The organism is Longimicrobiaceae bacterium (assembly GCA_035936415.1).
In the GTDB taxonomy this organism is placed as follows: Bacteria; Gemmatimonadota; Gemmatimonadetes; order Longimicrobiales; family Longimicrobiaceae; genus JAFAYN01.
This window is the reverse complement of the sequence record DASYWD010000015.1, coordinates 1-57,291: the sequence shown is the minus strand read 5'-3', so window position 1 is coordinate 57,291 and position 57,291 is coordinate 1. Positions and strand designations below refer to the sequence as shown.

At 72.4% G+C, this 57,291-nt stretch carries 52 protein-coding genes, 1 tRNA gene and 1 riboswitch (1 of these 54 only partly in view); of the genes, 44 read left to right on the top strand and 9 right to left on the bottom strand.

The features are described 5' to 3' along the window. The 17 genes from metH to VGR37_00685 all read left to right on the top strand — a co-directional run. Positions 1–760 carry the 3' end of a methionine synthase gene (gene metH / locus VGR37_00765; protein ID HEV2145925.1) on the top strand. 2,708 nt of this gene lie to the left of the window's left edge, so the window shows 760 of its 3,468 coding nt (coding positions 2,709–3,468); the start codon falls outside the window, past its left edge; it ends in the stop codon at positions 758–760. A 147-nt stretch (positions 761–907) separates the two neighbouring features. Further along, complete coding sequence (locus tag VGR37_00760; GenBank protein ID HEV2145924.1) at positions 908–1,426, top strand: hypothetical protein; 519 nt, start codon at positions 908–910, stop codon at positions 1,424–1,426. Between the two features lie 20 nt (positions 1,427–1,446). Beyond that, a complete protein-coding gene (locus tag VGR37_00755; GenBank protein HEV2145923.1) occupies positions 1,447–3,333 on the top strand; it encodes a bifunctional homocysteine S-methyltransferase/methylenetetrahydrofolate reductase in 1,887 nt (628 codons plus the stop codon). Positions 3,334–4,176: 843 nt separating this feature from the next. After that, entirely contained in the window at positions 4,177–6,033 is a 1,857-nt protein-coding gene (locus tag VGR37_00750; protein HEV2145922.1) for an Ig-like domain-containing protein, read from the top strand. A 16-nt stretch (positions 6,034–6,049) separates the two neighbouring features. Further along, the gene (locus VGR37_00745) at positions 6,050–6,568 is read left to right on the top strand and encodes a protease complex subunit PrcB family protein (GenBank protein HEV2145921.1); all 519 of its coding nucleotides are present in this window, start codon (positions 6,050–6,052) and stop codon (positions 6,566–6,568) included. A gap of 238 nt (positions 6,569–6,806) precedes the next feature. Further along, positions 6,807–8,756 (top strand): AAA family ATPase, encoded by a 1,950-nt coding sequence (locus tag VGR37_00740; GenBank protein HEV2145920.1) that lies wholly within the window; start codon positions 6,807–6,809, stop codon positions 8,754–8,756. A gap of 239 nt (positions 8,757–8,995) precedes the next feature. Beyond that, a complete protein-coding gene (locus VGR37_00735) occupies positions 8,996–10,924 on the top strand; it encodes a hypothetical protein (GenBank protein ID HEV2145919.1) in 1,929 nt (642 codons plus the stop codon). Positions 10,925–11,084: 160 nt separating this feature from the next. Then, positions 11,085–12,479 carry a signal recognition particle protein gene (gene ffh / locus VGR37_00730; GenBank protein ID HEV2145918.1) on the top strand — a complete coding sequence of 465 codons (1,395 nt, stop codon included), beginning with the start codon at positions 11,085–11,087 and terminating at the stop codon, positions 12,477–12,479. A gap of 151 nt (positions 12,480–12,630) precedes the next feature. Then, entirely contained in the window at positions 12,631–13,119 is a 489-nt protein-coding gene (rpsP, locus tag VGR37_00725) for a 30S ribosomal protein S16 (GenBank protein HEV2145917.1), read from the top strand. Positions 13,120–13,142: 23 nt separating this feature from the next. Beyond that, entirely contained in the window at positions 13,143–13,679 is a 537-nt protein-coding gene (rimM, locus tag VGR37_00720; GenBank protein HEV2145916.1) for a ribosome maturation factor RimM, read from the top strand. After that, the gene (trmD, locus tag VGR37_00715; GenBank protein ID HEV2145915.1) at positions 13,679–14,377 is read left to right on the top strand and encodes a tRNA (guanosine(37)-N1)-methyltransferase TrmD; all 699 of its coding nucleotides are present in this window, start codon (positions 13,679–13,681) and stop codon (positions 14,375–14,377) included. The genes rimM and trmD overlap by 1 nt, the downstream gene beginning before the upstream one ends. Positions 14,378–14,454: 77 nt before the next feature. Next, entirely contained in the window at positions 14,455–14,802 is a 348-nt protein-coding gene (gene rplS, locus VGR37_00710; GenBank protein HEV2145914.1) for a 50S ribosomal protein L19, read from the top strand. A gap of 166 nt (positions 14,803–14,968) precedes the next feature. Then, entirely contained in the window at positions 14,969–15,619 is a 651-nt protein-coding gene (locus VGR37_00705) for a ribonuclease HII (protein ID HEV2145913.1), read from the top strand. Between the two features lie 5 nt (positions 15,620–15,624). Then, positions 15,625–16,047, top strand: coding sequence for a hypothetical protein (locus tag VGR37_00700; protein HEV2145912.1), 423 nt, complete (start codon positions 15,625–15,627; stop codon positions 16,045–16,047). A gap of 55 nt (positions 16,048–16,102) precedes the next feature. Then, positions 16,103–18,370 (top strand): Tex family protein, encoded by a 2,268-nt coding sequence (locus VGR37_00695; GenBank protein HEV2145911.1) that lies wholly within the window; start codon positions 16,103–16,105, stop codon positions 18,368–18,370. A 125-nt stretch (positions 18,371–18,495) separates the two neighbouring features. Continuing rightward, positions 18,496–18,590, top strand: a riboswitch (cyclic di-GMP riboswitch). Between the two features lie 12 nt (positions 18,591–18,602). Continuing rightward, positions 18,603–19,157 (top strand): CAP domain-containing protein, encoded by a 555-nt coding sequence (locus tag VGR37_00690; protein HEV2145910.1) that lies wholly within the window; start codon positions 18,603–18,605, stop codon positions 19,155–19,157. 71 nt (positions 19,158–19,228) lie between these two features. After that, a tRNA-Lys gene (locus VGR37_00685) sits at positions 19,229–19,300 on the top strand. Positions 19,301–19,342: 42 nt separating this feature from the next. Here the strand turns inward: VGR37_00685 and VGR37_00680 are convergent. From VGR37_00680 to VGR37_00665, 4 genes are all read right to left on the bottom strand, one after another. Further along, positions 19,343–20,185 carry a methyltransferase domain-containing protein gene (locus VGR37_00680; GenBank protein ID HEV2145909.1) on the bottom strand — a complete coding sequence of 281 codons (843 nt, stop codon included), beginning with the start codon at positions 20,183–20,185 and terminating at the stop codon, positions 19,343–19,345. A 35-nt stretch (positions 20,186–20,220) separates the two neighbouring features. Continuing rightward, complete coding sequence (locus VGR37_00675; GenBank protein HEV2145908.1) at positions 20,221–22,497, bottom strand: fused MFS/spermidine synthase; 2,277 nt, start codon at positions 22,495–22,497, stop codon at positions 20,221–20,223. A gap of 159 nt (positions 22,498–22,656) precedes the next feature. Beyond that, complete coding sequence (locus VGR37_00670) at positions 22,657–23,184, bottom strand: hypothetical protein (GenBank protein ID HEV2145907.1); 528 nt, start codon at positions 23,182–23,184, stop codon at positions 22,657–22,659. Positions 23,185–23,355: 171 nt separating this feature from the next. Further along, positions 23,356–23,691, bottom strand: coding sequence for a hypothetical protein (locus VGR37_00665; GenBank protein ID HEV2145906.1), 336 nt, complete (start codon positions 23,689–23,691; stop codon positions 23,356–23,358). A gap of 162 nt (positions 23,692–23,853) precedes the next feature. Between VGR37_00665 and VGR37_00660 the strand changes: the two genes are divergently transcribed. The 25 genes from VGR37_00660 (at position 23,854) to hslU (ending at position 51,440) form a co-directional block, all read left to right on the top strand. Then, positions 23,854–25,527 (top strand): amidase, encoded by a 1,674-nt coding sequence (locus VGR37_00660; protein ID HEV2145905.1) that lies wholly within the window; start codon positions 23,854–23,856, stop codon positions 25,525–25,527. A gap of 10 nt (positions 25,528–25,537) precedes the next feature. Beyond that, positions 25,538–26,500: a D-aminoacyl-tRNA deacylase gene (locus tag VGR37_00655; protein ID HEV2145904.1), complete on the top strand. Its 963-nt coding sequence runs from the start codon at positions 25,538–25,540 to the stop codon at positions 26,498–26,500. A 162-nt stretch (positions 26,501–26,662) separates the two neighbouring features. Beyond that, positions 26,663–28,849 (top strand): acetate--CoA ligase family protein, encoded by a 2,187-nt coding sequence (locus VGR37_00650; GenBank protein ID HEV2145903.1) that lies wholly within the window; start codon positions 26,663–26,665, stop codon positions 28,847–28,849. Next, on the top strand, positions 28,846–28,971 hold the full coding sequence (locus tag VGR37_00645) for a hypothetical protein (protein ID HEV2145902.1): 126 nt from the start codon (positions 28,846–28,848) through the stop codon (positions 28,969–28,971). The genes VGR37_00650 and VGR37_00645 overlap by 4 nt, the downstream gene beginning before the upstream one ends. Positions 28,972–29,189: 218 nt before the next feature. Next, a complete protein-coding gene (locus VGR37_00640; GenBank protein ID HEV2145901.1) occupies positions 29,190–29,426 on the top strand; it encodes a hypothetical protein in 237 nt (78 codons plus the stop codon). Between the two features lie 22 nt (positions 29,427–29,448). Next, positions 29,449–30,711 carry an ATP-binding protein gene (locus VGR37_00635; protein ID HEV2145900.1) on the top strand — a complete coding sequence of 421 codons (1,263 nt, stop codon included), beginning with the start codon at positions 29,449–29,451 and terminating at the stop codon, positions 30,709–30,711. Beyond that, entirely contained in the window at positions 30,708–32,069 is a 1,362-nt protein-coding gene (locus VGR37_00630; GenBank protein HEV2145899.1) for a sigma-54 dependent transcriptional regulator, read from the top strand. The genes VGR37_00635 and VGR37_00630 overlap by 4 nt, the downstream gene beginning before the upstream one ends. A 161-nt stretch (positions 32,070–32,230) precedes the next feature. After that, entirely contained in the window at positions 32,231–32,719 is a 489-nt protein-coding gene (locus tag VGR37_00625; GenBank protein ID HEV2145898.1) for a GspH/FimT family pseudopilin, read from the top strand. Positions 32,720–32,859: 140 nt separating this feature from the next. After that, positions 32,860–33,339: a GspH/FimT family protein gene (locus VGR37_00620; protein ID HEV2145897.1), complete on the top strand. Its 480-nt coding sequence runs from the start codon at positions 32,860–32,862 to the stop codon at positions 33,337–33,339. Further along, positions 33,329–33,730: a prepilin-type N-terminal cleavage/methylation domain-containing protein gene (locus tag VGR37_00615; GenBank protein ID HEV2145896.1), complete on the top strand. Its 402-nt coding sequence runs from the start codon at positions 33,329–33,331 to the stop codon at positions 33,728–33,730. The genes VGR37_00620 and VGR37_00615 overlap by 11 nt, the downstream gene beginning before the upstream one ends. After that, positions 33,727–34,548, top strand: a complete 822-nt coding sequence (locus VGR37_00610; protein HEV2145895.1) for a prepilin-type N-terminal cleavage/methylation domain-containing protein — start codon at positions 33,727–33,729, stop codon at positions 34,546–34,548. Before VGR37_00615 ends, VGR37_00610 begins: the two co-directional genes overlap by 4 nt. Before the next feature lie 2 nt (positions 34,549–34,550). Continuing rightward, on the top strand, positions 34,551–35,792 hold the full coding sequence (locus tag VGR37_00605) for a pilus assembly PilX N-terminal domain-containing protein (GenBank protein ID HEV2145894.1): 1,242 nt from the start codon (positions 34,551–34,553) through the stop codon (positions 35,790–35,792). A gap of 158 nt (positions 35,793–35,950) precedes the next feature. Beyond that, entirely contained in the window at positions 35,951–37,000 is a 1,050-nt protein-coding gene (gene pilM / locus VGR37_00600) for a type IV pilus assembly protein PilM (protein ID HEV2145893.1), read from the top strand. A gap of 16 nt (positions 37,001–37,016) precedes the next feature. Continuing rightward, complete coding sequence (locus VGR37_00595; protein ID HEV2145892.1) at positions 37,017–37,721, top strand: PilN domain-containing protein; 705 nt, start codon at positions 37,017–37,019, stop codon at positions 37,719–37,721. A gap of 4 nt (positions 37,722–37,725) precedes the next feature. Continuing rightward, positions 37,726–38,328: a type 4a pilus biogenesis protein PilO gene (gene pilO, locus VGR37_00590; protein HEV2145891.1), complete on the top strand. Its 603-nt coding sequence runs from the start codon at positions 37,726–37,728 to the stop codon at positions 38,326–38,328. Continuing rightward, positions 38,309–38,833, top strand: a complete 525-nt coding sequence (locus VGR37_00585) for a hypothetical protein (protein ID HEV2145890.1) — start codon at positions 38,309–38,311, stop codon at positions 38,831–38,833. The genes pilO and VGR37_00585 overlap by 20 nt, the downstream gene beginning before the upstream one ends. Next, positions 38,830–40,584 (top strand): AMIN domain-containing protein, encoded by a 1,755-nt coding sequence (locus VGR37_00580; protein ID HEV2145889.1) that lies wholly within the window; start codon positions 38,830–38,832, stop codon positions 40,582–40,584. The genes VGR37_00585 and VGR37_00580 overlap by 4 nt, the downstream gene beginning before the upstream one ends. A gap of 11 nt (positions 40,585–40,595) precedes the next feature. Continuing rightward, positions 40,596–42,380, top strand: coding sequence for a hypothetical protein (locus VGR37_00575; GenBank protein HEV2145888.1), 1,785 nt, complete (start codon positions 40,596–40,598; stop codon positions 42,378–42,380). Between the two features lie 73 nt (positions 42,381–42,453). Beyond that, positions 42,454–43,656, top strand: a complete 1,203-nt coding sequence (gene aroC / locus VGR37_00570; protein HEV2145887.1) for a chorismate synthase — start codon at positions 42,454–42,456, stop codon at positions 43,654–43,656. After that, positions 43,643–44,194, top strand: a complete 552-nt coding sequence (locus VGR37_00565; protein HEV2145886.1) for a shikimate kinase — start codon at positions 43,643–43,645, stop codon at positions 44,192–44,194. Before aroC ends, VGR37_00565 begins: the two co-directional genes overlap by 14 nt. 31 nt (positions 44,195–44,225) lie before the next feature. Then, positions 44,226–46,916, top strand: a complete 2,691-nt coding sequence (gene topA / locus VGR37_00560; protein HEV2145885.1) for a type I DNA topoisomerase — start codon at positions 44,226–44,228, stop codon at positions 46,914–46,916. Between the two features lie 26 nt (positions 46,917–46,942). Next, the gene (trmFO, locus tag VGR37_00555) at positions 46,943–48,295 is read left to right on the top strand and encodes a methylenetetrahydrofolate--tRNA-(uracil(54)-C(5))-methyltransferase (FADH(2)-oxidizing) TrmFO (protein ID HEV2145884.1); all 1,353 of its coding nucleotides are present in this window, start codon (positions 46,943–46,945) and stop codon (positions 48,293–48,295) included. Continuing rightward, on the top strand, positions 48,292–49,296 hold the full coding sequence (locus tag VGR37_00550) for a tyrosine recombinase XerC (protein HEV2145883.1): 1,005 nt from the start codon (positions 48,292–48,294) through the stop codon (positions 49,294–49,296). The genes trmFO and VGR37_00550 overlap by 4 nt, the downstream gene beginning before the upstream one ends. A gap of 26 nt (positions 49,297–49,322) precedes the next feature. Then, positions 49,323–49,868 (top strand): ATP-dependent protease subunit HslV, encoded by a 546-nt coding sequence (gene hslV / locus VGR37_00545; GenBank protein ID HEV2145882.1) that lies wholly within the window; start codon positions 49,323–49,325, stop codon positions 49,866–49,868. 51 nt (positions 49,869–49,919) lie between these two features. Continuing rightward, positions 49,920–51,440 carry an ATP-dependent protease ATPase subunit HslU gene (gene hslU / locus VGR37_00540; GenBank protein ID HEV2145881.1) on the top strand — a complete coding sequence of 507 codons (1,521 nt, stop codon included), beginning with the start codon at positions 49,920–49,922 and terminating at the stop codon, positions 51,438–51,440. A 122-nt stretch (positions 51,441–51,562) separates the two neighbouring features. On the opposite strand, the gene VGR37_00535 is transcribed toward hslU, so the two are convergent. The 3 genes from VGR37_00535 to purE form a co-directional block, all read right to left on the bottom strand. Then, positions 51,563–51,988 carry a hypothetical protein gene (locus tag VGR37_00535; protein ID HEV2145880.1) on the bottom strand — a complete coding sequence of 142 codons (426 nt, stop codon included), beginning with the start codon at positions 51,986–51,988 and terminating at the stop codon, positions 51,563–51,565. A gap of 266 nt (positions 51,989–52,254) precedes the next feature. Beyond that, on the bottom strand, positions 52,255–53,412 hold the full coding sequence (locus VGR37_00530) for a 5-(carboxyamino)imidazole ribonucleotide synthase (GenBank protein HEV2145879.1): 1,158 nt from the start codon (positions 53,410–53,412) through the stop codon (positions 52,255–52,257). Continuing rightward, the gene (purE, locus tag VGR37_00525) at positions 53,409–53,909 is read right to left on the bottom strand and encodes a 5-(carboxyamino)imidazole ribonucleotide mutase (GenBank protein HEV2145878.1); all 501 of its coding nucleotides are present in this window, start codon (positions 53,907–53,909) and stop codon (positions 53,409–53,411) included. The genes VGR37_00530 and purE overlap by 4 nt, the downstream gene beginning before the upstream one ends. A 162-nt stretch (positions 53,910–54,071) precedes the next feature. Here purE and VGR37_00520 point away from each other — a divergent pair, with 162 nt between their 5' ends. After that, on the top strand, positions 54,072–54,389 hold the full coding sequence (locus tag VGR37_00520; protein ID HEV2145877.1) for a nucleotide pyrophosphohydrolase: 318 nt from the start codon (positions 54,072–54,074) through the stop codon (positions 54,387–54,389). Between the two features lie 58 nt (positions 54,390–54,447). Continuing rightward, positions 54,448–55,797: a sigma-54 dependent transcriptional regulator gene (locus tag VGR37_00515; protein HEV2145876.1), complete on the top strand. Its 1,350-nt coding sequence runs from the start codon at positions 54,448–54,450 to the stop codon at positions 55,795–55,797. A 171-nt stretch (positions 55,798–55,968) separates the two neighbouring features. Here VGR37_00515 and VGR37_00510 read toward each other — a convergent pair whose 3' ends face one another. After that, a complete protein-coding gene (locus tag VGR37_00510) occupies positions 55,969–56,409 on the bottom strand; it encodes a hypothetical protein (GenBank protein ID HEV2145875.1) in 441 nt (146 codons plus the stop codon). A gap of 273 nt (positions 56,410–56,682) precedes the next feature. Continuing rightward, the coding region (locus VGR37_00505) for a carboxypeptidase-like regulatory domain-containing protein (protein HEV2145874.1) at positions 56,683–57,291 on the bottom strand (609 nt) is incomplete at its 5' end.

Sequence of the window (57,291 nt, the reverse complement as noted above, 5' to 3'; positions counted from 1 at the left end):
CGCCCCCGCGCCGCCCTTCTGGGGGTGGAAGGTGCTGGACCGCATCCCGGTGGACGACGTGGTGGAGTGCATCGACCGCAACACGCTGTACCGGATGCAGTGGGGCGCCCGCAACCTCAAGGGCGAGGAGTGGGAGCGGATCGTGCGGGAGGACTTCGAGCCGCGCCTGGCCCGCTACACCCGCGAGGCGCGCACCCAGGGGTGGCTCCGGCCGCGGGCGGTGTACGGCTACTTCCCGGCCGGGCGCGACGGCGACGACGTGGTGGTCTTCGACGCGCAGGACCGGACCCGTGAGATCGGGCGGTTCACCTTCCCGCGCCAGGAGGACCGCGAGCAGCTCTGCCTGGCCGACTACTTCCGCCCGTTGAACGGGAGCGGGCCGGAGGACGTGATCGCGCTGCAGGTGGTGACCAGCGGCGACCGCGCCGCGGAGTTCATCGAGGAGCGCAACCGGGGCGGCGACTACAGCGAGGGGTACTTCCTGCACGGCTTCAGCGTGCAGACCGCCGAGGGGACGGCCGAGCTGGTGAACCGCCGTGTGCGCGCGGAGCTGGGAATCGACGAGCCGCGCGGCCTGCGCTATTCCTGGGGCTACCCGGCCTGCCCGGACGTCGAGCAGCACGAGACGCTGTTCCGCATCCTCCCCGTGGAGGAGGCCATCGGCGTGGGGCTCACCAGCGCCTTCCAGCTCGACCCGGAACAGTCGACCGCGGCGCTCGTGGTGCATCACCCGGCGGCGAAGTACTTTTCGACGAGCTGAGGAACGGCGGGTTCGGGCGTGCCCCCCACTATCATGGGGGCCGGGCTGCGGCGCTCTCGCGCGCCGCTGCCGTTCTCCCCTCCCCCTTGCGGGGAGGGGCCGGGGGAGGGGGTCCCCGCTGTGAGCTGACCGCCCGGCGTGCGCCGGATGAATCCTGTTCCCTCGGAGGCAGCCATCGCTACGCGAGATCGAAGGGTAGACAACGCGCTCAAGGTGCCGCAGCGGGGGATCCGCAGGGCCACCGCGCTGATCCTGCTGCTGGGCGTCGCGGTGGTGGCGCTGGTGCTCCTCAGCCCCGAGCGGCGCCGGGAGCGGCGGGTGGCGCGGCTGGAGCTGCGGGACGAGTCCGCGCGGGTCCGGACGCTCATGGGGGAGCCGGAGACCACCTGCACGGGCGGGGGGCTGGGCCACCTGCGGAGGCGCTTCCCCACGGGGACGCCGCCCGCCACGGTGGAGCAGGCGATCGGGCGGCTGGAGCGTGACACCTCCGAGCGCTGGATCTACCGGCTGGACGACGGCGCCCGCGTAGGATGCACCCCGGGCGACGGGACGGTGGAGGTCGGGCTGGACCGGGAGCACCGCGTGCTCTGGTACGTGCCCGCCGCCGGACGGGTGCCCATCGTGGCGCCGGAGGAGTACCTCCCGGTCGCCACGGACAACGAGTAGCGACACAATGGATCTTCAGGATGGCTGACTTTCGCGAGCTGCTGGAGGACGGTCGCCCGCACCTGTTCGACGGTGCGATGGGGACGATGCTGTACTCCAGGGGCGTATACATCAACCGGTGCTACGACGAGCTGAACCTGGTCCAGCCGGACCTGGTCGGCGACATCCACCGGGCCTACGTCCGCGCCGGCGCGGAGGTGCTGGAGACCAACTCGTACGGCGCCAACCGGCTCAAGCTGGCGCGCCACGGGCTGGAGGACCGGCTCCGCGACGTCAACGTGCGGGCGGCGCAGATCGCGCGCGCCGCGGCCGGCGACCGCGTCTGCGTGGCGGGGGCGATGGGGCCGCTGGGGCTCCGGATCGAGCCGTACGGGCCCACCTCCGCCGAAGAGGCGCGCGCCCTGTTCGCCGAGCAGGCCGGGGCGCTCCTGGAGGGCGGGGTGGACCTGTTCGTCCTGGAGACCTTCGCCGACCTGGACGAGGTGCGCCAGGCCGTGCTCGCGGTGCGCGGCCTCTGCGACCTGCCGGTGGTGGCGCAGATGGTCATCCGCGAGGACGGGCGCACCCCCTTCGGCACCGACGCGGCCACGGTTGCGGAGCGGCTGGCCGAATGGGGGGTGGAAGTGGTGGGGCTCAACTGCAGCGTCGGCCCCAGCGCCATGCTGCAGGCCGTGGAGCGGATGCTCACCGCCAGCGATCGTCCCGTCTCCACCCAGCCCAACGCGGGGCTGCCTCGCGAGGTGGACGGCCGCACGATCTACATGGCGTCGCCGGAGTACATGGCGACGTACGCCAAGCGGCTGATCCGCAAGGGCGTGCGCTTCGTCGGGGGGTGCTGCGGCACCACGCCGGAGCACGTGGCCCGCATGTCCGATGCGGTGCGGATGCTCGCCCCCGGCGGCTCCGTGCGCGTCGCCCCGGCGGGGCCGGAGCGCCAGGAGGCCGCCGGCACCGAACCGATCCCGCTGGCCGAGCGCTCCGCGTGGGGCGCCAAGCTGTCGCGCGGCGAGTTCCTGACGACGGTGGAGATCGTCCCCCCCCGCGGCTCGAGCCCCGAGGCGATGCTGGAGGGCGTGCGCCTTCTCCGCGAGGCGGGGGTGGACGGCGTCAACGTTCCGGACGGGCCGCGCGCGCAGAGCCGCATGGGCGCCCTCGCCACCGCGGTGCTCATCCAGCAGCGGGTGGGGATCGAGGCGGTGGTGCACTACTGCTGCCGCGACCGCAACCTCCTGGGGATGCTCTCCGACCTGCTGGGGGCGCAGGCGCTGGGGCTCCGCAACCTCCTCCTCATCACCGGCGACCCGCCGAAGATGGGTCCGTACCCGGACGCCACCGCCGTCTTCGACATCGACGCCATCGGCCTCACCAACCTGGCCTCGCGCCTGAACCGCGGGCTGGACCCCGGCGGGAACGCGCTGGGGGCGCCCACCTCCTTCACCCTGGGAGTGGGGGTGAACCCGGGCGCCGAGGACCTGGAGCACGAGCTGAAGCGCTTCTACTGGAAGGTGGAGGCGGGGGCGGAGTACGCCATCACCCAGCCGGTGTTCGACGTGGCGCAGCTCTTCCGCTTCCTGGAGCGGATCGACCGCGAGGGGATCCGCATCCCCGTCGTTGCCGGGATCTGGCCGCTGGTCAGCGCCCGCAACGCCGAGTTCCTGGCCAACGAGGTGCCGGGCGTGATCGTCCCGGAGGCGGTGATCGAGCGGATGCGCCGGGCCAGCGACGTCGGCAAGGAGGCCGCGGTGGACGAGGGAATCGCCATCGCGCAGGAGATGCTCCGCGAGGCGCTCCCGCAGATCCAGGGGGTGCAGGTGAGCGCGCCTTTCGGCAAGGTGCCGCTCGCGCTGCGGGTGTTCGACGCCATCCCGGGGTGGCAGGAGCGCCACCTGGAGGCGGGGGCGGCGTAGCCTCGGAGCGGCGGTATGTACGAGACGAGGGCGCCCCGCGGGGCGCCCTCCTCGTGTGGGCTCCCCTGCGCATCTTCCTACCTGATGTGCACTCTATCACTACGTTCGGTGCGAGCAGCGACTACGACCATGTATCGCCCACTGCAGCTTTTCCTGCTTACGCTGTCGATGCTGTCCGTGTGCGTGCGGGTTGCTGACGCACAGGAGGGCCTCGCTCCGGGGGCGCGGGTGCGGATCACGGCCGAGCGCTGGTCGTGGGAGAGAACGGAGGCCCGTCTGGTTGCCAGCGAGGGAGATACGCTGGTCCTGAAGCGCCGGGGTGCATCGGAGGTGCGACTGCCCATCACCGACATCGAGCGGCTGGAGGTGAGCACGCGTCCTCGGCGGAGCGGAGCGTACGCGCTTCGTGGTGCCCTGATGGGAGCAGCCCTCGCCTCCCTGGGCGCAAAGGTCGCTTTCGACGCGAAATACCGGGATGACCGGTACAACACTCTGGCGGCCCTGGTCATCGGGGGTCCTGCCGGCGCTCTGGTAGGATCCGGCATCGGGTATTCTCTCGGAGAAGAACGGTGGGATCCTGTTCCTCTGCGGCGTGGACAATAGGCCCTGCTCGGGCGGCGTAGGGACGGAGCGCTCCACGAGGAGCTGCACCCGAAGAGGGCGCCCCGGTCGGCGCCCTCTTCTGCTCGAGGACCTTCGCGTGACGCCTGTCGCGCGGGGTTCGTCAGACGAGTGCGGCCGGGCAGGTGGCGCGCCCGGCCGCTTCCCGGCACGGCCCGCATTCTGATCCGCCGGCCTGAGCGAAGCCGACCCTGTTCCAGCGACTCCGGAATGATCCGAAGCATGCATCGGGCGCGCGGTGCGCTGCTGTCCGCCGCCCTCCTCGCCCTCGCTTCCTGCTCGCTCTTCACGGACTCGGACGACCGCCGCGCTCCCGCGCAGGTGGCGACGGTCGGCGGTAACGGACAGCGCGGGATCGTCGGCGAGCCGCTCGGGGACAGCGTTGTGGTGGAGGTCACCGACCGGAGGGGTAGGCCGATTCCCGGCGTGGAGGTGGACTTCGCGCTCGCCCCCGGCGCGGGGACCATCTCGCCGGCCCGGGCGACGACGGGATCCGACGGGCGCGCCCGGGCCCACTGGACGCTGGGCACCCGCGCCGGAGCCCTGGAGGGGACGGCCACGAGCGCCGGGAAGACGGCGACGTTCCAGGCCACGGCCGAGCCGGCGGGCGTGGCGACGCTGGAAGTCACCCCGGACACCGCGACGCTCCGGCCGGGTGAGACGAGGCAGCTCAGCCTTCGCGCCGTGGACGCGCACGGGAACGCCGCGAAGGGGCCGTTCGTCTGGAAGAGCTCGGACCCGGAGGTGCTCACCGTGAGCGACTCGGGGCTGGTTCGCGCGGTCGCCGGCGGTGAGGCGTCGGTCACGGTGAGCGCCGGCCCGGTAGCGGACACCGCGCGGCTCCGTATCCGCAGCCCGGTCGCCATCTCGATCACCTCGCCCCCGGCCGACACCACCCTCACCACCCCGCTGGAGCGCTTCCACCTGTTCGTCGGAGGCACCGTGACGGCGGAGGGCGCGCTGGCCCGCGTGACCTACACGCTCGGCTCGGGGGAGGAGCAGGTCGCCCACACCTTCCGCAACGCCGACGGCACCGTTCGCTTCGACACCCGCATCCACGAGGTTTCCCCGGGCACGCACGTCTTCACCATCCGGGCCGAGGACGCGGTGGGCAACCGGACCGTGGCGCGCAGGACGATCCGCGTCGAATCCCCCGCGCGCACGTACACGCTGGCGTACCTGGGCACGCTCGGCGGCGCGGACAGCAAGGGGCTGGACCTGAACGCGCGCGGCGACGTGGTCGGCAGCGCGCAGACGGCCTCCGGCGAGACCCGCGCCTTCCTGTGGCGGAACGGGACCCTGACCGACCTGGGCGCGGGCCTCGCCGGCCCGAGCCGCGCCACGGCGATCAGCAACGACGGCACGGTGGTCGGCACCTACGAGTCCGGGTGCACACGCTCCTTCGTCTGGAAGGACGGGGCGCGCACTGCCATCGCGGGGTGCAGCTCGGCCGTGGACGTCAACGACGCCGGCACGATCGTCTTCAGCGAGAGCAGGATCCTGCGGGGCGGCACCCTGATCGACCTCCAGGCCTCCACCGGTACGGCCATGTACGGGAGCTTCCGGGTGAACGCGCAGGACGTCGTGCTGGGCGAGATCCACGGGATCTGCGGCGGCGGCTTCTGCACGTTCGGCCCCATGCTGATCGCGCCCCCGTACGGCGGGGCCGACGTCACCGCCCACCGGTCCGGCGGGTGGGCGGTGGACCTCAACGACCGCGGGGACGTCGCGGCCGTGTGCTCGGGCGGAAGCGGACAGAGCGGCCGGTGCGCGGGCCAGCTGTTCCTGTCCGGCGGGCAGACCATCCGCCTGCTCTTAGGGGGCATGGGCGCCCTCGTCGAGAGGGGCTCGGTGACGGCGATCAACAACCAGCGCCAGGTGGTCGGCGTCACCGGTCCGGCGCCCGACGGGCGGCCCTTCCTCTGGGAGGGCGGGCGCGCCTACCGCATCGAGGTCCGCGGGGGCGGCTGGGTCCTGGACGGCGCGGTGGAGATCAACGACGCGGGGCAGGTCCTCGCCCACGGCCGCAACACGGCCACGGGGCAGACCGGCGCGGTGCTGCTCACCCCCGACTTCTGACCCGAAGGAGGACGCCATGTCGAAGCGACTGCTCTTCACCCTCGCCGCCGCGGTGCTCGCCGCCTGCTCCGCGGGCGGCCCCGCCGGCCCGGACGGAGGCTCCCCGGACCAGAGCGGGGCGCACGCGCCCGTACCGGTCACGCGCCTCGCGCCCGGCCCGTACTCCTTCACCTATTCGAGCGGCTACCACGAGCCCGCCCGCCTGGTGGTGCGGAGCGAGGCCGAGTGGCGGCGCGTGTGGGGGAAGCTCCACGAGCGGGTGCACCCGCAGCCGGAGCTCCGGCGCGTCGACTTCTCCCGTCACGCGGTGCTGGTGGCGGCGCTCGGAAGCCGCTCAAGCGGCGGGTACTCCATCCTGGTGGACTCCGTGAGCGACGCGGGCGGCGAGCTGCGCGCCGTGGTACGGAAGGTGTCGCCCGGAGCGGGGTGCGTCGTCACGCAGGCGTTCACCCAGCCGGTGGACGTGGTGCTCGTCCCCGCCAGCGGGAAGCGGGTGCGCTTCGTGGAGCGCGACGAGGTGCTCGACTGCCGGTGAGACGGGCGGGAAGGTGAGACGGCGAGAGACGGGGCGGCCTGGCGGTCCGCCCCGTCGGCGCATGCAGATGGGCGGCGCGGCGGTAATGCTGAGCGTATTTCATGCCATGCATTGCTGAGACAGTGCGTCTCGCGTAGATTTGGCGGTACTGCCACCGTCGAACCATGCAGGTCCCGGCACCGCCGACGGTCGCTCACCTGTGGCCGCCATGCATAGCAACACGTGGCGGATCCGGCGTATGTCGCACCCCGACGAAGCCCTGCCAGCCCTCCCCTCCCCGCTCTCCGTTCCAGGCGCCGCGGGTCCGCCCGCACCGTCGCCCGCGATGGTGGGAAGGGACGCGCAGCTCCGGGAGCTGCAGGAGCACTACCGCATTGCGTGTCAGGGGCAGGGACGGGTCGTCTTCCTCGCCGGCGAGCCGGGGGTGGGGAAGACCCGCCTCGTCCGGGAATTCGTGTGTTCCGTCGCGAACGGAGAGGAGGTCGGCGTGCTGGAGGGGCGCTGTTACGACCAGCAGCCCACCATTGCCTTCGGGCCGTTCATCGGGGCGGTGCGGAGCCTCATCCGCGACCGGGGCCCCGGGAAGGTGGTGGAGGCGGCCGGTGCGTGGGCCGCGAACCTGGCCAAGCTCCTCCCGGAGCTCGGGCAGGAGCTGGACGGCGCCGCGCCCCGGGGCCGGATCCCCACCGATCCCGCGAACGAGAAGCGGCACGTCTTCGAGGCTGTCCACCGCGTCCTGCAGCCCTCCCCCGGCCAGCCCGTCCGCGTCCTCATCCTCGAGGACCTGCACTGGTCCGATGAGACCAGCAAGGATTTCATCGAGTACCTGGCCCACGCCCTGGTCACGGATCGGGTGCTGGTGCTCGCAACGTACCGTACGGCGGAGCCTGATCCGCCTCCCTCCCTCGTCTGCCTGCTCGCCCGGCTCCGGCGTGAGCGGAGGCACCACCAGCTGCGGATCCGTCCCCTTTCGCGCGACGAGACCGCCGCCATGCTGCGGGGGATTCTGGGGCAGCCGATCCCCGGGCGGTTCGCGGACGCCCTGTACGAGCACGCCGAGGGCAACCCGTTCTTCGTCGAGGAGGTCGTCCACGCCCTGGCCGAGAGCCAGCGGCTGGGCGCCCTGCTCCAGAGCGCGCGGCAGGGGAGGCCCCTCGGCGCACTCGGGGTCCCCGCCTCCGTACTGGAGAGCATCCTGGCCCGAGTCGCGAGGCTGGACCAGTCCACCGCCGAGGTGCTGCGGTACGCCGCGGTGGCCGGCCGGCGGTTCGACTTCGACCTGCTGCTCCGGGTGACCGGGCTCGATGAAGCCGGGCTGCTGCGGGCCCTCACGACCCTGGTGGAGCAGCAGTTCGTCGCGGAGGAAGAAGCCGAGGACCAATACAACTTCCGGCATGCCCTGACCCGGGAAGCCGTGTACGGCAGCCTGCTGGGGAGGGACCGCAGGCGGAGGCACCGCGAGGTGCTGCATGCGGTGGAGGAGATGGATCGCTGCGTCGGGGGTTGGCGCGGTGCCCCGAGGCTTGTGACCGACGTGGACGTGCTGGAGGCGGCGGTCGAGGTGTACCTGCGGGTGGGACTCGACCCGCAGGGCATGGAGGCCCTGGGCGCCCTCGCCTCGCCGGCGGAGACGACCCCCACGCCCCTGGGCGAGGCCCGGCTGGCGGACGCCTCCGGGCTGGCCGCGGCGGCGCAGGCGGACCACACCGGCGCCGCCGAGCACTTCCGGCGGGCAGCCGGGTGCTGGCACGGGATTGGGCTCCCCTTTGAGGGGGCGCAGTCGCGCACGAGCTGCGCGGATTCGCTGCTCTGCACGGGCGGACGGGCGGACCGCCAACGGGTGGCCGGAGAGATGGAGCAGGCTCGCGTGATCCTCGCGGGCCTGGGCTCTCCGGGCGCGCAGGACCGGGCGCCCTCCCCCGGAGCGCCCTCTCCAGGCCGGCCCGCACCCGCCCCGCGGACCGCCGGGGACCGCCCACCGCCCGCGCACGACGACCTCAGCCGGCGCGAGTGCGAGATCCTGCGGCTCCTCGCCGCGGGGCGGTCGAACCAGGAGATCGCCCGCGAGAGCTTCGTGACCGTGGGGACGGTGAAGACCCACCTCCACCACATCTACGGCAAGCTCGGGGTGGGCAGCCGCACCAAGGCGGTGGCCCGCGCCCGTGAGCTGGGTATCCTTTCTCCGTAGGTCGCACGGGGGTGCGACATGAAGGCCGTGGAGCGGTACAGCCGTGGGGCGGACCTCCGGGTCCGCGAATCCATCTTTGGATAGACGCGCACTGCGGAGGCACGGGGTAGCTTGCGAGGGGGTGACGGCGAGCGCTCCCGCCCCGTGCGGGTCCGGCTCCGTCAGGCATCCCGCCCCCAGGCCCGCCGGACGCCGGGACCCGGTCCGCGGCCACGTACCCGCCCAACGAGGAGGATCGCATGCGCAGGTTCCGCAGTACGATGACCGCAGTGGCCGTAGTGCTGGTGGGCGGCTGCTCCGAACGCGCGGCGGTCACCACGCCCGAAGTCGTTCCGGAGGAGTCGCCGCGGCGGGGCACGGTGGTACAGCCCAACTTCGTATACGTCCAGAACGCCGACTTCTACCTGAACGGCAAGCCGTTCAAGCACGTGGGGGTCAACGCCCCGCAGCTGCTCTACCAGACCAACGACCAGATCCGGTACACGCTCGACCACCTGGAAGGTGCCGGGGTCCGGCAGGTAAGGGTATTCCTGCCGAACGACGGGATGGCCGGAAACAACTTCAACCCGTCGGGGATCGTCGGACGGCTCCAGTTCGTCCTGGACGAGGCGATTCGCCGCGACATCCGGATCACGGTGGCGCTCACGCACAACTACTTCCAGGACGTCTGGGCCAGCCTGGGGAACGGGGGGAAGCTCGTGGCCTACGGCGACCGCCCCTTCTACACCCGCGCCCTCGGGAACGGGGCCTTCATGCTCGACGACCGCTGGATCGACTGGGGGTACGCCGGCAACGGGAGCGGGCTCGGGAGCTACAAGGACCTGGCCTGGGCGGTGACCTCCCGTTTCAAGAGCCACCCGGGCGTCTTCGCCTGGGACATCGCCAACGAGGTGAACGGAAACCTGGGGGTCAGCGCCAGCCACAGCGCCTGGATCACCGGGAGGCTGGTGGCCTTCTACCGGGACATGGCCGCGACGATCAAGGCGGCCGACCCGAACCACCTGGTCACCACCGGGATCATCAGCACGGGATGGGCCGGCCTCAACGACACGCAGCGGCGCCAGCTCTACGAGGACCCGAACATCGACTACATCGTGGTCCACGAGTACAACAACCCCCCGAACAGCGCCGAGAAGGACGACATCTGGCGCGCGAACAACTGGTTCAACCCGCGCAAGCCGGTGGTGATCGAGGAGTTCGGGATCGAGGCGGCGCGCACGGACTTTTCGCTGGTGGCGAACTATTACTCCGACATGTACAACAACCGCGGGGTGGATGCCATCCTGCAGTGGGGGGTGCAGTTCAGCTGTCCCGCGATCGGAGGCGCGGACTGGGGGAGCGGCGACCACGTGTTCGGGCCGTGCGAGCAGAACCGGCTCCTGCAGTACAAGGACCTGTGGGCACGATGGGCCGGGGCGCTGGACCGCCGCAACGGCGGAAGCGATTTCCCCGTGAAGCTGGTGCAGGCGATCTGGCGCAGCAACCGCAAATACACCCGGCGGGTCCCCGTCGCCTCCGACGGCACGCTGCAGTGGGGCTCCGCCAGGGGATGGACCGAGGAGTGGGTCCCGAACGGCCTCCCCGGCTCCGGATCCATCCAGGCGTACGACATCGTCACCTGGCCGAGCCGGCGCATGATGGAGAGCGTGTGGCGCACGGACACCGGGTACTGGCGCATCATCAACCGCAACCCCGGCGGGGAGGTCGACTGGTGGGGATCGAGCGGCTGGTCGGCCCCTGTCGGCATCGGGACCCTTCCCGGCTCGGGGAGCTACCAGGCACAGAGCGACTTCGTGTACCCGAACGGGTCCACGCTCATGCAGGCCATCTGGCGCGGTGGCCAGGGGTGGTACCGGACGGTGCCCATGCTGAACGGCGAACCCAACTGGGGAGCCGCAAGCGCCTGGTCGGGCCCGGTGGCGCTGAGCACCCTCCCGGGCTCCGGAACCGTTCAGGCACAGGACGAGATCGTCTACACCAGCGGATCCGCGCTGATGCAGTCGTTCTGGCGCGGCGACCAGGGGTGGCACCGGACGGTGCCCATGCTGAACGGTGCACCCAACTGGAATGCGGCGAGCGTCTGGTCGGGCCCGGTGGCGCTGAGCACACTACCCGGCAGCGGGAGCGTACAGGCACAGGCCAACCACTACACCGGCTGGCCGCGGTAGCGCGGCGGGCGGAGTGAGCCGGCGGGGCGGGCCTCCGGGTCCGCCCCGCCGCGCGTCCGGCCGCTGGGCGCAGGGTTGTACGAACCGCGCGGCGGATCTATATTACAAGGCTCTGCTTCGGCGCCTCGGGCGAGTTCCCGACGGGCGCCGGCTTTGGCGTTTGCGATTTCCCGCGTCCCGGCACGGCACCGTGTTCGACCAGCTCAGCGAAAAGCTCGAAGGCGTGCTCTCCGGCCTCCGCCAGCGCGGGGTCCTCACCGAGCCCATGATCCGCGAGGGGCTCCGGGAGATCCGCCGCGTCCTGCTGGAGGCCGACGTCAACTACCAGATCACGCGCGACTTCATGAAGCGCGTGGAGGAGAAGGCGCTCGGGGAGCGGGTGCTCAAGTCGGTGTCCCCGGGGCAGCAGCTCGTCAAGGTGGTGCACGAGGAGCTGACGGCCATGCTGGGGGAGAAGCGCTCCGCGCTCGCCATCGCCCCCACCCCGCCCACCGTCATCATGATGGTGGGGCTGCAGGGCTCCGGTAAGACCACCACCGCCGGGAAGCTCGCGCGCAAGATGAAGCGCGAGATGCGGCAGACCCGCCTTGTCGCGTGCGACGTATACCGCCCCGCGGCGGTGGACCAGCTCCAGACGCTGGGCGAGCAGGTGGGGGTCCCCGTCTACGCCGAGCCGGGCTCGCAGGACGTGCTGGGGATCGCGCGGCGCGCGCTGGAGACCGCCACCCGCGAGCGCGACCGGGTGGTGATCTTCGACACCGCCGGGCGCCTGCAGATCGACGAGGAGATGATGGACGAGCTGAAGCGCCTCAAGGAGGCGCTGAAGCCCACCGAGATCCTCTTCGTCGCGGACGGCATGACCGGCCAGGACGCGGTCACCATCGCGCAGGGCTTCGACGAGGCGCTGGACGTCTCCGGGGTGGTGCTCACCAAGATGGACGGCGACGCCCGCGGCGGCGCGGCGCTCTCCATCTTCGGCGTCACCGGCAAGCCCATCAAGTTCCTGGGCGTCGGCGAGAAGCTGGACGGGCTGGAGGACTTCCACCCCGAGCGGATGGCCGGACGCATCCTGCAGCAGGGCGACGTGGTCTCGCTGGTGGAGAAGGCGCAGGCCGCCTTCGACCAGGACCAGGCCGCCAAGCTGGAGCGGAAGATGATGGGCTCCGGCCGCTTCGACCTGGACGACTTCCTGGTCGCCATGCGGCAGATCCAGAGCCTGGGGCCGCTGGAGAACCTGCTGAAGATGATCCCCGGGGTGAACTCCAAGATGTTGAAGAACGTCAAGGTGGATCCCAAGCGGATGAAGCACCTGGAGGCGATCATCCTGTCCATGACCCCCGAGGAGCGGAAGCGTCCGGAGATGCTGAACGGCTCGCGCCGCGCGCGCATCTCCCGCGGCTCGGGGCGCCCGGTGGTGGAGATCAACCGCCTGCTGGCGCAGTTCAAGGACATGCAGAAGCTGATGAAGCAGATGAAGGGCCTCCAGGGGATGATGCCCCGCGGGGGAGCCCTTCCGAGGATGCCGTTCGGCGGCGGGATGCCGTTCGGACGGTAGGGAGTGCGAAGTGCGAGGTACGAGGTGCGAAACTACGATCGCACTTGGCACTTCGCACTTCGCACTGGTTTTCTAGATCGTCCGCGCACCGTGGGCCGGCCGAGGAGCCGGCGGCGCAGGACGCCACCCGTTCAACACCAGGAGTCCAGGAATGGCGCTGAAGATCCGCCTCCGCCGCATGGGCCGGAAGAAGGCCCCGCACTACCGCATCGTGGTCGCCGAGAGCTCGTTCCCGCGCGACGGCCGCTTCGTGGCCAACGTCGGGCACTACAACCCGACCACCAACCCCGCCACCCTGGTCGTGAACCGGGACCTGGCGCTCTCCTGGCTCGGCAGGGGCGCGACGCCCACCGACACGGTGCAGTCGCTCTTCAAGAAGGCCGGCGTCTACAGCGACGCGCCGTCGGTGGTGGAGACCGCCACGGAGGCGGTGAGCGGCGCGGCCGACCGGGCCGCCGACGCCGTGAAGGGCGCGGCGTCCGCCGTGGCCGAGACCGCCGCCAGCGCGGCCTCCGCGGTGGTGGAGACGGTCCGTGACGCCGCCGAGGCGGTCGCGGAGCGGGTGACCGGCGGCGACGAGGAGGCCGCTCCGGCCGAGGCCCCCGCGGCGCCCGCCGAGGGCGAGCAGCCGCAGGGCTGACCCGCGTCCCGCGGAGCATCCCGATGGCCGGGAGCGAGCCGGAGTTCCTCGCGGTCGGTACGGTGCAGAAGCCGCACGGGATCCGCGGCGAGCTGTTCGTGCGGGTCGAGACGGACCGCCCCGACGCGGTGTTCACCGAGGGGCGCGTCCTCCTCCTGGGCGACGCGGAAGGAAAGCCGGCGGGCGGCTCGCTGACGGTGGAGCGGGCCCGGCCCTTCAAGGGCGGGTTCCTGCTCAAGGCCGCGGGGCTCTCCTCGCGTACGGAGGAGGTGGAGGCGCTGCGCGGCAGCTCGCTCCTCATCCCCGCCGCGGACGCCGCGCCGCTGGAAGAGGGCGAGGTCTTCTTCCACCACCTGGTCGGGATGAAGGTGGTGGCCGACGGCGAGGAGGTCGGCACCGTGCGCGACGTGTACGAGGCGCCCTCCGGCCACCTCCTGGGGGTGGCCCGTCCCGGGAAGCGGGAGCTGATGCTTCCCTTCGTGCGGGAGATGGTGCGCCGCGTGGACGTCGAGGCGCGGGAGCTGGAGATCGACCCGCCGGCCGGCCTGCTGGATCTTTGATGCGGATCCACCTGGTCACGCTCTTCCCGGAGTTCTTCCGCGGGCCCCTGGGGCTCAGCATCCCCGGGCGGGCCGCGGCGGCGGGGCTGGTGGAGTACGACTTCGTGAACCTGCGGGACTTCACCCACGACCGGCATCGCACCACCGACGACTACCCGTTCGGCGGGGGGGCCGGGATGGTGATGAAGCCGGGCCCCTTCTTCGAGGCGGTGGAGTCGCTCGCCCCTCCGGGGGAGGAGCGGCCGCGGGGGAAGGTCCTGCTCATGTCCGCGCGGGGGAAGCGCTTCACGCACGAGGACGCGGTCCGCCTCGCCGTGGAGCCGGAGCTGACGCTCCTGTGCGGGCACTACAAGGACGTGGACCAGCGGGTCCCGGAGGGGCTGGGGGCGGAGGAAGTCTCCCTGGGGGACTTCGTCCTTTCCGGCGGCGAGTTCGCGGCGCTCGCGATCGTGGACGCCGTGGTCCGCCTCCTCCCGGGCGCGATGTCGGACCACGAGTCCGCGTCCACGGATTCGTTCTACGAGGGGCTGCTCAGTCCGCCCTCGTACACCCGGCCCGCGGAGTTCCGCGGGATGAAGGTCCCCGAGGTCCTGCTCTCGGGCGACCACGCCAGGATCGAGGCCTGGCGGCGCGAGCAGGCCGAGCGCCTGACGCGCGAGCGGCGCCCCGAGCTGTGGGAGCGCCTGGAACACAGTTGACGTTGGGCGTCGAGCCCCCGCGGATGCGCGGAGCGCCGGCTCAACCTCTCCACTTTTCGAACACCGAGGGCCATACAATGCACGCGTTCATCGAGACCCAGCAGGAGTACATGCGGACGGACGTCCCCGAGTTCCGTCCGGGTGACACGCTCCGCGTCAACGTCCGCGTCCGCGAGGGCGACAAGGAGCGCATCCAGGCGTTCGAGGGCATCTGCATCGCCCGCAAGCACGGCGGGATCTCCGAGACCTTCAAGGTCCGCAAGATCTCCGGCGGCGTCGGCGTGGAGCGCACCTTCCCGCTGCACTCCCCGATGATCGCCTCCATCGAGCGCGTCCGTCAGGGCCGCGTCCGCCGGGCGAAGCTGTACTACCTCCGCGCGCTGCGCGGGAAGGCTGCCCGCATCAAAGAGCTCCGCACCCGGTAAGGTAAGCGGCTCGGTAAATCGCGTGACTCTGCGTTGCCCTGCGCGCGGCTCCCTGCGGCGTGAAACGACCACGCCTCAGTCGCCGTGCTCGGGCGCCTTGATTCACGCGATTTTCCTTCGCCGTCACGTTCACGCCGGGGTTTGAACGGCAACGGCAACGACGGGGATGGCGAAGAAACGTCGCGCAAACGACGAACGGCTCCGGGATCCGCTCTCCATCGAGCGCGGGTTCTGGAGCCGCGGCGTTTCGGTGCTGGCGGGGGTGGACGAGGTGGGGCGGGGGCCGCTGGCGGGGCCGGTGGTTGCGGCGGCGGTGATCCTCCCCGCGGGGCTCTGCCTAAACGGGGCGGACGACAGCAAGCGGATTCCCGAGGCGCGGAGGGAGGCGCTGGTGGGGGAGATCTGCTCGTGCGCGACGGCCTACGCGGTGGGGGCCGCCTCGGCGCGGGAGATCGACGCCGTCAACGTTCGCCGCGCGACGGCACTCGCCATGCAACGGGCGCTGGCGCGGCTCCCGGTGCGCCCCGACCACCTCCTGGTGGACGGGCTCCCGGTCCCGGAGCTGGGGCTGAAGGCGCAGACGGCGGTGGTGGAGGGGGACCACAGGGTGCACTGCATCTCGTGCGCGTCCATCCTCGCCAAGGTGGTGCGCGACCGCCTCATGGCCCGCCTCGCCGCGCGCTATCCGCAGTACGGCTGGGAGCGGAACAAGGGGTACGGCACCCCCGAGCACCTGGAGGCGCTCGCCCGGTTCGGCCCCACGCCCCACCACCGCCGCTCGTTCGCGCCGGTGCAGCTCACATCGCAACGAACCTGACCAGAATGCATACCGAGCACCTGCAGAACGTCCGCCCCTCGTGGATCGCCTTCGGCTGGTTCGCCGCCGCCGCCGTCGTCGGTCTGGCGCTGGTGGTCCTCGCCTCCGTAGGGATCCTCGACCCGGCGGCCGACTCGGGGGGCGGGTGGGTGCTCCTGGCGGTCCTGGTGGGCTTCTTCTCCGGAGGGTGGCTGGTGGGCTGGCGCACGGGGACCGCCCCGGTGCTCCACGGGGTGGGGATCGGCCTCTTCTCGCTGGTCGTCTGGTTCTTCGCCAACCTGCTCGCCAGCCTCCTGGACGTGGCGGGGTGGACCGGCCTCAGCCCGACCGTCGCCGCCGCCTCGCTCCTCCTCCAGATCGGCGCCGCGGTCTTCGGCGCGTGGTACGGAACCCACCACCACGCCCTCAACACCGCCGCCGACGACTGAGCCGGGGGCCCGCTGTCGCACTTCGCACATCGCACCTCGCACTTTCGCACTCCCGATGTCGTACGCAGAAAAGATCGCCGCGGAGCTCGGGCTCCGCGTGCCGCAGGTCCGGGCCGCGCTGGAGCTGCTCGGGGAGGGGAACACCGTCCCGTTCATCGCCCGGTACCGGAAGGAGGCCACGGGCGAGCTGGACGAGGTGCAGATCCGCGACGTGCGCGACCGCCACGAGTACCTGTCCGAGCTGGACGACCGGCGCCGCGCCATCCTGCAGTCGGTGGAGGAGCAGGGAAAGCTGACGCCGGAGCTGCGGGCGGCCATCGAGCGGGCGGACACCAAGGCGGCGCTGGAGGACCTGTACCGCCCCTTCAAGCCGAAGCGCCGCACGCGCGCCACCATCGCGGTGGAGCGGGGGCTGGAGCCGCTCGCCGACCTGCTCTGGGCGGGGGAGAGCACGGACGCGGGGCTGCTGGTGGCGGCGGCGGCCTTCGTGGACCCGGCGAAGGAGGTGCCGACGGCGGAGGACGCACTCGCCGGGGCGCGCGACGTGGTGGCCGAGCGCGTGGCGGACGACGCGGCGGCCCGCGCCTTCGTGCGCGAGCGGACCCGGGAGCGCGGCGTGCTGGAGAGCAGGGCGGCGCGCGGCAAGGAGGGCGAGACCTCCAAGTTCCAGGACTACTACGACTTCTCGCAGCCCGTGAAGCAGCTCCCCGGGCACCGCGTCCTCGCCATCCGGCGAGGCGAGGCGGAGGAGTTCCTGGTGGCGCGGATCGTGGCGCCGGAGGAGGAGATCGGGGCCGGGCTGGCGCAGCGCTTCGTCGCCCCCAGTCGCGCGCCGGAGCAGATGCGGCTGGCGGTGGAGGACGCGTACCGGCGGCTGATCGCGCCGTCGGTGGAGGTGGAGCTGCGCATGGAGCTGAAGACCCGCGCGGACGAGGAGGCCATCGTCATCTTCGGGCAGAACCTGGAGGCGCTCCTCCTGGCCTCCCCCGCCGGGGAGAAGACCGTGCTCGGGGTGGACCCGGGATACCGCACCGGGTGCAAGCTGGCCGTGGTGGGGCCCACGGGGGCGCTGCTCGCTACCGGGCACGTCTACCTCCACCAGGAGGACCGCGCGAAGCGCGACCTGGCGAGGATCATACAGGAGCACGGCGTGGAGCTGGTGGCGGTGGGGAACGGCACGGCTAGCCGGGAGACGGACGCGCTGCTGCGCGCCGTCGTTCGCGACCTCCCGGCGGAGGCGCGGCCCACCGTGGTGATGGTGAACGAGGCGGGGGCCTCCGTCTACTCCGCGTCCGACCTGGCGCGCGAGGAGTTCCCGGAGCTGGACCTCACCATGCGCTCGGCGGTCTCCATCGCGCGGCGGCTGCAGGACCCGCTGGCCGAGCTGGTGAAGATCGACCCCAAGTCCATCGGCGTGGGGCAGTACCAGCACGACGTCTCCCAGACCCGCCTCAAGCGGCGGCTGGACGAGACGGTGGAGAGCGCGGTGAACCGGGTGGGCGTCGAGGTGAACACCGCGTCCCCCTCGCTCCTCTCCTACGTGGCGGGGATCGGCCCGTCGCTGGCGCAGCGGATCGTGGAGACGCGCGACCTGCAGGGGGCGTTCCGCTCGCGGAAGCAGATCCTCGGCGTGCAGGGGCTGGGTCCGAAGACCTTCGAGCAGGCGGGCGGCTTCCTCCGCGTCCGCGGCGGGGAGCACCCGCTGGACGGCTCGGCGGTGCACCCGGAGCGCTACGCGCTGGTGGAGACCATCGCCCGGGACATCGGGGTGGGGCTGGGCTCGCTGGTGGGGAACGAGGAGGCGATCCGGCGCATCGAGCCCCGGAAGTACGTGGGCGACGGGGTGGGGCTCCCCACGCTGGAGGACATCCTCGCGGAGCTGCGGAAGCCGGGGCGCGACCCGCGCAGCGCGTTCGAGGCGCCCGCCTTCCGCGACGACGTGCAGACCGTGGCCGACCTCAAGCCCGGGATGGTGCTGCAGGGGACGGTCACCAACGTGGTGGCGTTCGGCGCCTTCGTGGACGTGGGCGTCCACCAGGACGGGCTGGTGCACGTGTCCGAGCTGTCCGACCGCTTCGTCCGGGACCCCAACGACGCGGCGAAGGTGGGCGACCGGGTGACGGTCCGCGTCCTCTCGGTGGACGTGCCGCGGAACCGGATCGCCCTCAGCATGAAGTCCGGGTCGGGGCAGGGCGGCGCCGGCGGAGGGCCGCGGCGCGAAGGCGGGAAGCGCGAAGGTGGGAACGCGAAGACGCCTGCCAGGCCGGCGGAGGTGAAGCCGGGGACGGCTCCCAACGGGATGCGGATCGTCACCCGGAAGTAGCGCGCGGGGGGTGCGGGGCAGAGCGGGCTTGACGCTGCCGCTCCGCGCCCTATTTTCATTCCCACATCCGCGGGAGCAGCACCGCTCCCGCACGTCTCTGCACCGGACCGCAAGGGTCCGGTGCCCTCCGATAACGGCAAACCCGTCGAAAGGCGGGGACGCAAAGCTACGAGGCTAAAGTGGACGCGCCCGCGTCCGCCACGCCAGTCGAGCCGCCGAAGAGGATCCTGCCATGCAGAAGCCGCGTTCCGGCGTCCGCTCCGCCGCCCCGTTCCGGGGAGATTCCACCGACAGCTCCGAGTCCCGCTTGCCGCACCGCCGCCGGTGTGCCTGGGCCGCACTCATGCTCGCCGCCGTGCTCGGGGGCTGCGACGTGATCCCCACCGGGAGCTCGCTCGCGAGCTCCGCCGACGTCGCGTCGGCAGAGCGGGACTTCACCGCGACCGTGAACCAGCACCGCGCCTCGCTCGGGTGCCCCGCGCTCGTCCGCGACGACCGGGTGGCCGCGGTCGCGCTCGCGCACAGCCGCGACATGGCCACGCGCAACTACTTCAGCCACAACTCCCCGGAAGGCGTCACCCCCTGGCAGCGGCTCGCCAGTGTCGGGGTGCGCTACGCCACCGCGGGCGAGAACATCGCCTGGGGCGTGAACTCCGCGGGGGAGGCCTACTCCATGTGGATGAACAGCGCCCCGCACCGGAGGAACATCGAGAACTGCGCCTTCACCCACCATGGCGTGGGCGTGTACGACGGGCGCTGGACCCACGTGTTCATCCGCCCGTCCTGAGCGAACGGCGCGGCCCCGCGGGTTGAGACGACCTCCTGAAACCGTTATATTCGGGGCTTCGTCCCGACCGCGGGGCGTTAGCTCAATGGTAGAGCAAACGGCTTTTAACCGTTAGGTTCTGGGTTCGAGTCCCAGGCGCCCCACCTGCTTGCCGAAAGCCCCGCGATCGCGGGGCTTTCGGCGTTTCACGGCATGCGCCTGGCTCCCCACGCCGCGCCTGTCTCGCCCTCCAGCGTCCCCTGTATCCGGTCCCCCTCCACCCGCCCGGCGAACCGTCGCCCCGCGCCCGACCCGCCCGCCGCCTCCGGGAGTGTGAAGGTGATCCGGTCCCCCACCAGCTTCACGTCCCGCAGCGGCAGCTCCCGTCCCCCCGCGCGCACCGTTCCCTCGACCCGCTGGAACTCCTGCCGGAGCCGCAGCGCGTAGCGTTCGCCGCCCGGCCCCATAACGCTCCACGAGCCGCCCACCTTCGCCGGGACCACCCAGAAGAAGACGCGCGGCCCGAACTCGGCGCCGGGCCGGCGGACGGTGACCATGCTGTCCGGCGCCCAATCGCCCATGGAGAAGGAGTGCGAGACCACACGCGTGCCGGGGCGGAGCTGCTCCAGCAGGATCGGGCGGAGCTTGAGGTTCACGCTGGCGGGGAGGTAGAGCGTGACCACGGTGGCGGGGCGCAGGTCGGCGGCGAACAGGTCGCCGTGCACGAAGCGGACGCGGCCCGCCACCCCGGCCTCCCGCGCGTTCTCCTCGGCGCGCTGCACCAGCCGGGCGTCCAGGTCGATCCCCACCCCGCGGGCGCCGTACAGCCGCGCCGCCTCGATGGGGATGCGCCCGTCGCCCGAGCCCAGGTCGTAGACGACATCGTCCGGCCCCGGGGCGGCGAGCGCCAGCATCTCGTGCACCACCTCCATCGGGGTGGGGACGTAGGGGGCCTCGGAGACCGGGCGCTGCGCCGCCGCCGCGCCGGGGAGCAGGGCGGCGAGCGCCGCGGCGAGGAGCGCGCGGGAGGCGCGGGACGAAGCTGCCATGGCGGTGCCCCCTTCGGAAGGGTGAGACTGCGGCGCTACCAGGTGAACACGTCCAGGATGCTGGAGTGGTCGTCGGTCCAGGCGCCGACGCCCGGCTTCAGGCGGGCGGTGCGCCAGCGCTTGTCGTCGGCCAGCATCCCCAGCGCCTCCTCCTCCCGCGCCGCCAGCACCCAGGTGGAGGCGTTCTCGTACGGCGTGTTCGGGGGGAGCCCCCAGGCGCCCACCCGCGCGGCCAGGCCCAGGTCGCGGACCGCGGCCGCCACCACCGACTCCAGGTCCAGGTAGCGGTTGCTGACGTGCACGGCCAGGCGTCCGCCGGGCTCCAGCCGATCCAGGTATACCTCCAGCGCCTCCCGGGTCAGGAGGTGCGTGGGGATGGCGTCCGAGGTGAAGGCGTCCAGCACGATCAGGTCGTACCGGGGCGCTCCCTCCCGCGATTCACGGGCCAGCGAGAGCCGCGCGTCGCCCAGGACGACGCGGGTCTCCGCGGGGGAGTCCGCCAGGTAGGTGAACAGGCGCGGGTCGCGGGCGATGCGCTCGATCCCGGGGTCGATCTCGAAGAAGGTCCAGGCCTCGCCTTCGGCCGCGTAGGCGGCCGTGGTTCCCACTCCGAGCCCCACCACCGCCACCCGCTGAGGGCGGGTGGAGAGCCCCTGCGTGGCGAAGACGTCGCCCAGCGGCCCGGAGCGGACGTAGTACGTGAGCGGGTCGCGGCGGCGCTCCGGCGCCTTGCTCTGCGCACCGTGCAGGGTGGAGCCGTGCGTGAGGACGTGGAACCGCTCCCGGCCGGCCTGCGCCGTGACCCGGTAGTGGCCGAAGAAGGAGCGGTCCGCGTGCAGCGTCTCGGCGGCGCGGAAGTCCTCCGCCGCGCGCAGGGCGTACACCGAGCCCAGGCAGAGCGCCAGCCAGAGGGGCGCCCGCCCCAGCACCAGCCCCAGCAGCGCCACGAAGACCGCCGCCATCGCCACGAACACCGGGGCGGACAGGGCTTCCGGGTCGCGCCCCAGGAGGAGGTAGAGCGCCACCGCGAACCCGGCGGCCCGCAGCGCCGTCGTGGCGTGCTCGGAGAGCGGCCGGCGCCCCTCCGGCCAGGGGCGCGCCAGGACGGCCAGCACCAGCACCAGCGGGTACTCCCAGGTGTGGTCGAAGACCGCCGGCGCGACCAGCACGTTGAACACCCCGCCCAGGACGCCGCCCACCGACAGCCACAGGTAGAACTCCGTGAGGTGCCGCGGGGCAGGCCGGCGGCGCGCCAGCTCGCCGTGGCAGACCATGGCCGTCACGAAGAAGGCCGCCAGGTGGATGGGGACCGCCACCGCCGGCCGGTTGAGGGAGCTCCCCAGCAGGAGGTAGATCACGGCGACGAGCAGGGCCGGCTGCACCCGCACCATCCACTCGTGCCGGAGCGGCGGCCGCTCCGCGAAGACCAGCGTGAAGGTGAGCAGGTACAGCGCAAGCGGGAGCACCCAGAGCAGCGGCGCCGAGGCCAGGTCCGTGGTCAGGTAGGTCGTTACCCCCAGCAGCAGGCTGGACGGGAGGAAGGCGAGCGCCACCCAGGTCGCGCGGTCCCGCAGCGATACCGGCGCCGCGTCCGGCGCGCCGGCGCGCGCACGGGCGGCCGTCCCCGTGGAGGGGGCGTGCCGCACCAGGAAGGCGCAGGCGGCCAGGAGCAGCACCAGCCCGGCGTACCCCGCCGCCCACACCCAGCTCTGCTCGGCCAGCCGCAGCCGCGGCTCCAGCAGGAAGGGGTAGGAGAGCAGGGCCAGGAGGCTCCCCAGGTTGCTGGCGGCGTACAGCCAGTACGGGTTCCGGGCGGCGGGCGAGCCGCTCTCCGCGAACCACCGCTGCAGCATGGGGCTGGTCGCCGCCAGGACCAGGAACGGCAGCCCGACAGTGCCCAGCAGCAGCGCGAGGAGCCACGGGATCGGCGCCCCCCCTCCCGGCGGTGCGGCGCTCCCGACGGAGAGCGGAAGCGCCAGTCCGGCGGCCAGAACCAGCGCCAGGTGCAGGGCGGCCTGTCGGCGCACGCCCAGCCAGCGGGTGGTCAGGTGCGCGTACAGGTACCCCCCCAGCAGCGCGGCCTGGAAGAAGAGCATGCAGGTGTTCCACACCGCGGGCGAGCCGCCCAGCAGCGGGAGCACCATCTTCCCGAACATCGGCTGCACCAGGAAGAGCAGGAACGCGCCCGCGAAGATCGCGGCGGCGTACGCGGCCACCAGCAGCCGCGCGCCGGGCTTCGGCACGGCCAGGGTGCCGGCGGTCGCGGCGGGGGGCAGGGCCTCCAGCGACGTCTCGGGGGTCGGAGTGCTCAAGGGCTCACGTGCGGATCGGGTCTGCGGTCCACGGACAAAGGTACCCGGACGGGCGCGGGTCCCGCGAGCCGCAGCAGACAGGCAGCGCGGGCCGCCGGGGCAACGAAGAAGGGCGCCCGCGGCGGGCGCCCTTCTCCCTTCCGGGCCGGGCGGCCGCGCCTACTGCTGCGCGGGGGCCGCTCCGTTCTTCAGCTCCTGCAATCGGGCCAGGAGCGTATGCGTCTCGGGATCGAGCTCCGCCATCCTGGCGACGATCCGCTGCTGGAACGCCTGGATGCGCTCGACCATCTGCGGGTCCTGCATCGCCCGCTGGCGCGCCGACGCGAAGCCCTGCTGGAGCTGCTCGGCCTCGGCGGCGAGCTGGTTCAGCTTCGCGTTGTCGCCGGCCTGCTGCGCGGCCTGCACCTCGGCCTTCAGCGCCTCGGCACGCTCCGCCTGCGCCCTGAACGTGGGATCGACGCGCTCCATCGTCGCCGTCAGCTGGTCGCCGATGGAGTCCTGCGCAGCCTGGAGCGCCGGATCCTGGAGGGCCCGCGCCTGGATCTGCTGCAGGCGGGCCTGGATCTGCTGCGCCTCCGTCTGCGCGGGCTGCTGCGTGGCTTCCGCGGGAGCCTCCTGCGCCGCGAGCGCGGCGGGGGCGGCGAGCATCGCCAAGGCCAGGAGCGTGGGTCGAATCGTCTTCAGCACGAATCCTTCCTTCCGGGGGTGAACGCGCCCGCGGGCGCCGGATCGCGCACCGACCGCCGGTGCACACCCGCTACCGGAAACCCCACGGGGCGCCGTGGGTTCCCCGGGCGCTCGCAGCAAGTGGCGTACGGGCGCGGGTTTGGGACCGCGAACTCCACCGCGCCCGGCGCGCTACTCCTCCACCTGCTCGCCGGTTCGAAGGTCGTACGACGGCCCTTCGATCCAGAGGAGGAGGTGCTCCGCGTCCCCCAGCTCCGGGTGCGGCGCGGCCAGCTCCACCGCCCAGAGGGGGTCCACCACCCCGGGGCGCACGGTCCGCTCCACCGTTTCCGCCTCGGTGTGGATCACCTTCACCACCGCGGGGGTGTCCAGCTCCACGCGGGTGTTGTCCAGGTAGCGCAGGTCGTACGCCACCAGCGACCGGACCGTGAAGGTCCAGCCGCGGTGGATCCGGTATTCCTCCCGGACCGTGTCCATGACCCACTGCCGCACCAGCTCGGGCTCCATCGTGCTCGTCGTCCTCCTCGCGTCGTCGCCGCCCCGGCCCGGAGCACGACCCGTTCCGCGCCCGCCGCGCCGGTTGCGCGGGAGCCGCGGAGAGGGAAGATTCACCAAAGGTTTCCCGCGGCAAGGCCCGCGGGCGCATGCCACTCCAGCCCGCCACCCCGCATGAACGACACCGGACGCCCCGAGGGGCCCGCCCTCGCGCGGGTTCTCCGCCCGAGAAGCCTCCGCCGCGCCGCGGCCGGCCTGCTGCTCGCCGCCGGCGCCGCGTGCGCCCCGGCCCCCGTGACGCAGGGCGCCGTGGCCGCGGCCCCGGGGACCGCCGTAGCCCCCTTCGAGCTGGACGAGGCCACGGTCGCCGAGCTGCAGGAGGGGATGCGCAGCGGGCGGTACACCTCCCGCTCCATCACCGAGGCGTACCTGGCGCGCATCGAGGCGCTCGACCGGCGCGGGCCGGCGCTTCAGTCCATGCTGGACCTCAATTCGGACGCCCTGGCCATCGCGGACAGCCTGGACGCGGAGCGCCGCGCCGGGCGGGTGCGCGGGCCGCTGCACGGGATCCCGGTGGTGGTCAAGGACAACGTGGACACCGCCGACCGCATGACCACGACCGCCGGCTCGCTGGCGCTGGAGGGCTCCATCGCCCAGCGCGACGCCTTCGTGGCGGAGCGGCTGCGGGAGGCGGGCGCCGTGATCCTGGGCAAGGCCAACCTCAGCGAGTGGGCCAACTTCCGCTCCACGCAGTCGTCCAGCGGCTGGAGCGGGCGGGGCGGGCAGGTGCGCAACCCGTACGCGCTGGACCGCTCGCCCTGCGGCTCCAGCTCCGGGACCGCCGTCGCCGTCGCCGCGAACCTGGCCCCGGTGGGCGTCGGGACCGAGACCGACGGCTCCATCGTCTGCCCGGCGGCCGCCAACGGGCTGGTGGGCGTCAAGCCCACCATGGGGCTGGTGAGCCGCGCCGGGATCATCCCCATCGCGGGGAGCCAGGACATCGCCGGGCCCATGGCGCGCACCGTGACCGACGCCGCCCTGCTGCTGGGCGCGCTCGCCGGGGCCGACCCGCGCGACCCGGCCACCGCTGCGAGCCGCGGGAAGGCGGCGGCGGACTACACCCGCTTCCTGGATCCGAATGGGCTGCGCGGCGCCCGCATCGGCGTGGTCCGGAAGGGGTTCACGGGCTACAGCCCGGAGACGGACAAGCTCTTCGAGGAAGCCGTCGCGACGATGCGGCGGGCCGGCGCCGTGCTGGTGGACTCGCTGGAGATGCCCCATCGCGGCGAGTACGGAGCCGCCGAGTACACGGTGCTCCTGTACGAGTTCAAGGACGAGCTCAACAAGTACCTGGCCGGGCTGGGCCCGAACGCGCCGGTGAAGTCGCTGGAGGAGGTGATCGCCTTCAACGAGCGCGAAGCCGCCCGTTCCATGCCGTACTTCGGGCAGGAGATCCTGGTCGCCGCGCAGGCCAAGGGGCCGATCACCGAGAAGGAGTACCTGGAGGCGCGGGAGAAGACCCGGCTGGCGGGGAAGGGGATCGACTCCCTGATGGCGCTGCACCGCCTGGACGCCGTCGTCGCGCCTACCGGGAGCCCCGCGTGGCCCATCGACCTGATCAACGGCGACCACTTCCTGGGAGCCAGCTCCACGCCGGCCGCGGTCTCCGGCTACCCGAACGTCACCGTGCCCATGGGGTTCAGCTTCGGGCTCCCGGTGGGGGTGTCGTTCTTCGGACGCGCCTGGAGCGAGCCGACGCTGCTCCGGCTGGCCTACGCCTACGAGCAGGCCACGAAGCACCGTGCCCCTCCGCGGTTCCTTCCGACCGTCGATCTCACGGTGCGGTAGGAGGCTCGTCATGACACAAGGCCGCGCCGTCCTGTTCTTCTGCGCCGACCCGGCCAGGGACCCCGTGGCGAGCCACGTGTTCGAGGCGTCGCGCCGGCTCCTCCCTCTGGTCGAGACCGGGGACGAGGTGGACGGGATGCCGGTCCTGGCGCACCGCGACGCGGCCGGCCGCGAGTTCGTGTACGTACGCACCGCCGAGGTGCTGAGCCACGACTACCCGCGCTACCTCCCCCTGCTGACCGGGCGGCTCAGCGGCTTCGACGTGGCGCTGCTGGTGAACTGGCACGAGGGCGCGAACGCCCCCGACGGCATCTTCATGGCGCATACCACGGGGGACGTCGTCTCGGGGCGGTTCGGCCCGGCCGACCCCGCCCTCACGACCGCCGTGCTCCGCGCCATCGAGCGCACGCGGACCGAAGCCGGGCTCGACCGGTACCGGACGGTCACGGAGGCCACGCACTGGTCTGGCGTGGTGTACGGCCATGCGCCCGAGCTCCTGACCTGCTACCCGGTGCCGCTCCTGGACGTCGAGATCGGGAGCTCGCCGGAGAGCTGGAGCGACCCGGAAGCGGCGGAGGTGCTCGCCCGCGCCCTGGTGCGCATCTTCGACGAGGAGCCGCCGCGCGGCGGCTCGGTGCTCTTCGTGGGGGGCGTGCACTTCGAGCCCAGCATCCGCGACGCGGTGCTCGGAGACGACCGCCCCGACGACGTGGCGGTCTCCCACGTGCTCGCCAACCACTGGCTCGTGGCGGGCGGCTACGGCGAGCCCGGGGGCGCGGAGAAGCTGGAGGCCTGCTGCCGCTCCATCGCGGGAGGGGTGGACGCCCTCGTCTTCCACGACAACCTCAAGGGAGCCCTCAAGGCCACGGTGCGCGCGGTCGCGGAGCGGCTCTGGATCCCGAGCTTCAACCACCGCAGGCTCCGCAGCCCCGAGCCGCTCCCACTCCGCGCCCCGGCCGATCCGACAGGGTAGCCGAGCCTTACCCCCTGCCGTCCGGCATCTCCCCACCCCCACCGCGGGCCGCCCCCTACTCCCCGCATCGTCCGCGGCGGCATAGATTCCCGCCCATCGCGACCCGGCCCCGGCACCCCCGGAGCGACTGTCGCACTTCGTACTCACGCACTCCGTCGATACATGCTCGATCCACTCCTCCGTCCCCGCTCCGTCGCCGTCGTGGGGGCGAGCCGGACGCCGCACACCATCGGCTACCAGATCCTGGACAACCTGGTGCGCCACGGCTACACCGGGCCGGTCTACCCGGTGAACCCCTCCGCCGCCTCCGTGCACTCCATCCGGGCGTACGCGTCCGTGGAGGAGATCCCCGACCCGGTGGACCTCGCCGTCGTCGTCGTCCCCAAGCAGCACGTGCAGGCGGTGGCGGAGGCGTGCGGGCGCAAGGGGGTGGGGGCGATGGTGGTGATCTCCGCCGGCTTCCGGGAGATCGGCGGCGCCGGGATCGAGCGCGAGCGCGAGCTGCTGGAAACGGTCCGCCGCTACGGGATGCGCCTGGTGGGCCCCAATTGCATGGGGGTGATGAACACGGCGCCCGACGTGTCCATGAACGCCACCTTCGCCCCCACCATGCCCCCGGACGGCCCCGTCGCCTTCCTGAGCCAGTCCGGGGCGATGGGCGTCACCATCCTGGACTACGCCTCCGAGTACGGGATCGGCATCTCGCAGTTCGTCTCCGTCGGGAACAAGCCCGACGTCTCCGGGAACGACCTGGTGCGCTACTGGGCCGACGACGAGCGCACCGGCGTCATCCTGATGTACCTGGAGAACTTCGGCAACCCGCGCCGCTTCACCCAGCTCGCGCGCGAGATCACCCGCCGCAAGCCCATCGTCGCCGTGAAGTCCGGGCGCAGCGGGGCCGGGGCGCGCGCCGCCTCCTCGCACACCGGGGCGCTCGCCGGGACCGACGCCGCCACCGACGCCCTGCTGCGCCAGTGCGGCGTGCTGCGCGTGGACACGGTGGAGGAGATGTTCGACCTGGCGATGGCCTTCTCGCACCAGCCCATCCCCCGCGGCAACCGCGTCGCCATCGTCACCAACGCCGGGGGGCCCGGGATCATCATCGCCGATGCCTGCGAGGCGCACGGGCTGGAGGTTCCCGAGCTGGCGGAGAGCACCCGCGCGCTCCTGGCCGCCCACTTCCCCGAGGAGGCGTCGCTGCGCAACCCGGTGGACATGATCGCCTCGGCCACCCCGCAGAGCTACCGCGTGGCCGTGGAGGCCGTGCTCGCCGACCCCAACGTGGACGCGGTGATCGCCACCTTCGTCCCCCCGCTGGGAATCCGGCAGGAGGACGTGGCCGAGGCCATCGTGGACGTCGCGGCCGGGCAGCGGGAGAAGCCCGTCATGGCGGTGCTGATGGGGCGCGAGGGGCTTCCGCAGGGGCTGGCCGAGCTGAACGCCGCGGGGATCCCCGGCTACCGCTTCCCGGAGTCGGCGGTGCGAGCGCTGGCGGCCATGTACCGGCAGCGCCGCTGGCTGGAGCGCCCCGTGGGCACCGTGCGCGCCTTCGACGTGGACCGCGCCGCGGTGGAGGAGATCCTGGGGCGCGCCCGCGACGAGGGGCGGGAGAAGCTCTCCGAGACGGAGGTGATGCGGGTGCTGGAGGCGTACGGGATCCCCGTCGCCCCGTACCGCGTCGCGCGGACGCCGGAGGAGGCGGTGGAGGCCGCGGAGTCCATCGGCTATCCCGTGGTGATGAAGGTCCTGTCGCCCCGCATCGTCCACAAGTCGGACGTGGGGGGCGTGGTGGTGGGGGTGGACGCCGCGGACGAGGCGCGCTCCGTCTTCGCGCGGCTCACCACCGAGGTGCCGGCGCGGGCGGGGATCGGGGCGGGGGAGGTGGAGGGCGTGCTGGTGCAGAAGATGGTCTCCGGGGGGAAGGAGACCATCGTGGGGATGCACTCCGACCCGCAGTTCGGGCCGCTCCTGATGTTCGGGCTGGGGGGGATCTACGTGGAGGCGCTGGGCGACGTGGTGTTCCGCGTCACCCCGGTCGCCGATGTCGACGCGCGCGAGATGGTGCGCTCCATCCGGGGCGCCGCCCTCCTGCGGGGCGTCCGCGGCGAGGCGCCCTCCGACGTGGCCGCGCTGGAGGAGACGATCCAGCGCATCTCGCAGCTCGTGGGCGACCACGACGCCATCCGCGAGCTGGACGTGAACCCGTGGCTGGCGTTCCCGCAGGGCGGGGTGGCAGTGGACGGCCGGATCTCCGTGCGCCTGGAGGGCGCGCCCGCTGGCCCGCCGCGCGCGGACGTGGTAGATTCTGCGCCGGACCCGGTTCTCATTCAACAGGACATAGCAACGTGAGCGAGCCCACCTTCCTGGTTCTGCGCAACGCCGCCATCTTCGGCCTGATCACTCTCGCCATCTACGGCGCGTGCCTCTGGATGATCCGGATCGAGGAGAACCGCAAGAAGAACCGCCGCTAGCCCGCCCCGCGGCGCGCGAACGGCCCCTCGCCCGGAGACTCGGGCGGGGGGCCGCGCGCATGGGGCTTGCAGGCCGTCCTGCCCCCCGCTCGGCGCGCCCGGGGGGAACTCGCGCGGGGGGCGGGATCGTATTACACTAGCATCGGGGGCACGCACGGGAGCCCGGGACATCGAGCCGGGGCCGGCAGCCCGAGTACCCGATCCACCAAGGAGGATGCATGAGGAAGCCCATCAGCAAGCACGCACTTCGCCGCGCCATGGAGCGCGTTCAGGGTGAGGGCCAGCTGGAGTGGAGCGGTCCCACGGGCGCGGTCGTCGACCGCATCTGGCACGAGCTGGAGAGGGAGGCGTTCAACCGGAAGAAGCCCTCCGGCCGCGACGCCGCGCGCCGGGCGCGGGCGCTCGCCACGGTCGGCGCCGGCGACGAGGCGCCGGCGGAGGAGACGGAGGAGTAGCGCTGCCGCCCCGGAGGGCTCGTTGAGCCGCTCGGACCGCGATTCGGGGAGCCCCGGGAAAGCCCGGGGCTCCCTTCGCGCCGAGCTCCTCTTCAACCTTTCCTTTCTGGCCTTCGCGGCCGTCGTCCTCGCCCTCTGGGCCGCATCGGTGCTGGACCTCGCCGCGCTCGACGGGGCGCGCGCGCTCGGCGCCATCCTCCTGCTGGCGGCCGCGGACGTGGCCGTGTTCGGAGTGCTGGGGAGCCACCTGGTGGGGAGGCTCGTGGTCCGGCCGCTCTCGGAGGCCGCCGACGCCGCCACGGCCATCGCCGACGGCGACTACCAGCGCCGAGTCCCCCCCGGCGAGAGCCGCGAGACCGCCGCATTGGCGGACGCCCTGAACCGCCTGACCGACCAGCTCCTGCAGGACCAGACGCGCCTGGCGGAGAACGTCCGCTCGCTCGACGAGACCAACCGCGTCCTGGTCGCCACCCAGCGCGACCTGGTGCAGGCGGAGAAGCTGGCCGGGATCGGGCGCCTCGCCGCCGGCGTGGCGCACGAGGTGGGGAACCCGCTGGGGGCGCTCCTGGGGTACGCGGCGGTGCTGCGGCGCCGCGGGGTGGACGAGGAGCTGCTGGGCGGGGTGGAGCGCGAGGCGCGCCGCATCGACCGCATCGTCCGCTCGCTCCTGCAGTACGCCCGCCCGCACGGCGGCGCCCGGGAGCGGGAGGAGGTGGACCTGAACGCCTCCATCCGGCGGGTGGCCGCGCTCCTCCGCGAGCAGGGGCGCCTCGCGGAGGTGGAGCTGCGCCTCCGGCTCGCCGAGCAGCTCCCCCCCATCCACGCCGTGGCGCACGACGTGGACCAGGTCTTCGTCAACCTGTTCACCAACGCTGAGGCGGCGATGGAGGGGCGGGGGACGCTCACCGTGCACACGGTGGTGCGGAGCTTCGAGCCCGCCCGGCGGATCCCCCCCCGGCGCGCGGACGACCCCGCGGGGGTGGACTACAGCCACCTCCGCCGCCCCCGGCACGGGTCGCACCGCGACGCGCAGCGCCTGGAGGCGGGCGACGAGATCGTGCAGGTTCTGGTGGCCGACACCGGGCCGGGGATCCCCCCGGAGCACGTGGAGGCCGTCTTCGACCCCTTCTTCACCACCCGCCAGCCCGGCGAGGGGACCGGGCTCGGGCTCGCCATCGTCGCCAGCACGGTGACCGAGTTCGGAGGGCGGGTGGAAGTCACCTCCGCGAACGGCGGGGGCGCGGTGTTCGCCCTTTCCTTTCCCACCGGCAGGCACGCATCGTGAGCTCCGGCCGCATCCTGGTGATCGACGACGAGGCGGGGCTCCGCCACACCCTCTCCCTGATCCTCCGGGAGGAGGGGTACGAGGTCGCCACGGCCGAGGACGGCGAGGTGGGGCTCCGCACCGCCCTGGCCGAGCCCCCGGACCTGGTACTCTGCGACGTGCGAATGCCGCGGCTGGACGGGCTCCAGTTCCTGGAGCGCTACCAGGAGGCCGGCGGCACGGCGCTGGTGGTGGTGATGAGCGCGTACGGCTCGCTGGACTCCGCGGTGGAGGCCATGCGCCGCGGCGCCTACGACTACGTCTCCAAGCCCTTCAACGCGGACGAGATCCTGCTCACCCTCCGCAAGGCCGAGGAACGGGAGCAGCTCCGGCGCGAGGTGGTCCGGCTGCGGAAGCAGGTGGGCGAGGTGGAGGGGTTCGAGGAGGTGGTGGGGCGCTCGCAGGTGATGCGGGAGGCGCTGGAGCTGGCGGGCCGGGTGGCGCCGTACCCTTCCACGGTGCTCATCACCGGCGAGAGCGGCACGGGGAAGGAGGCCATCGCCCGCGCCATCCACCGCGCCTCGCCGCGGAGCCAGGCGGCGTTCGTGGCCGTCAACTGCGGCGCCATCCCGGAGAACCTGCTGGAGTCGGAGCTGTTCGGGCACGAGAAGGGCGCCTTCACCGGGGCCGACCGGACGCGTGAGGGGCTCTTCGCGGAGGCGAACGGGGGGACGCTCTTCCTGGACGAGATCGGCGAGCTGCCGAACCCGCTCCAGGTGAAGCTCCTGCGCGTGCTCCAGGAGCGGCGGGTGCGCCGCGTGGGCGCCTCCGCCGAGGTGCCGGTGGACGTCCGCGTGCTGGCGGCCACCGCGCGCGACCTGGTGGAGGAGGTGCAGGAGGGACGCTTTCGGGACGACCTGTTCTACCGGGTCAACGTGGTGCAGATCCACCTCCCGCCGCTCCGCGCCCGCCCGGAGGACATCCCCCTCCTCGCCGGCCACTTCCTCCGGCGGCACGCCGCGCGCTTCGGGATCGCCGCGGGCGAGCTCCCCTCCGCGCTCCTCCCCGTGCTCGCCTCGTATCCCTGGCCGGGGAACGTCCGCGAGCTGGAGAACGTGGTGGAGCGCGCCCTGGTCCTGTCCGGCGGCGACGTGCGCGAGGAGCACCTGCCGCCCCACGTGCGCTCCGGGACCCACCCCTTCCACATCACCCCCGACGACGCCGACCTTTCGGTGAAGCGGCGGCTCCCGGCGCTGGAGCGGGAGCTGATCGCCCGGGCGCTGCAGCGGACGCAGGGGAACCGCACCCGCGCCGCGGACCTGCTGGAGCTGTCCGTGCGGGCGCTGTCGTACAAGATCCAGGACTACGGGCTGGACTGAGGGCGCGGCCGTCGGGAGCCGGGCGCACCCGGCTCCCGTCACCAAAAAGGGGGGAAGTGTCGGCAGGATTCTGCGCGTACTTTAGCCCATTGCGTGATCGGGACTCTGCGAATATCTTCGGCCTCCCGCTGTGCACTGCGTCCACGAAGTTCGCCCGTCTGATGCCCGTCCTCCCCCGTGATGTCCGCGGCTTCTCGCTCCTGGAGCTGCTCACCGCGCTCGTGATCGTGGGGGTGCTGACCTCCCTCGCCGCGCCCGCCATGGACCGGGCCCTGGCCCGGATGCGCACCCGCGCCGCGCTCGACCGTTTCACGGGCGACCTGTACCACGCGCGGATCCTCGCCGTGCGCTCCGGGCGGGCGGTGGTCGTCCAGTTCCCCGGGTCGGAGCGGTGCGGCGGCGCGGCGAATCGCTACGGCACGGACCACTACCTGGTCCTGGCGAGGGACGGCTCCGACCGGGTGCTGAAGCGGGTCGCGCTCGGCGGGGGAGGGCTCTGCCTGGAGATGAACCAGTCGGACTCCATGCGCTTCGACTCGCGCGGGATGCTGCGCGGCCTGGGGAACCGCACCGTGGTCGCCCGGCGCGGCGGGGACGTCCGCGATTCGCTGACGGTGTCGCGCGCGGGGCGGATCCTCCGCAGGTTCTGACGCGGCCACCCCGGGAGGGCGAACCGGGAAAAGTTTTCCATCCCGGAAGAAAGGTGGGGCTCCGCGAGGCGGCCGCGATCGCTAAGTCGTTGCGGCATAACACTGTCTTCCGCGGCACGCTCCTTCCTTAGGACGGGGGCATGACCACACCACCTTCCTCCCCCCGCCGCTCCACCGCCGGCTTCAGCCTCCTCGAGCTCATGGTCGTGCTGCTCCTGGTCATGATCATGGCCTCCGTGGCCGCCCCGCGGATGAACACCATGGCCGCCAAGCAGAAGACGCAGGGCGCGGTCGGACAGCTCAGCGCCGACCTGGCGTACGCCCGCGTCCTCGCCGTCCGCTGGGGCCGCCCGACCTCGGTCCGGTTCGCGGCATCCGGCACGGAGTACACCGTCACGGTGGACACCGCAGGCACGGCCTCCCCGAACTTCCGGACCGTGAAGCGGGTGCAGCTCGGGCGCGACTACGCAGGCGTCCGGCTTACGCCTCCCGCGGCCCAGGTCTCGTTCGACACCCGCGGGATCGTGAAGGCCGGCGGCGGCACCTTCACCATCGCCGGGGCCACCATGACGGACACGCTGAATCTCAATGCTACCGGGAGGACGTACCGTGACAGGTGATTCGGCGCGCCTGCGCTCCGACGACGGCTTCACGCTCGTGGAGGTGCTCGCCGCGATGATGATCCTCGCGGTCGGGCTGCTGGGCCTGGAAGCGCTCGGCATCGGGGCATCACGGATGCTCGTCCGCGCGGAGAAGGAGAGCCGGGTCTCCACCCTGGCCGCCACCCACCTGGAGGCGGGGCTGCGCCAGGCCCGGGCCAATCCGGCGGGCACCGGATCTTCCTGCCCGGTGGAGGAGCGGGGGAAAGATACCGTGTGCGTGACCGTCCAGGCCGTCACCGGGGTCGCGAAGACACGGCGGGTCACGGTGACCGTCCGGCCCGTCCGCGGCGCCGTCCGCGTCGACTCCTTCGTGGTCTCTTCCACGTTCTACGACCCGGCGATCCCATGAACAACCGCGGCTTTACCCTGGTCGAGCTCGCGGTGGCGCTGGTCATCGGCGGCTTCCTCGTGGGTGTGGTCTTCCAGTTCGTGAACGGGCACCAGCGCTTCGTGGGAATGCAGAGCGCCCGCGAGGAGGTCCAGCAGAACGGCCGCGCGGCCCTGGAGCTGATCTCGGCCGAGCTGCGCGGCGCCAGCCGGGGCGGGATCGTCGCCGCGACCGCGGGCTCCATCCGGTTCCGGTCCCCGCGCATCTGGGGGATCGTGTGCGGTCCCGAAGTCAGTGGGACGCGGGTCGTCGTCTTCCCCGGCGTGGACCTCACGCCGTTCAAGGGCTCCAACCTGCCGGACAGCCTCGCGCTGCGGGAGTCCCCGGCCGCCCCGCCCGTGCAGTGGCGGTTCGCCTCCGTGACGGACGCCACCCCCGCGGCCGGACAGGGTGCGGCGCAGTGCGGGGTGATTGACCCGCAGCCCGGTCGGGTCCAGGTCCGTACGCTCACGAACGTGCCGACCACGATCCCGTTCCAGCTCGGCGAGCCCGCCTACCTGTACGACATCGTCGAATACGCCACGGGCAATTCGAACGTGCCGGGGAAGTGGCTGCTCAGGACTGCGGGCGGGCCGGCGCAGCCGCTCGCCGGACCGCTGAAGGAGGTGGAGAGCGTCCCCGTCTTCCGGCTCCGGTACTTCGACGCCGGCGGCACGGTGCTGGATCCGATCGTCGTCGCGAACATCGCCGAGGTCGAGGTGAAGGTCACCACGATCAGCCGCTCGTCCAAGCCGTCGCTGGAGTTCAGCGACTCCACCCGCGTCCGCCTCCGGAACTGACCATGCGCGTCAACCGTAACGTACCGTTCGCCCGGCTGCGAGGCGACCGCAGGGGCATGGCGCTCCCCGTGGCGCTGTTCGGGCTCGTGGCGGTCACCATTCTGGTCACCTCGGCGCTCATGACCTCCACCACCGAGGCGGCCATGAGCAGCGCGAACCTGGATGCCACCCGGGCCCTCTACACGGCCGAGGGGGCGGTGCAGGCCTACGTCGCGAGCCGGGGCGCGGAGCTGGACTCCGTGCGGAACCTGGACTGGCAGATCCCGGGAACCACCCAGAGGGCGCGCATCACCGTGACCCGCCTGGGCCGCCTGCCAGGCGACATCACCGCGAACCCGCCGTTCGGTCCCACCGACCGGTACTCCGTCCTGGCCGAGCCGCTCGTGAACGGGCGGCCGGGGCGGGGGGTGATCGCCCTGGTGTCGCTCCCCAGCGTATATACGCACATGGCCCTGAACGTGAACGCGGGCGCCACGGTCGGCTCGGACCTGGAGGTGGGCGGGAATTCGAAGGTGGTGGACCGCTCTTCTGCGTGCGCCGATAGTCTCGGTGCCGCGGCCGTCGTCCACGAGGCCGGCACCACCGTCACGACGAGCGGGAGCGGGAACATCTCCGGGTCGGTCCAGCAGAGCAGCCTCAGCGGGCAGGCGTTCATCGATTGGATCCTGAATGGAAAGACGCTGGAGGAGTTCGCCAAGTTGGCCGACATCAAGTTCGGCCCCAGGCTCGACCCGGAGCTCTTCCCCAACAACGCGAGGGCGAAGTGGGACGCGACCAATCCCAAGCTCCGCTGGGGGTGCCCCGCGGGGATTGCGGGCGTCACCTGCCCAACCAACGACCCGCAGACGAACCTGTATCCCACCGTCGGGGTCGACGCGAACGGCGGAACCGTCAACCTGCAGGGCGACCACGGGCAGGGGATCCTGATCATCTTCAATGGCAACCTGGAGATCCAAGGGAACTTCCAGTACAACGGGATCGTCCTCGTCGAGGGCTACACCAAGATCACCGGCACCGGCGGCGGGAGCACCACGAGCAAGATCGAGGGGGCGCTGATCTCGCTCGGCCAGAACACGACCCAGAAGACCAACATCGCGGAAAGCGCCACGATGGGGAACGCGGTGATCAGCTACAACCGCTGCCAGGTGAAGGCCGCCCAGGACGCCTTCAACCAGAGGCAGATCCAGAAACCCGTCTTCCAGGCCCCGCAGGCCACCTTCGGCTGGTTCGAGCTGGTGCGCTGATTCCGCACGACCGCAGCCTTCCTCCTTGACGTACGCTTCCGCGGGCCGTATCGTTTCCGGACACCATCCAAACTGAAGCGGCGCCCCTCCCGGGCGCCGCCCATCTCCGGTCCGCGGGCGGCCCAGCCCACGCATCATCAACGCTGGTTTTCTCTCCCATGGTATCTCTTCTCCGCCGCGGCAAAAGCACCGTCGGCCTGGACATCGGCAGCGGCTTCATCAAGGTGGCGGTGGTCGACCACTCGGGCGCCGCGCCGGAGCTGGTGCACGTCTCGCACACCCCGCTGATCGCCGACGCGATCGTCGAGGGCGAGATCATGGACCCGCAGCTCGTCGCCGAGACGCTGCGCTCCATCTTCGAGACCTCCGGCGTGAAGGCGAAGAACGTGGTGGTCTCCGTCGGAGGCCGCGACGTGATGGTCAAGAAGATCCAGATGGACCGGATGAAGGAGGCCGACGCGCGGGAGGTGATCCGCTGGGAGGCCGAGCAGTACGTCCCCTTCGACATGGAGAACGTGCAGCTCGACTTCCAGATCCTCGACCCGCTGGAGGACGGCCTGCAGATGAGCGTCCTGCTGGTGGCCGCCAAGCGCGAGCTGGTGGACCAGCGCGTCTCGCTGCTGCGCGACGCGGGGATCACCGCCACGGTGGTGGACGTGGACGCCTTCGCGCTGCACAACGCCTTCGAGTACAACTACCCCGACTCGCGGGAAGGCACGCTCGCCCTGGTCAACGTGGGACACGAGATCTCCACGGTGAACGTGCTCCAGGGCGGCGCGCCGGTGCTCACCCGGGACGTTCCCTTCGGCTCGCGCCGGCTGCGCGAGGAGCTGCGCCGTCTCCACGGCCTCACTGCCGAGGACGCCGAAGCCGTGCTGCAGGGGCGCTCGCCCCGCGCGGGGGAGTTCCGGGCGCTCCTCGAGGAGGGCTCCGACGAGCTCGCCAACGGGATCGAGCGCGCCGCCGCGTTCCTCTCCATCGGCGACTCCGGCGGACAGGGGCTCGGACGGATCTATCTCTGCGGCGGCGGTGCCCGGATCCCCGGGCTCGCCGAGACCATCGGCGCGCGACTCCGCGTCCGCACCGAGGTCGCAAACCCCCTCCAGCGGCTCCGCGTCAAGCCGGGTGTGACCTCCCTCTTCCCGGTGGACGAGCTCGCCCCCATGCTGATGCTCCCCGTCGGCCTGGCCCTCCGGTCCGCCGCCTGATTCAGGAAGCAATCCCTTGATCGAGATCAACCTCCTCCCCGCCGGGGAGAAAAAGCGCCGCGCCGCCGGCCGGCCGGGCGCGTCCCGCAGCGCCCCCGCGCTCCCGAAGTTCTCGGGAGACCCCTACATGCTCGGCTTGGGCTCCCTGGCCGTGCTCCTCCTGGTGGGGATGGGCTTCATGTACTGGCGGGTGGACACCGGCCGGGCCGAGGTCGAGACGCGCATCGAAGAGGCGCGGCAGGACTCCGTCCGCTTCGCCTCCACCATCCAGCTCGTGGAGGCCATGGAGTCGCGCCAGGACACCATCGAGAGCAAGATCGAGGTGATCCGCGGCGTCGACAGCCGGCGCTACATCTGGCCGCACATCCTGGACGAGATCAGCCGGGCGGTGCCGCCCTACACCTGGCTCACCAAGGTGGTGGCCCTCGATGCCCCGCCGCCCCCCGCGCCCGTCACCGCCGCGGACTCGGCGGCGGCGAAGAAGCCGCAGGCGCCCGTCGGGCCCGCCTTCAGCCTCGAGGGGAACACCGGGTCCACGCAGGCCCTGACCCGCTTCATGAAGAGCCTGGAGGCCTCCCCCTTCATTCGCGAAGTCACCCTGGTGACGAGCGAGCAGGTCAGCACCGGGGGGCGGACGTACCAGAAGTTCACGCTCGAGGCCCGGTACGAGGTCCCCGACTCCTCGTTCGTCGAGACCGTCCCCGTCATCTCCCTCCGATAGCAACATGGCGCTCCCGGCAATCGATCCGCAGAAGCGGCAGCAGCTTCTCCTCGGGACCATTCTGGTCCTGGGCCTGGCGTACCTCTTCCACAGCTACCTGTACTCTCCCAAGCGGGAGGAGCTCTCCGGGCTCGAGACCCGGCTGGCGGGGCTGGAGACTCAGAACCGGGCGGCCCGCGCCGTGGCGCAGACCTCGGGTACCGCCGAGGTGGAGCGGAAGCTGGCGCTCTACCGCGACCAGCTCCAGGCGGTGGAGGCGCTGATCCCCTCCTCCGAGGAGCTCCCCGACCTGCTGGACGCCATCTCCGCCGAGGCGCAGCGCACCGGGGTGGAGGTCACCCTGATCCAGCCGACCGGCGCCACGGAAGAGGCCTACTACACCCGCCGTGTCTACGACGTGGCGGTCCTGGGGGCCTACCACTCCGTGGGCGACTTCCTGACGCGCGTCGCGTCGCTTCCACGGATCGTGACCCCGCTGGACCTGAGCCTCGTCGCGCGCCCCACCGAGTCGCCGGACCAGGCGCCCAAGGTGGAGGCCCGCTTCTCCATCGAGACCTACGTAATCTCCCCCACCGAGAATGCAGCGCATGTGGAGCAATCCGAATAGGGCCCTCCGCCTGGCCCTGCTGGCGGCCGGGCTGGCCCCGCTCGCCTGGCCGGCGTCCGCGCAGAGCAAGGGCGACGACCCGTCGCTGGTCTACCGCCGCGAAGTCTTCCAGTACCCGCGCGGGGCGCGCCCCGACCCCTTCCGCTCCCTCCTCACCCCGGAGGAGCTGGGGTACCGCGTGGAGGACATGCGGCTCACCGGGGTCATCTACAGCCCCAATAGCCAGGTCTCCGTGGCGGTGCTCACGGACGCGCTCAGCAAGAAGCGGTTCCGGCTCCGCGTCGGCGAGCGCGTGGGGGGGATCACCGTCGCGGCCATCCACCCGCGGCGCGTGGACGTGGTGGTGAACGAGTTCGGAGTGATCCGGCGTGAGACGCTGCAGCTGCGGCGTCCCGATCCGGTGCAGGAGGCAACCGGGCCCCAGCAGCAGGCGCAGGGAGCGATTCCGGCGGTGCCCGCGGGCTCGCCGGTCCAGAACGCGGCACAGAACGGGAGAGGAAAATGAAGCGCTTGCTGGCACTCCTGGCCCTCGTACCCCTGCTCGTGGCGGCGTCCCCGCCGGCCGGCAACGGGGACGTGACCACGCTGCGCCTGGAGCCCCGCGAGGGGCGGGCGGAGCTGATCATCGAAGTGGCGGGCGGCGACGTCCGCTGGACCGACTTCCCGCTTTCCGGCCCCCCGCGGGTGGTGCTGGACATCGCGGGCGCCCGGAGCGCGCTCCCCAGCGAGCGGTACCAGGGGATCGACCGCGGCGGCGTGACCGGGCTGCGCACCAGCCAGTACGAGTCGGACGTGGTGCGGGTCGTCGTGGACCTGGCGCGCCCGTCGCAGTACACGGTGGCGCGGGTCCCTGAGGGGATCCGCATCTCCTTCGCCTCGTCCGCGAGTGGCTTCGAGCCCTGGAGCAGCGGTTCCGGGGCGCCGCGGGCGGCGCGCCGCGAGGAGCCCCGCCGCCATCCGGCCGCCCCCGCGCAGCAGCCCCAGGCGCGGCAGCAGCGCCGGATGACGGTCAGCTTCTACGAGGCCGACATCCGCGACGTGCTGGCGAGCATCGCCGAGTTCGCGAACCGCTCCATCGTGGCGGGCACGGGGGTGGAGGGGATCCGCGTCACCGCGGAGATCAACAACCAGCCGTGGGACGTGGCGCTGGAGACCATCCTCCGCGCCAACGGGCTGGCGCACGAGGAGCTTCCGAGCGGGATCATCCGCGTGGACAAGATCGAGGCGCTGGCCCAGCGCCGCGAGCAGGAGCCGCTGGTGACCCGCACGTTCCGGGTGAACTACGTCCCGGTGGCGGAGCTCGCCAGGACGCTGGAATCGCTGAAGACCGCGCGCGGCGCCGTGGCGACGAACCCCACGACCAACACGCTGATCGTCACGGACGTCGCGGGGGCGGTGAGCAACATCGAGTCGCTCATCCCGCAGCTCGACATCCGCACCCCGCAGGTGGCGATCCAGACCAAGATCATCTTCGTGAACCGCTCCAACGTGGAGGAGCTGGGCGTCACGTACGACCTCAAGGACTCCCGCGGCAACTCGCTCAACCGGCTGGTGGGCGTGCCGGAGCGCGACCTCGTCACCGGCGAGCTCACCGGCGACCTGACCCGGAGCGACCTGGTCCTGCTGGGCGGCAACTCGATCGCCGCGCTCGGCAACGCCAACACGCGCGTCGTGGGGGCGTCGCTGGAGACCGTCATCTCGCTGGTGCTGGGCCGCTACACCCTGATCTCCTTCCTGGACGCGCTCCAGACGGCGCAGCTCTCGGACGTGCAGGCCGCCCCGCTGATCACCACCCTCGACAACCAGGAGGCGGAGATCTGGGTGGGCGAGCGTACGCCGATCCGCGTGGTGGACGTGGCCGGCGGAGGTGGGGGCGGAGGGGGCGGGGCGGGGCTGCCGCGCGCCACCGCGGAGCTGGTGGAGACCGGGATCCGTCTCCGGGTCACCCCCACGATCACCGCGGACCGGCGCGTCCTGATGCAGCTCCACGCGGAGCGCTCCGCGGCCGTGGCCGCAGCGGGCGACATCGGCGTCTCCTTCCAGACGCAGCAGGGCGACACCCGGCTGATGGTGCGCGACGGCGAGACCGCCGTGATCGGCGGCCTCACCGTCACCGAGGTCACCAGCACCCGCGCCGGGATCCCGTTCCTCATGGACATCCCGTTCGTGGGCGCCCTGTTCCGCACCTCGCGCAAGCAGGAGCAGAAGCGCGACCTGCTCATCATGGTCACCCCCCACATCGTCGAGGAGTCCTAGTGCAGACGCTCATGGCCAGCCGTCGGCGGGCCGCCCCCTTCCTGGCGGCCTTCGCCCTGCTGCTCCTGGCGGCATGCGGCGGCGACAACCTGTTCGCCCCCGGGACCGGCGGGCGGACGAACCCGGGCACCGGCGGCGGGGCAGGGAAGGACACCCTTCCGCCCACGGTCGCCATCCTCGCCCCGCTAGAGGACGCGCTCATCGCCGCGGGAGACTCGCTCACGGTCCGCGTGGCGGTGGCGGACGCGAACGGCCTGGCCGGGCTGGAGCTGAGCGGCTTCTCGGTGGCCGCCGGGGGGAACGTGGAGCGCTTCGCCCGCCGGAGCATCACCATGGGGTCCACGAAGGACACGGTGCGCGCGGACACGGTACGGGCGCTCCTTGTCCCCACCGGGCCCGCGGAAGCGGCCCGCGTGTTCGTCGTGGCGCGGATCACCGACCTGGCGGGGAACACCCGCGCCGACACCGTCGCCATCACCACCGCGATCATCCGGGGGCAGCGGATCCCGCTGGAGTTCCCGCGCGACCGGATCGTGGACATGGTGAGCGACGGGGAGCGGCTCTTCCTTTCCAACTTCACCCGGAACCGGGTGGAGGTGCTGGACCTCCGCTCCGGCGCCCGGTCCAGCTTCCGCGTGGGATCGCAGCCCTGGGGCCTGGCGCTGAGCCCGGACAGCGCCACGCTCTACGTGGCCAACAGCGGCGGGACGAACATCTCGGTGGTCAACCTGGCCGCCGGCGCCCTGGCGGAGGACGAGAGCCGGCGGATCCAGACGCCCAACATCCACCTCTTCGACGTTCCCTTCACCAGCGACTCGGTGGACGTGGTCGACGAGGACGGGCGGCGGCGGAAGATCGCCGCGCAGGTTCCCTCCAAGGTGACCGTCTTCGACTACAGCGACCGGCCGCAGTTCATCGCGCAGACGGTGGGTGGCGAGCTGCTCTACTCCACCGTTCCGACCGGGACCGCGCCCGTGGGGACCCTCCGCCGGCGGCGGACCAACGGCGTGGTGGAGATGTTCGTGGACTACGCGCGGCGCGACCAGACCAGCAAGATGGTCATCGTGAACGCCCTGGACGCCGGGCTGATCGAGGGCAAGCCGAACCGCCTGGCCCTGGTCACCCGGGAGGGCGTCCGGCTCACCGGCTTCGTCGACGAGGTCCGGGCCGAGCTCCTGCGGCTGGGGTCCGAGACCCGGTTCGAGTACCACCTGAACCTGGACGACATCGGGCTCCGGGACACCACCTTCGTCAGCGTGAGCGGCGACCACCGCTCCGTGGCCTTCGGCGAGGGCGCGGTGAACCCCGGCCGCATCATCCTCTTCCGGGAGGCCGGCGACGGGCTCCTGGTGCGGAGCGGCGACACCCGCGACCTGGTGAACAACGCGGCGGAGCGCGTCATCGGGCTGGGCCTGAACCGCGACGGCACGCTGGGCGCCGCGCGCGGCCGGCAGGCCTACTTCTTCGACCCCGCCCTGCGCCTCCTGGGCGTCACCACGACGGGTGCGCCGTTCGGCGGCCTGGCGTTGCACCCCGGCCACCAGGCGTACCCGTCCACCCCGGCGGCCTCGCGCCTCGCCTTCGTGCCCGGGCGGGACGAGAACGGCTCTCCGTACCTGGACGTGCTGGACACCTTCAACTTCTTCCGCCGGACCCGGGTGTTCCTGCGCGACCTGATCACCGGGCCGGTGGTGGTGGCCCCGGCGCCCGCGGGGAGCGGCCAGGTGCTCCGGGTGTACGGGATCACCGCGGACGGGCTGCTCCGCGTGGACCTGGGCGCGGCCGACCTGCAGTAGCGGCCCTCCGCTTCCCGTTCGCCTCCCGCCGGGGGCCTGGCGCGTGCCGGGCCCCCGGTGTTTTATTGTCGGCATGAGCTTGTTTCGTTTCACGACGGCGGGGGAGTCGCACGGCCCGGCGCTGGTCGCCGTCGTCGAGGGGGTCCCGGCGGGGCTGCGCCTGGAGGCGGAGCACGTCGACCGCGAGCTGCAGCGCCGCCAGGGCGGGTACGGCCGCGGCGGGCGCATGCGGATCGAGTCCGACCGGGCCGAGATCCTTTCCGGCGTGCGCCACGGGGAGACGCTCGGCTCGCCGCTCGCGCTCCTGGTGCGCAACCGCGACTGGGCCAACTGGACCGTCGCCATGTCCGCCGCCCCCCCGGAGGCGCCCGCCGACGAGGAGGCGATGCGGCGCGTCCACCTCCCGCGCCCGGGGCACGCGGACCTGGTGGGGATCCTCAAGTACGACCGCGCCGACGCCCGCGACGTGCTGGAGCGTGCCTCCGCCCGCGAGACCACCGTGCGGGTGGCCGCGGGCGCGGTGGCGAGGCGCCTCCTCGAGGAGGTGGGAATCGCCGTGGGGAGCCACGTGGTGGCGCTCGGGGGGATCCTCGCGGAGCCTCCGGAGGCGCTCCCGGACGACCTGAACGCCGCCTCCGACCCCTCCCCGGTCCGCTGCCTGGACCCGGAGGCGGAGGGACGGATGATCGACGCGATCGACGCCGCGAAGCGCGAGGGCGACACCCTGGGCGGAGTGGTGGAGGTGGTTGCGCGGGGCGTCCCCGTGGGGCTGGGCTCGCACGTCTCCTGGGACCGCAAGCTGGACGGACGGCTCGCCGCCGCGCTGATGTCCATCCAGGCGATCAAGGGGGTGGAGGTGGGGCTCGGCTTCGAGGCCGCCATGCGCCCCGGCTCCCGCGTGCACGACGAGATCGTCCGCGACCCGGCCCTGGACGGCGGGGGCGGCTACGGCCGTACCGGCAACCACGCCGGGGGGCTGGAGGGGGGGATCACCACGGGCGCCCCGCTGGTGGTGCGGGCCGCCATGAAGCCCATCTCCACGCTGATGCGCCCCCTTCGCACGGTGGACCTGCGCACCGGCGAGCCGGGCGACGCCGTGCGCGAGCGGTCCGACGTTTGCGCGGTCCCCGCGGCCGGGGTGGTGGCGGAGGCGATGGTGGCGATCGTGCTGGCCGGCGCGGTGCTGGAGAAGTTCGGAGGCGACAGCCTGGGCGAGCTGCTCCGCAACGCTCGCGGGTACCTGGACCGGATCCGGGAGCGGGGTGTCGCGGTCTGAGGGGGGAGCGGTCCGGCGGGTCGTGCTGGTGGGCTTCATGTGCTCCGGGAAGAGCACGGTGGCCGCGGAGCTGGCGCGGCGGCTGGGCTGGGAGGCGCTGGACCTGGACCGCGAGATCGAGGCGCGGGAGGGGCGGACGGTCCCGCGGATCTTCCGGGAGTCCGGGGAGGCGTACTTCCGCGGCCTGGAAGCGGCGGTGACGGCGGAGGTGGCGGGGCGGAGCGGCGTGGTGCTCTCCCCGGGCGGGGGGTGGATCACCAACCCGGCGCTCCTGGAGCTGCTGGGCCCCGGCACGCTCTCCGTGTGGCTGCAGGTGTCCCCCGAGACGGTGCTCTCGCGCGCCGGGCCGGACCGCGCGGCGCGCCCCCTGCTGGACGTCCCGGACCCGCTCGCCGCGGTCCGGCGCCTCCTGGCCGAGCGGGAGCCGCTCTACCGGCTCGCCGCGCTCGCCGTGTCCACCGACGCGCTCGACGCGGCGTCGGCCGCCTCCCTGATCGAGAACGAGATCCGAGCGCGCGGCGCCGCCCCCGGCGGGTGACGCGGACGCATCATCGCGACGAACCGAGCGAATGGCATCCACGCAGAAGAAACGGCTGGTGGTGGTGGAGTCCCCCACCAAGGCGAAGACGATCCGGAGCTTCCTCCCGCCCGGGTACCAGGTCGCCGCCTCCATGGGGCACGTGCGCGACCTCCCGGAGTCCGCGAGCGAGATCCCCCCTTCGCTGAAGGGGAAGGACTGGGCGCGGCTTGGGGTGGACGTGGAGCACGACTTCGAGCCGCTCTACGTGGTCCCCGCCTCCAAGAAGAAGGTGGTCGCCGAGCTCAGGTCGCTCCTCCGGGGGGTGGACGAGCTGGTGGTCGCCACCGACGAGGACCGCGAGGGGGAGAGCATCGGCTGGCACCTGGTGCAGGTGCTCAGCCCGCGCGTCCCCATCTCCCGCATCGTCTTCCACGAGATCACCCCGGAGGCGATCCGCGACGCGATACGCTCCCCCCGGCAGATCGACGAGGACGTGGTGCGGGCGCAGGAGACGCGGCGCATCCTGGACCGGCTGGTGGGCTACACCCTCTCGCCGCTCCTCTGGAAGAAGATCGCCGGGGGGCTCTCCGCGGGGCGCGTGCAGTCCGTGGCCGTGCGGCTCCTGGTGCAGCGCGAGCGGGAGCGGCGCGCCTTCCGCTCCGGGACGTACTGGGACCTGAAGGCGACGCTGCAGAAGGAGGCGGTCGCCTTCGGGGCGACGATGGTGGCGCTCCGCGGCAAGCGCCTGGCCACGGGGAAGGACTTCGACGAGAGCACCGGGAAGCTGCGCGCCGACCGCGACGTGGTCCTCCTGGGCGAGGCGGAGGCCCGCGCGCTGCGCGAGCGCCTCCTGGACGTGCCCTGGCAGGTGATCGACACGGAGGAGAAGCCGACCGTCCGGCGCCCCTCCGCGCCCTTCACCACCTCCACGCTGCAGCAGGAGGCGAACCGGAAGCTCCGCCTTTCCTCGCGCGACACCATGCGGATCGCGCAGCGGCTGTACGAGGAAGGGTACATCACCTACATGCGGACCGACTCGGTGCACCTCTCCGAGCAGGCCATCAAGGCCGCGCGCGGCCGGATCCGCTCCAGCTACGGCGAGGCGTACCTGAGCCCCCAGCCGCGGCAGTTCACGACCAAGAGCAAGGGCGCCCAGGAGGCCCACGAGGCCATCCGCCCCGCCGGGACGGAGATGAGGACGGTCGAAGAGCTGCGGCTCACCGGCCAGGAGGCGCGCCTGTACGACCTGATCTGGAAGCGCACCGTCGCCAGCCAGATGGCGGACGCTCGCCTCACCTACCTCACGGTGCAGATCCAGGCCGACGACGCCACCTTCCGCGCCTCCGGCCGCCGCATCGAGTTCCCGGGCTTCTTCCGGGCGTACGTGGAGGGGTCGGACGACCCGGACGCGGCGCTGGAGGACCGGGAGGAGCCGCTCCCGGCGCTCCGCGAGGGCGACGCGCTGCGGCTGCGCGAGCTGGAGGCGCTGGGGCACGAGACGCAGCCCCCCGCCCGCTACACCGAGGCCACGCTGGTGAAGACGCTGGAGGCGGAGGGGATCGGCCGCCCCAGCACCTACGCCAGCATCATCGGCACCATCGTGGACCGGGGGTACGCGGAGCGGAAGGAGAACCAGCTCATCCCCACCTTCACCGCCTTCGCGGTCACGGAGCTGCTGGAGCGGAACTTTCCCACGCTGGTGGACACCCGCTTCACCGCCCGGATGGAGGAGCAGCTCGACGAGATCGCAGAGGGCGAGGCGGAGTGGCTCCCCTACCTCCGCGAGTTCTTCAGCGGCCCCGAGGGGCTGGAGGAGAAGGTGCGCGAGGGGGCGGAGCGCATCGACCCGCGGGAGGCCTCCACGGTGCACCTGCAGGACCTCCCGGCGCGCGTGCGGATCGGCAGGTTCGGGCCCTTCGTGGAGGTGGGCGACGGCGACGCGGCCGTCACCGCCAGCATCCCGGACGGCGTCGCCCCCGCCGACCTCTCCGGCGCGCAGGTGGAGTCGCTGGTCCGCGCCAAGACCGAGGGACCCGAGAGCCTGGGGCGCCACCCGGAGAGCGGCGAGCCCATCTTCGTGATGAACGGGCGCTTCGGCCCGTACGTGCAGCTGGGCGAGGCCACGGACGAGAACCCCAAGCCCAAGCGCGCCTCGCTCCCCAAGGGGATGAGCCCGGAGCAGGCGACGCTGGAGCTGGCCGTGCGTCTCCTCGCCCTCCCGCGTGACCTGGGCACCCACCCGGAGAGCGGGAAGCCGGTGCAGGCCAACGTGGGGCGGTTCGGGCCGTACGTGGTTCACGAGGGCGACTTCCGCTCCATCCCCAAGGGCGAGGACGTGTACACCATCGGCCTGGAGCGCGCGCTGGAGATCCTGGCGCAGCCCAAGGCCGGCAGGCGCACCGCCGCCGCCCCGCTGCGGGAGCTGGGGCCGCACCCGGAGGACGGCGCGCCCGTGGTCATCATGGAGGGCCGCTACGGGCCCTACGTGAAGCACGGGTCCACGAACGCATCGCTCCCCAAGGGTGTAGAGGTGGACGAGGTGCTGATGGAGCAGGCCGTGGAGCTGCTCCGGGAGCGCGCCGCCGCCGCGGGGAAGAAGGGCGGCCGGGCCGCCAAGGGCGCCTCCGGGCCGGCGAAGAAGACCGCCCGGAAGTCCACCACGAAGAAGTCGGCGGTGGCGAAGTCCGCCGCGAAGAAGACGCCGGCGAAGAAGACGACCCGCCGGCCCAGGAAGTCGTAGCGAGCAGTCCAGAGGGAGGAGCGCGGATGGCGAAGGTAACGGTGGTCGGAGGCGGGCTCTCGGGCTCGGAGGCGGCGTACCAGCTCGCGGAGCGCGGGCACGAGGTGACGCTGCACGAGATGCGGCCGGTGCGCGGCACCCCCGCGCACCAGACGGAGCTGCTGGGGGAGATCGTCTGCTCCAACACCTTCAAGTCGGAGGACCCGCAGAACGCGCACGGCCTCCTGAAGCTGGAGATGGACGCCCTCGGCGCGGGCGGCTCGCTCCTGCTGGCGTGCGCCCGCGAGTCGCGCATCCCCGGCGGGACCGCCCTCACCGTGGACCGGCGCGAGTTCGCGGAGCGGATGACCGCCGCCGTCCAGGGCCACCCGCGCATCGCCGTGGTCCGCGACGAGGTCCGCGAGCTCCCGGAGGGGCCGGCCATCGTCGCCACCGGCCCGCTCACCTCCGACGCGCTCTCGGAGTCCATCCGTGCCGCGCTGGGCGACGAGGGGCTGGCGTTCTTCGACGCCATCGCCCCCGTGATCTCCGCCGACTCCATCGACCGCGACGTGGTGTTCAGCGCCTCGCGCTGGGGGAAGGGCGAGGCGGAGGAGGGCGACTACCTCAACTGCCCCATGACCAAGGAGCAGTACGAGGCGTTCATCGAGGCGCTCCGGGGTGGCGAGGAGCACGCGGGCCACGACTGGGAGAACGTCCCCTACTTCGAGGGGTGCCTCCCCATCGAGGTCATGGCGCACCGCGGCACGGACACCCTCCGCTTCGGCCCCATGAAGCCGGTGGGCCTCCCGGTGCCGCAGTGGGACGGGAAGCGCGCCTGGGCCGTGGTGCAGCTCCGCCGGGAGGACCGGGCCGGGAACCTGTGGAACATGGTGGGCTTCCAGACGCGGCTCCGCATCCCCGAGCAGAAGCGGATCTTCCGGATGATCCCGGGGCTGGAGGAGGCGGAGTTCCTGCGCTGGGGCTCCATCCACCGGAACACGTACCTGAACTTCCCCGCGCGCCTCTCCGCCCACGGCTCGCTGCGCGACCGCCCGGAGCTGGTCTTCGCCGGGCAGATCACGGGCGTGGAGGGGTACACCGAGTCCACCGCCACGGGGATCCTGGCGGCCGTCAACCTGGACCGCATCGTCCGCGGGCTGGAGCCGGCCGTCCCGCCGCCCACCACCATGATGGGCGGGCTGCTGCGCTACCTGCGCGACTCGGACCCCAGGCACTTCGCGCCGATGAACTCCAACTTCGGCCTGCTGGACCCGCTGGAGGAGCAGGTGAAGGACAAGGCCCGCAAGCGCGCGATGCTCGCCGAGCGCGCGCAGGCCGACTTCGCCGCCTGGATGGAGCGCAGCGGGATCGAGGTCCCGGCCGGGGCGGCGCGGTGACGGAGCGGCACAGGAGGAAGAAGGCGCCCCCCGCCCCCGCCCGGGAGGACGCTCGGACCGAGGAGACCGCCGCGCCCCGCCCGAGGGACGAGGCGGTCGCCGCTTTCCTGCGCTACGTGGAGAGCGAGCGGCAGCTTTCCCCGCGGACGCTGCGCGCCTACACGGGCGACCTGCGCGAGTTCGAGGCCTTCCTGACGGCGTACTACGGCACGCCGGACTGGACCTGGGGCGGGATCGACCGGCTGACCATCCGCTCCTTCATGGGCGACTGCGTGTCGCGCCGCGGACTCGCCAAGCGCTCCGTGGCCCGGAAGATCTCCGCCGTGCGCTCGTTCTTCCGCTTCCTGCACGTGGAGGGAGCCCTGGAAGCGAACCCCGCGCGCGCCGTGCGCTCGCCCAAGCGGGACCGCACGCTCCCGGGCTTCCTGACGCCGGAGCAGATGGAGACGGTGATCGCCTACGCCGAGGCCCGCGCCGACTCCGGCGGCCTCCTCCCCCTGCGCGACCTGGCGATCGTGGAGCTGTTCTACGGCACCGGGATGCGCCTCTCCGAGCTGCAGGGGCTGAACCTGGGCGACCTGGACCTGGTGTCGGAGCGGGTGCGGGTGATGGGGAAGGGGAGGAAGGAGCGGATCGTCCCCCTGGGGCGGATGGCGATCGCCGCGGCGCGCCGCTACCTGGCCGCCCGCGAGGAGCGGACGCAGGACACCCCGGGCGCCGACCCGCGCGCCGTGTTCGTGAGCCAGACGGGGAGGCGCCTGTCCGTGCGCCGCATCCAGATGATCGTGACCAACCTCCTTGACGGCGTGTCCGAGGACTCCGGCCTGTCCACGCACTCGCTGCGGCACACCTTCGCCACGCACCTGGTGGACGCCGGCGCGGACCTGGTGGCCGTCAAGGAGCTGCTGGGTCACGCGAGCCTGAGCACGACGCAGATCTACACGCACACCTCGCGGGAGCGGCTGAAGGCCGTGTACCGGCAGGCGCACCCGCGGGCCTAGTCCTACGAGAGAGAACGACGACGCGAATGTCGATACCCACTTTCCACGCCACGACCATCCTCGCCGTCCGCCGCGACGGCCGGCTCGCGCTGGGCGGCGACGGCCAGGTCACCATGGGCGACACCGTGATGAAGGGGTCCGCCCAGAAGGTCCGCAAGCTCCGCGACGGGAAGGTCCTGGCGGGGTTCGCGGGGTCGGTGGCGGACGCCTTCACCCTCTTCGAGAAGTTCGAGGAGAAGCTGGAGCGCTACCCCGGGAACCTCTCCCGGGCGGCGGTGGAGCTGGCAAAGGACTGGCGCTCCGACCGCTACCTGCGGCGGCTGGAGGCGCTCCTGGCCGTCGGCGACCGGGAGAACATGTTCCTCCTCTCCGGGAACGGGGACGTGATCGCGCCCGACGACGACATCGTCGCCATCGGCTCCGGGGGCTCGTTCGCCCTGGCGGCGGCGCGGGCGCTCAAGGAGCACTCCCCGCTCCCGGCCGCGGAGGTCGTGCGGCGCGGCCTGGAGATCGCGGGGGACATCTGCATCTACACCAACCGGAACATCACCGTCCTCGAGCTGGAGGACTGACCGGCGCTCCCGCGGCGATGGCCCCGGGATCCGCGCAGAGGACCGACGGAGATGAGCGAAGAAGCGAAGCAGGACACCGCGCCGGAGACGCAGCAGGAGCAGCTCTGGCTGGACGAGATGACCCCGCGGCAGATCGTCGCGGAGCTGGACAAGTACATCGTGGGGCAGGAGGCCGCCAAGAAGTCGGTCGCCATCGCCCTGCGCAACCGCTGGCGCCGCCAGCGCGTGGGCGAGGACCTGCGGGACGAGATCGTCCCCAACAACATCGTCATGATCGGCCCCACCGGGGTGGGGAAGACGGAGATCGCGCGGCGGCTGGCCCGCCTCGCGGGGGCCCCCTTCGTGAAGGTGGAGGCCTCCAAGTTCACCGAGGTGGGCTACGTGGGGCGCGACGTGGAGTCCATGATCCGCGACCTGGTGGACATGGCGATCAACATGGTCCGCACCGAGCGCGAGGACGAGGTGCAGGAGGTCGCGGAGCAGCGGGTGGAGGAGCGGATCCTCGACCTCCTCCTCCCGCCCGTGGGCGACGGCGGGAAGCCGGGCTCCTCCCCCGCGGCGACGCTGGAGGAGCGCTTCCGGGCCTTCGTGGTCTCTCCCGCGGGGCAGGTGGAGGACCGCCGCGCGGCGGAGGAGGCGAAGGCGTCCCCGGCCGCGGAGGGTGAGGACCGGGAGATGAAGGAGCGGCGCGAGCGGACGCGCGAGAAGTTCCGGCAGCTCCTGCGCGACGAGAAGCTGGAGGACCGCGAGGTGGAGGTGGAGGTCCAGCAGAGCTTCCCGATGGAGAACATGATGGTGCCGCTGGGCGGGGGCGGGGAGGGGATGGACAACTTCTCCGAGATGCTGCAGGAGTTCCTCCCCAAGCGCACCAAGCGGCGCCAGGTCACGGTGGCGGAGGCGCGCCGCATCCTCCTCCAGGACGAGCTGGACAAGCTGGTCAACATGGACGAGGTGGTGGACGAGGCGCTGGAGCGCTCGGAGCAGATGGGGATCGTCTTCCTGGACGAGATCGACAAGATCGCCGGGGACCGGAGCGGCGTCGCGGGGCCGGACGTGTCGCGCGAGGGGGTGCAGCGCGACCTCCTCCCCATCGTGGAGGGGTCCACCGTGCAGACCAAGTACGGGATGGTCCGCACCGACCACATGCTCTTCATCGCGGCCGGGGCCTTCCACGTCTCCAAGCCCTCGGACCTGATCCCGGAGCTGCAGGGGCGCTTCCCCATCCGGGTGGAGCTGAACAACCTCACCGAGCGCGACTTCGTCCGCATCCTCCGCGAGCCGAAGAACGCCCTCCTCACCCAGTACGGGGCCCTGGTCGCGGCGGACGGGGCCTCGCTGGAGTTCACCGACGACGGCGTGGAGGCCATCGCCCGGACCGCGGCCACGGTCAACGACCGGATGGAGAACATCGGCGCCCGGCGGCTGCACACCGTGCTCACCACGCTGCTGGAGGACATCCTCTTCGACCTCCCGGACGCCGCCGAGAAGCAGATCGTGATCGACGCCGGGACGGTGCGCTCCCGGCTCAAGGCCATCGTGGAGGACGAGGACCTGCGGAAGTACATTCTCTAGGCGGTAACCCCTTACCGGAGGGGGGCCTCCGGACCCAAAGACGACGCCCCCGCCGGGATCTCCCGGCGGGGGCGTCGTGTCGCACTTCGCAGTGTCGTTGCAGTCTGCTCCCTGTTCGTGTCTCAGTCCGGGAACGTCACCGACTGCGCGGCCTGCTCCGTGGGAGCGGCGCCGGTGATCAGCTCCACGATCGCGGACATCTCGGACCCCATGCGGTCCAGGCGGTCCAGGACGATGCGCGAGTGGGCGTAGTCGAAGTAGGTGTTGACGGCGTCCTCGTGGCCGGGGCTCAGGTCCACGATGCGCTCGTCCATCTTGGCCCGCAGCTCGTCGCAGATCACGGAAACGGCTTTCCGGACCTGCTGCTGCTCGGCGAGCGAGGTGACGCTCAGGTCGCCGGTCAGTCGCGGGAGGAGCTGCTCGATGAGCGCGACCGCCTCCGCCGGCGCGGCGACCGCGGCTCCCGACGCCGCGTCCGGCTCCGACAGCACCATCTCGGCGCCGAAGGCGAGTGCTCTGAGCTCCTCGAAGTTGCAGTACAGGATCACGGGGCCTCCATTGATCGGGACGCCTGCCATGATTAGCAAGCGCTGGGCCAATGTTGCTACCCGGCAGGGAGACGGGTGTTTCCCGGAAACGCCCGCCGGGCGCCTGAGCTTTGCGGATGGGCCGGGCGGAATGCACGGAGGCGGAGCACCCCGCGCCGGGTGGGATTGTCTGGAAGGAGCGACAGGTGCCGTCCCGTCGCGTGGGCACCTCGATCGTATATTCGTCTGATTCCGCGGGGAGCGCAAGGCTCTCGTTCGCGCGCCGGCTACCCTCCTCCCGTGAAGCGGCGCCGCGCGTCCAGGGCGCGCTCCAGCGCTTCCTCCGGGGTGTCGGCGAGGACGGTGAGATGCCCCATCTTCCGGCCGGGGCGCCCCTCCGCCTTGCCGTACAGGTGCAGCGCGACGGCCGGGTCGCGGAGCAGCTCCACCGTCTCCGGTCGGCCGACTCCGGCGCCGACGTGGTCGCCCAGGAGGTTCGCCATCGCGGCGGGGCGGAGCAGCTCCGTGGCGCCCAGGGGGAGGCCGCACACCGCGCGGAGCTGCTGCTCGAACTGCGAGACGGCGCACGCCTCCCAGGTGTAGTGCCCGGAGTTGTGGGGACGCGGCGCCACCTCGTTGATCCGCAGCGTGCCGTCCTCCTCCAGGAACATCTCCACCCCGAGCACCCCCACCACGCCCATCCCCTCGGCCATGGCCTCGGCGATGCGCCGCGCCTCCCCCGCGACCGCGTCCGGGATGCGCGCGGGGACCACGGTGGTGTCCAGGATCCCCCGCTCGTGCACGTTCTCGCCCACGGGGAAGGAGGCCACCTCCCCCGCCTCGGTCCGGGCGCAGACGACCGACACCTCCATCCGGAACGGGACGAACGCCTCCAGGATCAGCTCCATCCCCGGGCGCATCAGCGCCGCGAAGGCGGCGTCGGCCTCGCCGGGGGCGCGGATCACGGCCTGCCCCTTCCCGTCGTACCCCCAGCGCGCCGTCTTGAGCACGGCGGGGGTGCCGATCTCCGCCAGGGCGGCGCGGAGCCCCTCCAGGGTGTCGACGGCGCGGTACTCCGCCGTGGGGAGGCCCAGGCGGCGGGCGGCGTCCTTTTCGCGGACGCGGTGCTGCGCGGTCTCCAGCACGTGCGGGCCGGGGTGGAGGCGGACGTCGTCGGGGAGGGCGCGGAGCGCTTCCACGTCGGCGTTCTCCCACTCCAGCGTGACCACGTCGGAGCGGCGCGCCAGCTCGCGGATGGCCGCCGGGTCGTCGAGCGGCGCCTGGAGGTGGCCGTCGCACACCTGCGCGGCCGGCGCGTCCGCACCCGGGTCGAGCACAAGGGTGCGGTACCCCATGCGGCGCGCCTCCAGCGCGAGCATCCGGCCGAGCTGCCCCCCGCCGACGATGCCGATCGTCGCGCCGGGGAGGACGGGGCTACGCTTCACTTCGCCTCCCCCGCCGGGGGCTCGGGGCGCAGCGCGTCCTCGGCCATGCGCTCGCGGTAGGCGTGCAGGCGCTGGCGGATCTCCGGGTCGCAACTACCCAGGATGCGGGCCGCCAGCAGTCCGGCGTTGGCCGCGCCGGCCCTGCCGATCGCCACCGTCGCCACGGGGACGCCCTTCGGCATCTGCACGATGGAAAGGAGCGAGTCCAGCCCGTTCAGCGCGGAGGAGAGGACGGGGACGCCGATCACGGGGAGGACCGTCTTGGCCGCGGTCATCCCGGGGAGGTGCGCGGCGCCCCCGGCCCCGGCGACGATCACCTCGATCCCGCGCCCCTCCGCGGCCTCCGCGTAGGCGAACATCCGGTCGGGGGTGCGGTGCGCGGAGACGACCTCCATCTCGTACGCGATCCCCAGCTCCTCCAGGACCCGTGCGGCCTCCTGCATGGTCTCCCGGTCCGAGCGGCTCCCCATGATGATCCCGACGCGCGGCTGGCTCACGAACGCTCCCCTTCCGGACGGAGTGTGGACGGCGGCGGGGCGCTCCCCCGCGAGCCGTGAACATAGGCGCGCCCCCGCGGCCCGGCAACGCGCCTTGTCAGTCCGCGGGGCCCGGCCTATGTTCCCCGCCGGAGCCCACACCCCGTCCCCAACCGGCCGCACATGGACCTTCGAGAGGCGCAGGCGCGGGTCGACGCCTACATCTCCCAGTTCAAGGAGGGGTACTTCCCCCCGCTGGTGAACCTGGCCCGCCTCACCGAGGAGGTGGGCGAGCTGGCGCGGGAGATGAACCACCGCTTCGGGCCCAAGACCAAGAAGCCCGACGAGCCGGAGGCGGACGTCGCCCTGGAGCTGGCCGACGTCCTCTTCGTCCTGGTGGTGCTCGCCAACCAGATGGGCGTGGACCTTCAGGACGCGCTGGACCGCACCATGACCAAGTACCGCGTCCGCGACGCCGACCGCTGGGAGCGCAGGGACTGACCCTCGCCGCCGGCCGCGCCTTCCCCAGGGCTCCCCGCCACTCCTCGCCGCACGCGCCATGCAGCCAGTCGTCTACATCGTCGACGATGACCCGATCCAGCTCGCGCTGCTCACCGCCCAGCTGGAGCGCTTCCGGCGCTTCAGCACCCGGGGCTTCACCTCGGCGGAGGAGGCGCTGGAGGCGGTGGAGACCGATCCGCCGGACGGGATCGTCTGCGACCTGGTGATGCCGGGGATGGACGGGGTGGAGCTGACCCGCCGCGTCCGGCAGACGTACCGCGGGATCCCGGTCATCATCGCCACGGCGCGCTCGGAGGTGGGGGACGCGGAGCGCTCCCTGGCGGCCGGGGCCACCGACTTCGTCACCAAGCCGATCGACGCGGCGGGGCTGGTGACGCGCATCGTCCGGAGCCTGGAGGAGACCCCCGCGCGCGACCTCCGCCCGGCGGCGGAGGGGGACGCCGACCCCAACCGGATCGTCGGGTCGCACCCGCTCGTGGAGGAGGTGCGCAAGTTCGTCCGCAACGTCGCGTCCGTCCCCCACGTGTCGGCCCTGCTCCTGGGGGAGTCCGGGGCGGGGAAGAGCCTGGTGGCGCGCGCCATCCACGACGCGGGGCACGGGCTCCGCTCGCGCTTCGCGGAGATCAACTGCGCCTCGCTCCCGGCGCAGGTGCTGGAGGCGGAGCTGTTCGGCTACGAGAAGGGCGCCTTCCCCGACGCGCGGCAGACCCGGAAGGGGCTGCTGGAGGTGGCCGACAGCGGCACGCTCCTCCTGGACGACGTGGCGAAGATGCCGCCCGAGGTGCAGGGGAAGCTCCTGGGGTTCCTGGAGGCGCGGAGCTTCCGGCGGCTGGGCTCCACGCGCGAGATGTCGTCCAACCTTCGGATCGTTGCCACCAGCAACGTGGACCTCTCGGCCGAGGTGGCGGCCGGGCGGTTCCGGCGCGACCTGTACTACCGCCTAAACGTGGTGTCGCACGTCCTCCCCCCCCTGCGCGACGTCCGCACGGACATCCCGGCGCTGGCCCACCACTTCGTGGTGCGCGCGGCGGGGTACTTCGGGAAGCCGGTCCCGGAGCTGGACCCGGAGGACCTGGAGCGCCTCCAGGGGTACCACTGGCCGGGGAACGCGCGGGAGCTGCGGAACCTGGTGGAGCGGTCGATGATCTTCTCGCGCGACTCGATGCTGCGGGTGAGCACCTTCGTCGGCTCGGTTGGGGCGCCGGCGTCGTCGGTGCTGCCGGTCCCCAAGGGGCTCACGCTGGACGAGGTGGAGCGGCTCTACATCGAGGCGACGCTGCGGGAGCTCGGGGGGAACGTGCAGGAGGCGGCGGCGCGGCTGGGGGTGTCGCGCAAGGTGCTCTGGCAGCGGCGCAAGCGCCACGGACTGCTGGAGGAGCGGTCCTGATCCGCTTCGGGTGTGTCGCGAGTGGTCGGCGGGGGGAGGCTCCTCCGGCGGTGCGAAACTCGCCCGGCCATCTCGGCGAGACGTGATTGCGGCGAGGGCTCACACAGACGCACCGCCTGCTGAGCCTCCCCCCGCCTCCCGATCACCTCTCCCGACTACCTGGATCCGGGATCAGGCGTCCGGCGCGACGAGGTAGGTCACGGTGAGCCGGAGCTCCGCGGGGGCGGGCTGCCCCTTCAGCTCCAGGCGGTAGGTTGCCTCCGCGGACCGGGCCGGCCCGACCTTGCCGCTCGTACCGAGCGACACGCCCCGCCCGCCGGTGAGCGGCTGGAAGGCTCCGTCGGCGCCGCGGACCTGGAAGCCGGGGGTGTCGGTGGCGCCCGCCGTGGCGGCCACCGCGACGATCCTGCTCCCGCTCCCCGCCAGCTCCAGCGGCATCGCCACCTCAACGAACTCGCCGGGCCGGTGCCGTACGGCGGAGGCCCGCGGCGCCGCCGAGAAGGCGACCGGCTCCAGGATGGTGAGCGACACCCCGACCTCCCCGGTCTGCGCCTCCAGGCCGCCCGCCGCCGCGAGGAGGATGCCGATGGCCGTGAGCGTGCTGCGCAGCATGGAAGCCTCCGTCGGAAGGGGAATCGCGTGAATCCCCTCCCAACGCGAGCGGCGGGCCGCTCTTCCTGGAGAGCCAACCTGCGCCGCGGCAACGAGTTACGCCGCAAGGCTCTGGTCCCCCGGTGTCCACGATCCGTACGGCGGCCGGCGGAAGATCCGCCAGGTGTGTATGTGGTAAGGATTTACGGGAGGTGGCCAGAAAACGGACAGCGGCACCGGGGCATGTGCACCGGTGCCGCTTCGACGTCGTGGAGTCCGGACGGCCTCGCCGGCTCAGCTCTCCGGCTTCACGAGCAGGATCGGGGGCGCTTCGACGAGCACCTCGTCGCCGGAGGCGGGGATGGTGAAGCGGACCGCCTCGGGCTCGGCGCGGGCGCCGAGGACGGCGAGCGAGGACGCGGCGACCCGGACCTCGTACTCCCCCGGGCGGAGCCGCCCCAGGTAGTACTCGCCGTCGCTGAAGGTGGGGACGCGCTGCACCGCGCCGGTCGAGAGGGCGGTGATCTCCACCGTGACCCCGCCGGCCGTGGGGACCCCGTCCCCGGCGACGAGGAGTCCCGCCAACTCGCGGGTGCGGAGCAGCGGGAAGTCCACCCGGGTGTAGAGGTGCGGGGACGGCCGCAGGAGCACGGCGGGCGTGGCGGGGACCCAGGAGGGGTCGGGGAGCGTGGTGGTGTCCACCCGCACCGGGACCACCTCGTAGGGGAGGACCGACCAGGTGTCGTACCGCCCCGTATCGTCGGTCCGGGTGCGGAGCCCGCCCACCCCCACCCACACGCCGGCCACCGCGGGCTCGTCCGGGCCCCGCGCGCCGTCGCCGTCCAGGTCTTCGAACACGGTGCCGGCCACCCCCGCCAGCCCCATGCCGCCGTAGGGGAGCGG

Excerpts from the sequence above, each read along its gene's own strand:
- VGR37_00760 (HEV2145924.1), top strand. The coding sequence starts at position 908 with ATGAATCCTGTTCCCTCGGAGGCAGCCATCGCTACGCGAGATCGAAGG.
- VGR37_00755 (HEV2145923.1), top strand. The coding sequence starts at position 1,447 with ATGGCTGACTTTCGCGAGCTGCTGGAGGACGGTCGCCCGCACCTGTTC.
- VGR37_00750 (HEV2145922.1), top strand. The coding sequence starts at position 4,177 with ATGCATCGGGCGCGCGGTGCGCTGCTGTCCGCCGCCCTCCTCGCCCTC.
- VGR37_00745 (HEV2145921.1), top strand. The coding sequence starts at position 6,050 with ATGTCGAAGCGACTGCTCTTCACCCTCGCCGCCGCGGTGCTCGCCGCC.
- VGR37_00740 (HEV2145920.1), top strand. The coding sequence starts at position 6,807 with ATGTCGCACCCCGACGAAGCCCTGCCAGCCCTCCCCTCCCCGCTCTCC.
- VGR37_00735 (HEV2145919.1), top strand. The coding sequence starts at position 8,996 with ATGCGCAGGTTCCGCAGTACGATGACCGCAGTGGCCGTAGTGCTGGTG.
- rpsP (HEV2145917.1), top strand. The coding sequence starts at position 12,631 with ATGGCGCTGAAGATCCGCCTCCGCCGCATGGGCCGGAAGAAGGCCCCG.
- rimM (HEV2145916.1), top strand. The coding sequence starts at position 13,143 with ATGGCCGGGAGCGAGCCGGAGTTCCTCGCGGTCGGTACGGTGCAGAAG.
- trmD (HEV2145915.1), top strand. The coding sequence starts at position 13,679 with ATGCGGATCCACCTGGTCACGCTCTTCCCGGAGTTCTTCCGCGGGCCC.
- rplS (HEV2145914.1), top strand. The coding sequence starts at position 14,455 with ATGCACGCGTTCATCGAGACCCAGCAGGAGTACATGCGGACGGACGTC.
- VGR37_00705 (HEV2145913.1), top strand. The coding sequence starts at position 14,969 with ATGGCGAAGAAACGTCGCGCAAACGACGAACGGCTCCGGGATCCGCTC.
- VGR37_00700 (HEV2145912.1), top strand. The coding sequence starts at position 15,625 with ATGCATACCGAGCACCTGCAGAACGTCCGCCCCTCGTGGATCGCCTTC.
- VGR37_00695 (HEV2145911.1), top strand. The coding sequence starts at position 16,103 with ATGTCGTACGCAGAAAAGATCGCCGCGGAGCTCGGGCTCCGCGTGCCG.
- VGR37_00690 (HEV2145910.1), top strand. The coding sequence starts at position 18,603 with ATGCAGAAGCCGCGTTCCGGCGTCCGCTCCGCCGCCCCGTTCCGGGGA.
- VGR37_00680 (HEV2145909.1), bottom strand. The coding sequence starts at position 20,185 with ATGGCAGCTTCGTCCCGCGCCTCCCGCGCGCTCCTCGCCGCGGCGCTC.
- VGR37_00665 (HEV2145906.1), bottom strand. The coding sequence starts at position 23,691 with ATGGAGCCCGAGCTGGTGCGGCAGTGGGTCATGGACACGGTCCGGGAG.
- VGR37_00660 (HEV2145905.1), top strand. The coding sequence starts at position 23,854 with ATGAACGACACCGGACGCCCCGAGGGGCCCGCCCTCGCGCGGGTTCTC.
- VGR37_00655 (HEV2145904.1), top strand. The coding sequence starts at position 25,538 with ATGACACAAGGCCGCGCCGTCCTGTTCTTCTGCGCCGACCCGGCCAGG.
- VGR37_00650 (HEV2145903.1), top strand. The coding sequence starts at position 26,663 with ATGCTCGATCCACTCCTCCGTCCCCGCTCCGTCGCCGTCGTGGGGGCG.
- VGR37_00640 (HEV2145901.1), top strand. The coding sequence starts at position 29,190 with ATGAGGAAGCCCATCAGCAAGCACGCACTTCGCCGCGCCATGGAGCGC.
- VGR37_00625 (HEV2145898.1), top strand. The coding sequence starts at position 32,231 with ATGCCCGTCCTCCCCCGTGATGTCCGCGGCTTCTCGCTCCTGGAGCTG.
- VGR37_00620 (HEV2145897.1), top strand. The coding sequence starts at position 32,860 with ATGACCACACCACCTTCCTCCCCCCGCCGCTCCACCGCCGGCTTCAGC.
- VGR37_00610 (HEV2145895.1), top strand. The coding sequence starts at position 33,727 with ATGAACAACCGCGGCTTTACCCTGGTCGAGCTCGCGGTGGCGCTGGTC.
- VGR37_00605 (HEV2145894.1), top strand. The coding sequence starts at position 34,551 with ATGCGCGTCAACCGTAACGTACCGTTCGCCCGGCTGCGAGGCGACCGC.
- pilM (HEV2145893.1), top strand. The coding sequence starts at position 35,951 with ATGGTATCTCTTCTCCGCCGCGGCAAAAGCACCGTCGGCCTGGACATC.
- pilO (HEV2145891.1), top strand. The coding sequence starts at position 37,726 with ATGGCGCTCCCGGCAATCGATCCGCAGAAGCGGCAGCAGCTTCTCCTC.
- VGR37_00585 (HEV2145890.1), top strand. The coding sequence starts at position 38,309 with ATGTGGAGCAATCCGAATAGGGCCCTCCGCCTGGCCCTGCTGGCGGCC.
- VGR37_00580 (HEV2145889.1), top strand. The coding sequence starts at position 38,830 with ATGAAGCGCTTGCTGGCACTCCTGGCCCTCGTACCCCTGCTCGTGGCG.
- VGR37_00575 (HEV2145888.1), top strand. The coding sequence starts at position 40,596 with ATGGCCAGCCGTCGGCGGGCCGCCCCCTTCCTGGCGGCCTTCGCCCTG.
- aroC (HEV2145887.1), top strand. The coding sequence starts at position 42,454 with ATGAGCTTGTTTCGTTTCACGACGGCGGGGGAGTCGCACGGCCCGGCG.
- topA (HEV2145885.1), top strand. The coding sequence starts at position 44,226 with ATGGCATCCACGCAGAAGAAACGGCTGGTGGTGGTGGAGTCCCCCACC.
- trmFO (HEV2145884.1), top strand. The coding sequence starts at position 46,943 with ATGGCGAAGGTAACGGTGGTCGGAGGCGGGCTCTCGGGCTCGGAGGCG.
- hslV (HEV2145882.1), top strand. The coding sequence starts at position 49,323 with ATGTCGATACCCACTTTCCACGCCACGACCATCCTCGCCGTCCGCCGC.
- hslU (HEV2145881.1), top strand. The coding sequence starts at position 49,920 with ATGAGCGAAGAAGCGAAGCAGGACACCGCGCCGGAGACGCAGCAGGAG.
- VGR37_00520 (HEV2145877.1), top strand. The coding sequence starts at position 54,072 with ATGGACCTTCGAGAGGCGCAGGCGCGGGTCGACGCCTACATCTCCCAG.
- VGR37_00515 (HEV2145876.1), top strand. The coding sequence starts at position 54,448 with ATGCAGCCAGTCGTCTACATCGTCGACGATGACCCGATCCAGCTCGCG.
- VGR37_00510 (HEV2145875.1), bottom strand. The coding sequence starts at position 56,409 with ATGCTGCGCAGCACGCTCACGGCCATCGGCATCCTCCTCGCGGCGGCG.